51 protein-coding genes and 1 pseudogene (1 of these 52 only partly in view) are annotated in these 55,580 nt (G+C 68.1%); 14 read left to right on the top strand and 38 right to left on the bottom strand.

Annotated elements, in window-relative coordinates; translation table 11 throughout:
* The 9 genes from fliN to fliF all read right to left on the bottom strand — a co-directional run.
* Positions 1–167: the 5' portion of a flagellar motor switch protein FliN gene (fliN, locus tag BM252_RS04980; protein WP_093384499.1), read on the bottom strand. It extends 250 nt beyond the left edge of the window; only the first 167 of its 417 coding nucleotides appear in the window; it begins with the start codon at positions 165–167; its stop codon lies off the left edge, out of view.
* A gap of 74 nt (positions 168–241) precedes the next feature.
* Positions 242–1,225, bottom strand: coding sequence for a flagellar motor switch protein FliM (gene fliM / locus BM252_RS04975; RefSeq protein WP_093384496.1), 984 nt, complete (start codon positions 1,223–1,225; stop codon positions 242–244).
* A gap of 6 nt (positions 1,226–1,231) precedes the next feature.
* Positions 1,232–1,735, bottom strand: coding sequence for a flagellar basal body-associated protein FliL (gene fliL, locus BM252_RS04970; protein WP_093384493.1), 504 nt, complete (start codon positions 1,733–1,735; stop codon positions 1,232–1,234).
* A gap of 333 nt (positions 1,736–2,068) precedes the next feature.
* Complete coding sequence (locus BM252_RS04965; protein ID WP_093384490.1) at positions 2,069–3,694, bottom strand: flagellar hook-length control protein FliK; 1,626 nt, start codon at positions 3,692–3,694, stop codon at positions 2,069–2,071.
* A 64-nt stretch (positions 3,695–3,758) separates the two neighbouring features.
* Positions 3,759–4,199: a flagellar export protein FliJ gene (fliJ, locus tag BM252_RS04960; RefSeq protein WP_093384487.1), complete on the bottom strand. Its 441-nt coding sequence runs from the start codon at positions 4,197–4,199 to the stop codon at positions 3,759–3,761.
* 35 nt (positions 4,200–4,234) lie between these two features.
* Positions 4,235–5,644, bottom strand: coding sequence for a flagellar protein export ATPase FliI (fliI, locus tag BM252_RS04955; RefSeq protein ID WP_093384484.1), 1,410 nt, complete (start codon positions 5,642–5,644; stop codon positions 4,235–4,237).
* Between the two features lie 85 nt (positions 5,645–5,729).
* The gene (locus tag BM252_RS04950) at positions 5,730–6,440 is read right to left on the bottom strand and encodes a flagellar assembly protein FliH (protein ID WP_093384481.1); all 711 of its coding nucleotides are present in this window, start codon (positions 6,438–6,440) and stop codon (positions 5,730–5,732) included.
* A 40-nt stretch (positions 6,441–6,480) separates the two neighbouring features.
* Positions 6,481–7,479, bottom strand: coding sequence for a flagellar motor switch protein FliG (gene fliG / locus BM252_RS04945; protein ID WP_093384478.1), 999 nt, complete (start codon positions 7,477–7,479; stop codon positions 6,481–6,483).
* A complete protein-coding gene (gene fliF, locus BM252_RS04940; protein ID WP_093384475.1) occupies positions 7,472–9,214 on the bottom strand; it encodes a flagellar basal-body MS-ring/collar protein FliF in 1,743 nt (580 codons plus the stop codon). The genes fliG and fliF overlap by 8 nt, the downstream gene beginning before the upstream one ends.
* A 269-nt stretch (positions 9,215–9,483) precedes the next feature.
* On the opposite strand from fliF, the gene fliE reads away from it, so the two are divergent.
* Positions 9,484–9,825 carry a flagellar hook-basal body complex protein FliE gene (fliE, locus tag BM252_RS04935; RefSeq protein WP_093384472.1) on the top strand — a complete coding sequence of 114 codons (342 nt, stop codon included), beginning with the start codon at positions 9,484–9,486 and terminating at the stop codon, positions 9,823–9,825.
* Between the two features lie 152 nt (positions 9,826–9,977).
* On the opposite strand, the gene BM252_RS04930 is transcribed toward fliE, so the two are convergent.
* From BM252_RS04930 to BM252_RS04875, 12 genes and pseudogenes are all read right to left on the bottom strand, one after another.
* Positions 9,978–10,739, bottom strand: a complete 762-nt coding sequence (locus tag BM252_RS04930; RefSeq protein ID WP_093384469.1) for a flagellar brake protein — start codon at positions 10,737–10,739, stop codon at positions 9,978–9,980.
* A gap of 157 nt (positions 10,740–10,896) precedes the next feature.
* Positions 10,897–11,202: pseudogene (locus BM252_RS04925) on the bottom strand (EscU/YscU/HrcU family type III secretion system export apparatus switch protein); the annotation flags it as partial.
* Positions 11,192–12,745, bottom strand: a complete 1,554-nt coding sequence (fliK, locus tag BM252_RS04920; protein WP_093384464.1) for a flagellar hook-length control protein FliK — start codon at positions 12,743–12,745, stop codon at positions 11,192–11,194. The pseudogene BM252_RS04925 and the gene fliK, both read right to left, overlap by 11 nt.
* A gap of 8 nt (positions 12,746–12,753) precedes the next feature.
* The gene (locus tag BM252_RS04915; protein WP_342742458.1) at positions 12,754–13,080 is read right to left on the bottom strand and encodes a flagellar protein FliT; all 327 of its coding nucleotides are present in this window, start codon (positions 13,078–13,080) and stop codon (positions 12,754–12,756) included.
* A gap of 6 nt (positions 13,081–13,086) precedes the next feature.
* Positions 13,087–13,527, bottom strand: coding sequence for a flagellar export chaperone FliS (fliS, locus tag BM252_RS04910; protein WP_093384458.1), 441 nt, complete (start codon positions 13,525–13,527; stop codon positions 13,087–13,089).
* Between the two features lie 18 nt (positions 13,528–13,545).
* Positions 13,546–16,227 carry a flagellar filament capping protein FliD gene (fliD, locus tag BM252_RS04905; protein ID WP_093384455.1) on the bottom strand — a complete coding sequence of 894 codons (2,682 nt, stop codon included), beginning with the start codon at positions 16,225–16,227 and terminating at the stop codon, positions 13,546–13,548.
* A gap of 256 nt (positions 16,228–16,483) precedes the next feature.
* Positions 16,484–16,861 carry a flagellar protein FlaG gene (locus tag BM252_RS04900; RefSeq protein ID WP_093384452.1) on the bottom strand — a complete coding sequence of 126 codons (378 nt, stop codon included), beginning with the start codon at positions 16,859–16,861 and terminating at the stop codon, positions 16,484–16,486.
* A gap of 87 nt (positions 16,862–16,948) precedes the next feature.
* Positions 16,949–18,517 carry a flagellin N-terminal helical domain-containing protein gene (locus BM252_RS04895; RefSeq protein ID WP_093384450.1) on the bottom strand — a complete coding sequence of 523 codons (1,569 nt, stop codon included), beginning with the start codon at positions 18,515–18,517 and terminating at the stop codon, positions 16,949–16,951.
* A 327-nt stretch (positions 18,518–18,844) separates the two neighbouring features.
* Positions 18,845–20,428, bottom strand: coding sequence for a GGDEF domain-containing protein (locus BM252_RS04890; protein ID WP_093385134.1), 1,584 nt, complete (start codon positions 20,426–20,428; stop codon positions 18,845–18,847).
* A gap of 198 nt (positions 20,429–20,626) precedes the next feature.
* Complete coding sequence (locus BM252_RS04885) at positions 20,627–21,274, bottom strand: response regulator (protein ID WP_093384447.1); 648 nt, start codon at positions 21,272–21,274, stop codon at positions 20,627–20,629.
* A gap of 28 nt (positions 21,275–21,302) precedes the next feature.
* A complete protein-coding gene (locus BM252_RS04880; protein WP_093384444.1) occupies positions 21,303–22,475 on the bottom strand; it encodes a sensor histidine kinase in 1,173 nt (390 codons plus the stop codon).
* A 22-nt stretch (positions 22,476–22,497) separates the two neighbouring features.
* Positions 22,498–23,058: a hypothetical protein gene (locus BM252_RS04875; protein ID WP_093384442.1), complete on the bottom strand. Its 561-nt coding sequence runs from the start codon at positions 23,056–23,058 to the stop codon at positions 22,498–22,500.
* 105 nt (positions 23,059–23,163) lie between these two features.
* On the opposite strand from BM252_RS04875, the gene greB reads away from it, so the two are divergent.
* Complete coding sequence (gene greB / locus BM252_RS04870) at positions 23,164–23,730, top strand: transcription elongation factor GreB (RefSeq protein ID WP_093384439.1); 567 nt, start codon at positions 23,164–23,166, stop codon at positions 23,728–23,730.
* Positions 23,731–23,930: 200 nt separating this feature from the next.
* A complete protein-coding gene (locus BM252_RS04865) occupies positions 23,931–24,605 on the top strand; it encodes a transposase (protein ID WP_093384436.1) in 675 nt (224 codons plus the stop codon).
* A 29-nt stretch (positions 24,606–24,634) separates the two neighbouring features.
* Here BM252_RS04865 and BM252_RS04860 read toward each other — a convergent pair whose 3' ends face one another.
* From BM252_RS04860 to gmk, 3 genes are all read right to left on the bottom strand, one after another.
* On the bottom strand, positions 24,635–26,938 hold the full coding sequence (locus BM252_RS04860) for a RelA/SpoT family protein (protein WP_174900423.1): 2,304 nt from the start codon (positions 26,936–26,938) through the stop codon (positions 24,635–24,637).
* A gap of 108 nt (positions 26,939–27,046) precedes the next feature.
* Complete coding sequence (gene rpoZ, locus BM252_RS04855) at positions 27,047–27,250, bottom strand: DNA-directed RNA polymerase subunit omega (RefSeq protein WP_091874733.1); 204 nt, start codon at positions 27,248–27,250, stop codon at positions 27,047–27,049.
* 26 nt (positions 27,251–27,276) lie between these two features.
* A complete protein-coding gene (gene gmk / locus BM252_RS04850) occupies positions 27,277–27,915 on the bottom strand; it encodes a guanylate kinase (RefSeq protein ID WP_093384434.1) in 639 nt (212 codons plus the stop codon).
* Positions 27,916–28,095: 180 nt separating this feature from the next.
* Between gmk and BM252_RS04845 the strand changes: the two genes are divergently transcribed.
* Both BM252_RS04845 and BM252_RS04840 read left to right on the top strand, forming a co-directional pair.
* Complete coding sequence (locus tag BM252_RS04845; protein WP_093384431.1) at positions 28,096–28,353, top strand: type II toxin-antitoxin system Phd/YefM family antitoxin; 258 nt, start codon at positions 28,096–28,098, stop codon at positions 28,351–28,353.
* Positions 28,354–28,362: 9 nt separating this feature from the next.
* Positions 28,363–28,776: a type II toxin-antitoxin system VapC family toxin gene (locus BM252_RS04840; RefSeq protein ID WP_093384428.1), complete on the top strand. Its 414-nt coding sequence runs from the start codon at positions 28,363–28,365 to the stop codon at positions 28,774–28,776.
* A gap of 152 nt (positions 28,777–28,928) precedes the next feature.
* Here the strand turns inward: BM252_RS04840 and BM252_RS04835 are convergent, their stop codons facing one another.
* Entirely contained in the window at positions 28,929–29,819 is an 891-nt protein-coding gene (locus BM252_RS04835) for a YicC/YloC family endoribonuclease (protein ID WP_093384425.1), read from the bottom strand.
* A gap of 88 nt (positions 29,820–29,907) precedes the next feature.
* Here BM252_RS04835 and BM252_RS04830 point away from each other — a divergent pair, with 88 nt between their 5' ends.
* From BM252_RS04830 to hemW, 5 genes are all read left to right on the top strand, one after another.
* Positions 29,908–30,942 carry a serine/threonine protein kinase gene (locus BM252_RS04830; RefSeq protein ID WP_093384423.1) on the top strand — a complete coding sequence of 345 codons (1,035 nt, stop codon included), beginning with the start codon at positions 29,908–29,910 and terminating at the stop codon, positions 30,940–30,942.
* 30 nt (positions 30,943–30,972) lie between these two features.
* A complete protein-coding gene (locus BM252_RS04825) occupies positions 30,973–31,950 on the top strand; it encodes a PP2C family protein-serine/threonine phosphatase (protein ID WP_093384420.1) in 978 nt (325 codons plus the stop codon).
* Positions 31,940–32,671, top strand: a complete 732-nt coding sequence (rph, locus tag BM252_RS04820; protein WP_093384418.1) for a ribonuclease PH — start codon at positions 31,940–31,942, stop codon at positions 32,669–32,671. The genes BM252_RS04825 and rph overlap by 11 nt, the downstream gene beginning before the upstream one ends.
* Before the next feature lie 213 nt (positions 32,672–32,884).
* Complete coding sequence (gene rdgB, locus BM252_RS04815) at positions 32,885–33,469, top strand: RdgB/HAM1 family non-canonical purine NTP pyrophosphatase (protein WP_093384415.1); 585 nt, start codon at positions 32,885–32,887, stop codon at positions 33,467–33,469.
* A complete protein-coding gene (hemW, locus tag BM252_RS04810; RefSeq protein WP_093384412.1) occupies positions 33,466–34,728 on the top strand; it encodes a radical SAM family heme chaperone HemW in 1,263 nt (420 codons plus the stop codon). Before rdgB ends, hemW begins: the two co-directional genes overlap by 4 nt.
* A gap of 86 nt (positions 34,729–34,814) precedes the next feature.
* Here the strand turns inward: hemW and BM252_RS04805 are convergent, their stop codons facing one another.
* Complete coding sequence (locus BM252_RS04805) at positions 34,815–35,888, bottom strand: patatin-like phospholipase family protein (protein ID WP_093384409.1); 1,074 nt, start codon at positions 35,886–35,888, stop codon at positions 34,815–34,817.
* A 167-nt stretch (positions 35,889–36,055) separates the two neighbouring features.
* Here BM252_RS04805 and BM252_RS04800 point away from each other — a divergent pair, with 167 nt between their 5' ends.
* Both BM252_RS04800 and BM252_RS04795 read left to right on the top strand, forming a co-directional pair.
* Positions 36,056–36,367 (top strand): type II toxin-antitoxin system TacA family antitoxin, encoded by a 312-nt coding sequence (locus BM252_RS04800; protein WP_093384406.1) that lies wholly within the window; start codon positions 36,056–36,058, stop codon positions 36,365–36,367.
* Complete coding sequence (locus tag BM252_RS04795; protein WP_174900422.1) at positions 36,342–36,824, top strand: GNAT family N-acetyltransferase; 483 nt, start codon at positions 36,342–36,344, stop codon at positions 36,822–36,824. The genes BM252_RS04800 and BM252_RS04795 overlap by 26 nt, the downstream gene beginning before the upstream one ends.
* Positions 36,825–36,987: 163 nt before the next feature.
* Here the strand turns inward: BM252_RS04795 and BM252_RS04790 are convergent, their stop codons facing one another.
* From BM252_RS04790 to pgi, 8 genes are all read right to left on the bottom strand, one after another.
* Positions 36,988–38,379, bottom strand: coding sequence for an efflux transporter outer membrane subunit (locus tag BM252_RS04790; RefSeq protein ID WP_093385130.1), 1,392 nt, complete (start codon positions 38,377–38,379; stop codon positions 36,988–36,990).
* An 82-nt stretch (positions 38,380–38,461) separates the two neighbouring features.
* Positions 38,462–41,614, bottom strand: a complete 3,153-nt coding sequence (locus BM252_RS04785; protein ID WP_093384401.1) for an efflux RND transporter permease subunit — start codon at positions 41,612–41,614, stop codon at positions 38,462–38,464.
* A 15-nt stretch (positions 41,615–41,629) separates the two neighbouring features.
* Positions 41,630–42,883 carry an efflux RND transporter periplasmic adaptor subunit gene (locus BM252_RS04780; RefSeq protein WP_093384398.1) on the bottom strand — a complete coding sequence of 418 codons (1,254 nt, stop codon included), beginning with the start codon at positions 42,881–42,883 and terminating at the stop codon, positions 41,630–41,632.
* Between the two features lie 244 nt (positions 42,884–43,127).
* A complete protein-coding gene (gene tal / locus BM252_RS04775) occupies positions 43,128–44,063 on the bottom strand; it encodes a transaldolase (RefSeq protein WP_093384396.1) in 936 nt (311 codons plus the stop codon).
* 278 nt (positions 44,064–44,341) lie between these two features.
* On the bottom strand, positions 44,342–45,196 hold the full coding sequence (locus tag BM252_RS04770) for an SIS domain-containing protein (RefSeq protein WP_093384393.1): 855 nt from the start codon (positions 45,194–45,196) through the stop codon (positions 44,342–44,344).
* A complete protein-coding gene (gene zwf, locus BM252_RS04765) occupies positions 45,196–46,668 on the bottom strand; it encodes a glucose-6-phosphate dehydrogenase (protein WP_093384390.1) in 1,473 nt (490 codons plus the stop codon). Before zwf ends, BM252_RS04770 begins: the two co-directional genes overlap by 1 nt.
* A gap of 256 nt (positions 46,669–46,924) precedes the next feature.
* Positions 46,925–47,818, bottom strand: a complete 894-nt coding sequence (locus BM252_RS04760; protein WP_093384388.1) for an SMP-30/gluconolactonase/LRE family protein — start codon at positions 47,816–47,818, stop codon at positions 46,925–46,927.
* 13 nt (positions 47,819–47,831) lie between these two features.
* Positions 47,832–49,481: a glucose-6-phosphate isomerase gene (gene pgi, locus BM252_RS04755; protein WP_093384385.1), complete on the bottom strand. Its 1,650-nt coding sequence runs from the start codon at positions 49,479–49,481 to the stop codon at positions 47,832–47,834.
* 284 nt (positions 49,482–49,765) lie between these two features.
* On the opposite strand from pgi, the gene edd reads away from it, so the two are divergent.
* Together edd and eda are read left to right on the top strand one after the other, a co-directional pair.
* Positions 49,766–51,688 (top strand): phosphogluconate dehydratase, encoded by a 1,923-nt coding sequence (edd, locus tag BM252_RS04750; RefSeq protein ID WP_093384383.1) that lies wholly within the window; start codon positions 49,766–49,768, stop codon positions 51,686–51,688.
* Positions 51,689–51,690: 2 nt separating this feature from the next.
* A complete protein-coding gene (eda, locus tag BM252_RS04745; protein WP_093384380.1) occupies positions 51,691–52,314 on the top strand; it encodes a bifunctional 4-hydroxy-2-oxoglutarate aldolase/2-dehydro-3-deoxy-phosphogluconate aldolase in 624 nt (207 codons plus the stop codon).
* A 132-nt stretch (positions 52,315–52,446) separates the two neighbouring features.
* On the opposite strand, the gene BM252_RS31590 is transcribed toward eda, so the two are convergent.
* The 4 genes from BM252_RS31590 to BM252_RS04725 form a co-directional block, all read right to left on the bottom strand.
* Positions 52,447–53,199, bottom strand: coding sequence for a PEPxxWA-CTERM sorting domain-containing protein (locus BM252_RS31590; protein ID WP_245774095.1), 753 nt, complete (start codon positions 53,197–53,199; stop codon positions 52,447–52,449).
* 215 nt (positions 53,200–53,414) lie between these two features.
* On the bottom strand, positions 53,415–54,380 hold the full coding sequence (locus BM252_RS04735; RefSeq protein WP_093384378.1) for a sensor domain-containing diguanylate cyclase: 966 nt from the start codon (positions 54,378–54,380) through the stop codon (positions 53,415–53,417).
* Entirely contained in the window at positions 54,377–55,003 is a 627-nt protein-coding gene (locus tag BM252_RS04730; RefSeq protein ID WP_093384375.1) for a chemotaxis protein CheC, read from the bottom strand. The genes BM252_RS04735 and BM252_RS04730 overlap by 4 nt, the downstream gene beginning before the upstream one ends.
* Before the next feature lies 1 nt (position 55,004).
* Positions 55,005–55,370: a response regulator gene (locus BM252_RS04725; protein ID WP_093384373.1), complete on the bottom strand. Its 366-nt coding sequence runs from the start codon at positions 55,368–55,370 to the stop codon at positions 55,005–55,007.
* Positions 55,371–55,580: the final 210 nt, after the last annotated feature.

Here is a 55,580-nt window from a genome sequence, read left to right as displayed (position 1 = left end):
TCGATGTCGTTGTGCGTCTCGGTCTTGCTGCCCTGGTTGGAGAAGTCCTTGAACACGGCGGCGCTGGCGGCCTGGCTCTGCAGCGCGTCGGCTTCCGCCTTGGCCTGCTCGGCGATGGCCGCGCCCCAATCGTCATCCATGCTTTGGTCGTCTTGATTGTCGGACATGTTTCTCTCCTGTGTGGCGCGTCGCGGCGCCGGGGGCGCCGCTGTTGTGTGTGGCTATGTGCTGTTGTGTGCGGCTATTTGCTGAGGTTGTCGGTGTTGGCCAACAGCTTCTCGACCTTCAACGCGTATTGTCCATTCAACACGCCGTAGCTGCAATCCATCACCGGCACGCCGTCGACGGTGGCCGAGATCATCTCCGGGATGGTGAGCGGAATGATGTCGCCGACCCGCATGTTGAGGATGTCGTCGAAGTTGACCTTGGCCGTGCCCAGCGTGGCCAGCAGCTCGACCTCGGCGATCTGGATCTGCTGGGTCATCAGGCGGATCCAGCGCTTGTCCACCTCGAGCGCCTCGCCCTGCAGGCTGGAGGTGAGCGAGTCGCGGATCGGCTCGATCATCGAGTAGGGCATGCAGAAGTGGATCTGGCCCGAGACGGAGCCCAGCTCGACGGTGAAGGTCGACGCCACCACCACCTCGTTGGGCGTGGCGATGTTGGCGAACTGGGTGTTCATCTCGGAGCGGATGTATTCGAACTCGACCGGGAAGACCGGCTCCCACGACTTGGTGTAGGCCTCGAAGACGATGTCGAGGATGCGCAGGATGATGCGCTGCTCGGTCTGGGTGAAGTCGCGCCCCTCGACCCGGGTGTGGAAGCGGCCGTCGCCGCCGAACAGGTTGTCGACCAGCAGGAACACCAGGCCCGGGTCGAACACCATCAGGGCGGTGCCGCGCAGCGGCTTCATGTGCACCAGGTTGAGGTTGGTCGGCACCACCAGGTTGCGGATGAACTCGCTGTACTTGGACACCCGCACCGAACCGACCGACACCTCGGCGCTGCGGCGCAGGAAGTTGAACAGGCCGACCCGCAACAAGCGGGCGAAACGCTCGTTGATGATCTCCAACGTCGGCATCCGGCCGCGCACGATGCGCTCTTGGGTCGCCAGGTTGTAGGTTCTGACCCCCGCGACGTCTTCCGGCGCCTGCGCGTCGTCCTGATCGCCGTTGACACCCTTCAAGAGGGCATCGACTTCTTCCTGGGAGAGAAAATTATCGGCCATGATGTCTTACTGGATGATGAAGGAAGTGTACAACACGTCGCTCACGTCCTGCTGCGCGCCGCGTTCCTCGAACGGCTTCCTGGCCTGTTCGATGATTTCGTCGCTGAGTTGCTTCTTGCCCTCGGGGGTGTTGATCTCGTTGGCGTGCTTGCCCGACAACAGCAACAGCATGCGGCTGCGCACCTTCGGCATATTGTTCTTGATCACTTCGACCTCCTCCAGCCCCGACACCTGCAGCGTGAACGACAGTTGCAGGTACTGGTCGGCGCCGTCTTCGCCCGGTTGCAGGTTGACGGTGAACGGCTCGATCGGCACGAACACCGGCGGGCCGGACTTGGACGCCTCCTTGTGCTTGGGCTTGGCGGGCGCCTCGTCGCCGGACTTGCCGTGCATGAAGAACCAGGCCGCGCCGCCGCCGCCCAGCAGGACCAGCACGCCGGCGATGATGATGATCAAGAGTTTTTTCTTGCCACCAGCCGGTGCCGCGTCCGCTTTTGCATCAGCTTTCATTTTTGGATTCGCTTTCAAAGGTACCCCTGCAAGGTGCGTCAATGGATCATGACGCCATTATGTCATTATCGGCAAAGCGTGCGCAGCTGGATCGGTGGAAAAGAGGGGGGAACAGGGCGTATCTCGACGTTTCCATAGCGAAACAGGCAACAAACGCCGGGACGCGCTGGAAAACGCGGAAACGGGGAGGGAGGGGGGGGGGCGTTCGGCGAGGCGCCCCGGGGTCGCGAAAACCCCCCAACGGCAACGAACCAGGGTCAGACCCTCAGGGTCTGACCCTCGATTTTGCCGCTGGGGTTTGCTTGGCGCCAGTAGGCTGCGCCGCCGGCCGCCTCAGGCGAAGGTGTCGACCGCGCCGGCCGGCAGGCGGCGCGCCGGCGCGCGGGCCGCCGCCTCGGCGTCGGCGCCGGGGCGGCCGGCGCCGTCATTGCCGTTGCCGCCGCGCCCGCCCCGGCCGCCGTTCTGCGCCGAGGCCGCCTGCTGCTGGAAGGCCTGTTGCTGGCCCGAGGTGTCGGCCGAGACGGTGGCGTTGCCCAGCGTGATGCCGGCCTCGCTCATCATCTCGCGCAGCTTCGGCATGGCGTCCTCGAGCGCCTGGCGCACCTCCGGCTGGGCCGAGGTGAAGGCGGCGTTGGCCTGGTCGTTCGACACGCTCAGCACCACCTGCAGCGGGCCGAGGTCCGGCGGGTTCAGGCTCAGCGAGGCGCTCTGCTCGCCGCCGGCGGCCATGAAGATGATCTTCTGCCCCAGCTGCTGGTCCCAGGCGGGGCTGCCGACCCGGCCGCTGAGCTTGTCCGCCGGCAGCGCCGAGGCGGTCTTGGCGATGTCCTGCGCGGCGGACGCGGCCGGCGCCTGGACGGCGTGCAGCTCGGCCGGCGCGGCGCCTTCGCGCGCCGTCGCCAGGGTCTCGGCGCGGGCCTCGGTGGCGGCCGGCAGGCCGAGCGGGGCGGCGTCGGCCTGCGGCCGGCTTTGCGCCGCCTGCAGCGCGGCGTTGTCGGCCGGCTGGGCGCGGGTTTCGATCTTGTTGATGGTGTCGGCCTCGGCCTTGGCCCCGGCCCCGGCCTTGGCCTCGGGGGCGGCGCGCGCGGCGTCGGCCAGCGCGGCGGCCAGCGCGTCGCCGTCCGCGGCGCTCGGCAGCGCGCTTGGCGCGGCCGGCGCGGCGATCGGTGTGGCGCGTTTGAGTTCGCCGGTGGCGCCCGGCGTGGCGCTGGCCAGCGCGGCGGCGGCCGTGGCGGCGTCGCCCGGCTTGGCCTCGGCCGCGCTGGCCGCCGCGTTCGCTTGTGCGATCAAGGCCTTGAAGCCTGCCTGCTCAGCCGCTGCCGCGTCGGCATCGGCCGCGTCGGCGGCCGGCTTGGCGCCGGCCGCCCCGGTCGTCAGCGCGGCCGAGGCCAGCGCCTGCCCGGCGGCGGCGTCGGCGGCCAGTGTTTTGGCGTCGACGGCGGCGCCGCCGCCGCCAGCCAGCGGCGCGGCGGGCGCGGTGGCGGCGGGCGCCGCCGGCTGGTTGAAGGCGGCCACCAGGGCCAGCATGTCGGCCACCGGGCCGTCGAGCGCGTCGCGGGCGTCGCTGGCGTCGGCCGCGTCGTCCTTGTCGGTGGATGTTTGCGCCGTCGCCGTGCCGCTGGCGACGGGCAGTTCGGACTTGCCGCCCGGCCGGCAGTCGTTGCCGCCGTTGTCGGCGGCGCGGTTGGCCGAGGCGTCCTTCGCCGCCGCCTGCTGGTTCGGCTGCTGGTTCGGCTGTTTGATCGGCGTGGCCGGCTTGGCGCCGGTTTGGCCGGCGGCCGGCTTGGCGGCCGGCCGCGCCGGCGCCTCGGCGCCGCGCTGCGCCTGGCGCTGCTCGATCTCGCGCGACAGGGCGCGTTGGAACTGGTTGTCCTGGCCGCCGGCGTTGAAGCTGACCTTGGGCGGCGCCGACGCCGTGCTGGCGTTGAGGGTCGGGAGTTGCAGAGGAGCAGTTTGCATGGTGGCGCCGTTTTCAGTGGTGCGCGGCGCTGTGCCGCCGCGCTGGGTTGCCGCCGAGCCGGGCTCAGCGTTTGTAATAAGCTTGTCGTGCCGCGTGTTCGTCCATCTGTTTCTGGTCGCGCTTGGCCTCCAGCTTGAGCGCTTCGAGCGCCGCGCGCTTGCTCAGCGTGGTGTAGGACATGCGCTTGCGCTCGCTGGCCTGCCACGCCGCCTTCTCCTGCCCGGCGCGGTGCTCGGCGTGCTTGATCACCTCCTGCTGGCCGGTGATGGCGTTGTCGAGCTTGCCCATGAAGGCCTGGAAGTTGCGGTAGGCCATGGGCGTGATGCCGGCGGCCTGGGCCGCCTCGAAGCGCTTGGCGTACTCGTCGCGGTAGCCGATCAACATCTGGTGTTTCTGCTTGCCGTCGGCCACCGCCGCCAGCGCCGCGCCGAGCCGCTTGGCGGCGTCGTCGGTTTCCCGCTGCGCCAGTTCAATCAGGGTGTTGAGTTGGGATTGGGAGGCCATGGTGATCCATTATAGGCAGGGCGGGGCGGCGCCCATCACTCGAATAGAGAGGTAAGTTGGCTCAAGCTCTCGCCCATGCCGACCCGTTCGGTGATTTGTTGTTGCAGGAATTGTTCGATGCGCTCGTGCAGTTCGATGGCCTTGTCGAGCACCGGGTCGCTGCCCGGGCTGTAGGCGCCGACGGCGATCAGGTCGCGGCTGCGCTCGTAGCGCGAGTACAACTGCTTGAGCATGCGGGCGCGCTGCTGGTGCTCGGGCGAGGTGATCGAGTGCATCGCCCGGCTGATCGACTGTTCGATGTCGATGGCCGGGTAGTGGCCGGCCTCGGCCAGGCGGCGGTTGAGCACGATGTGGCCGTCCAGGATGGCGCGCGCCGAGTCGGCGATCGGGTCCTGCTGGTCGTCGCCCTCGGTCAGCACGGTGTAGAAGGCGGTGATCGAGCCGCCGCCCTCCTCGCCGTTGCCGGCCCGCTCGACCAGGATCGGCAGCTTGGCGAACACCGACGGCGGATAGCCCTTGGTGGCCGGCGGCTCGCCGATGGCCAGGGCGATCTCGCGCTGCGCCATGGCGTAGCGGGTCAGCGAGTCCATGATCAGCAGCACGTTCTGGCCCTGGTCGCGGAAGTGCTCGGCGATCGCCGTGGCGTAGGCGGCGCCCTGCAGGCGCATCAACGGCGGCGTGTCGGCCGGCGCCGCCACCACCACCGAGCGGGCCAGGCCCTCCTCGCCGAGGATCTGTTCGATGAACTCCTTGACCTCGCGGCCGCGTTCGCCGATCAGGCCGACGACGATCACGTCGGCCTCGGTGTAGCGCGCCATCATGCCCAGCAGCACGCTCTTGCCGACGCCGGAGCCGGCGAACAGGCCCATCCGTTGGCCCCGGCCCACCGTCAGCATGGTGTTGATCGAGCGCACGCCGACGTCGAGCGTGTCGACGATGGGGGCGCGGCCCAGCGGGTTGGCCGGGCGCACGTTGATCGGCGCGCTGTCGCCCGGCAGCAGCGGGCCGAGCTTGTCGAGCGGGCGGCCGGCGCCGTCGAGCACGCGGCCGAGCAGCTGGGCGCCGACCGGCAGATGGCGCGCCCGGTCGCTGGGCCGCCGCCGCGGGTGCGGCACGCTGCCCGGACGCGGGATGGTCGGTTCGACCGGGAACACGCGGGTGCCCGGCACCACGCCCTCGACGTCGCTCTGCGGCATGAGGAACAGGCGCTCGCCCTCGAAGCCGACCACCTCGGCCTCGATCTTGCCGCCGTTGGGCAGCGGCACGGTGCAGGCGGCGCCCACCGCCAGGCGCAGGCCGACCGCCTCCATCACCAGGCCGGCGACGCGGGTCACCCGGCCCGACACCTGCATCGGCTCGACGAAGCCGAGCACGGCGGCGCAGTCGGCCAGGTGGGCCTGCCAGCGGGCGGCGTGCGGATTGGCGGGGGAGGGGGTGTCGCTCATGGGCTGCTCGGACTACGCGGTCGGCTGTGGGGGGAGGGGGTATTCGGTTCGGCGCTTCGGCTTCGGCTGGTGTGGCGCGGCCGGCTCAGTCTAGCCAGTCGTCGTTCTTGCCCAGCGCGTGGGTCAGGCGCTGCCAGCGGGCGGCGGCCTGGGCGTCGATCTGGTTGCTGGCGGTGTCGACCTTGCAGCCGCCACGGCCGATCTGGCCGTCCTCGACGACGCGCCAACCGCCCTTGTCGAGCTCCTCGCCGATGCCGGCGCGCACCAGCGGGGCGTCCTCCGGGTTGAGCAGCAGCAGCGCCGGCTGCTGCAACACCGGCAGGTATTCGATCGCCTCGCGCACGATCGGCAGCACCAGCTCGGGCTTGACGCGCAGCGCGTTCTTCAGCATGCCCTTGGCCAGTTGCAGGGCCAGCTCGAGCACCTCGTTGGCGATCAGCTGGTCGGCCTCGCGCAGCGACTCGCTGAAGTTGAGCGCCAGCGCGCGCAGCTGCTCGAGCTCCTCGGCGGCGGCGATCTTGCCGTCGGCCAGGGCGTCGGCGTGGCCGGCGGCGTGGCCCTCCTGGTAGCCGTCCAGGCGGGCCTGCTCGCGGATGGCGTCGACCTCCTCCTGGCTGGGATGCTCGGGCGGCGGCGGCGCCGGCGGGCCGAACTCGGCCGCCTCCTGCTCGGCGATGGCGGCGCGGATCTCGGCCTCCTGCAGCGCGAAGGCGGCGATGGCGGCCTGTTCGATCTCGACCTGCCGGGCGTCGCGCGCCGCCTGCACACTGGGGCGCTCGTCGCCGAAGGAGGTCATCTCCCAGCGCTGGTAGGCCGACTGCTGTTCCTTCGGAGTATTAGACAAACGAATCCTCGCCTTTTCCGCCTAGCACGATCTGGCCCTCGTCGGCGAGGCGCCGGACGATCTGCAAAATCTGCTTCTGTTGGGTTTCCACCTCGGACAGGCGCACCGGGCCCTTCGATTCGAGGTCCTCGCGCATCATCTCGCTGGCGCGCGCCGACATGTTGCGGAAGATCTTGTCGCGCAGCTCCTGCGAGGCGCCCTTCAGCGCGATGATCAGCATCTCCGACTGCACCTCGCGCAGCAGCAGCTGGATGCCGCGGTCGTCGATGTCGATCACGTTGTCGAAGACGAACATCTCGTCCATGATCTTCTGCGCCATGTCGTTGTCGTAGTTCTTGATGTTGTCCATCACCGAACCCTCTTGCTCGCCGCTCATGAAGTTGAGGATCTCGGCCGCCGCGCGCACCCCGCCGAGCGAGGATTTCTTGATGTTCTCGTTGCCCGACAGGAGCTTGGTGAGCACGTCGTTGAGCTCGCGCAGCGCGGCCGGCTGCACGCCGTCGAGCGTGGCGATGCGCAGCACCACGTCGTTGCGCAGGCGGTCGGTGAAGTGGCCGAGGATCTCGCAGGCCTGGTCGCGCTCGAGGTGGACCAGGATGGTGGCGATGATCTGCGGGTGCTCGTTGCGGATCAGCTCGGACACCGACTGCGAGTCCATCCACTTCAGGCTCTCGATGCCGGAGGCGTCCTTGCCGCCCAAAATGCGCGACAGCAGCACCGAGGCCTTGTCGTCGCCCAGCGCCTTGGTCAGCACCTGGCGGATGTACTCGTCCGAGTCGAGGCCGACGGTCGAGTTCATCTCCGTCTGGGTGCGGAAGTCCTCCAGCACCTGCACCACCTGCTCGTGGGCGATGCCCTTCATGGTGGCCATCGCCGCGCCCAGCTTGAGCACCTCGCGCGGGCCGAGGAACTTCATCACCTCGGAGGCCTCGGTCTCGCCCATCGCCAGCATCAGGATGGCGGCCTTTTGCAGTCCAGTATTCTCAGTCATTTGTGCCTATCCATGCTTTGATCACCTGCGCCACCACGCGCGGGTCCTCGTTGGCCAGTTTCTTGGCCAGCGCCAGGTTTTCGCGGTAGCCGCGCGCCGTGCTTTCCTCCATCTGCTTGAGCTCCTCTTCGGCGATCAGCTCGTGGTCGATGAAGTCCTCCGGCTCCGGTTCGGGCTCGTCGGGCACCGGCGGCGGCGCGTTCAGGTCGTCGATCTTCTTGAGCACCGGCCGCATCATCGGCCGCACGATGCGCAGCAGGATGTAGAGCAGGATCAGGGCGGTGATGAGGAACTTGGCCAGGTCCTTGGCCATCGGCAGGTTGGCCGGGTCGCGCCACCATTCCAGCACCGGCTCGAAGGGCCGGTCGACGCCGTCGAACGGCGAGTTGGCCACGCTGACGGCGTCGCCACGGTCCTGGCTGTAGCCCATCGCCTGCTTGACCAGGTCGTTGATCTTGACCATCTCCTCGGCCGTGTAGGGCTTGACGCTGACCTTGCCGCTCTTGTCGACGATGCGGCGGTAGTTGACCACCACCGCCACCGTCAGGCGGCGCAGGCCGCCCATGCCGCGCTGCTCGTAGCGCACCGTCTTGTCGACCTCGTAGTTGGTGGTCGACTCCTTGTGGCGCGGGCTGTCGCCGCCGGCCAGGGTGCTGTTGGCCGGCACGCCGGGCGCGCCGGGCACGGCGCCGGGGGCGGCCGCCGTCAGCGGCGCCGTGGCGGTGCCCGGCGGCTGGTTCGACAGGGCGCCCGGGATGCCGGACGGATTGGTGTTGGCGTTGCCGCCCGTTTCGCTGGTCTGCTGGCTGCGGATCGACGAGGCGGCCGGCGGCGAGTTCGGCTTGTAGGTCTCGGCGGCCTGCTCGACCTGGGAGAAGTCGACGTCGGCGCGCGCCTCGGCGCGCACATTGCCCTCGCCGACGATGGGGATGATGATCGACTCGACCTGCTTGATGACCTGCAGCTGCATCTCCTTGACGTACTTGAGCTGGGTCTCGTCCATGTTCTTGGCGTTGGCGCCGGCGCTGCCGTTCTTGTTCAGGTCGGAGATCAGGTTGCCGGCCTGGTCGACCACGGTGACGTTGGCCGGCAGCAGCTCGGGCACGCTGGAGGCGACCAGGTGGATGATGGCGCTGGTCTGCTGCGGGTCGAGCACGCGGTTGGGGTGCAGGTTGAGCAGCACCGAGGCGGTGGGTTTTTGCTGGTCGCGCACGAACACGGACGGCTTGGGCAGCGCCAGGTGGACGCGCGCCGCGTCGACGGCGGCCAGCGACTGGATCGAGCGGGCCAGCTCGCCCTCGAGGGCGCGCTGGTAGTTGACCTGTTCGAGGAACTGCGACACGCCCAGCTTCTGGTTCTCCATCAGCTCGAAGCCGACGTTGCCGCCCTTGGGCAGGCCCTGCGCCGCCAGTTTCAGGCGGATGTCGTGCACCTGCTCGGTGGGCACCAGGATGGCGCTGCCGCTGTCGGAGAACTTGTGCTTGACGTTGAGCTTGTCGAGCTCGGCGGTGATGGCGCCGCCGTCGCGGTCGGTGAAGTTGGAGAACAGCACGCCGTACTCGGGCGGCTTGTTCCACAGCCACAGCGCCAGGCCGACGGCGAGCAGGGCGGCCACGCCCAGGCCGCGCAGGAAGTTCTTGCCCATCGGCGTTTGGATGAAGGGCACTTTCGCCGCCTGCTCGGCCTCGGGGCCGGGCACTGCTGGGTCGATGTCGAGTTCTTCGGCTACTGCCATGGTCGGATTCCGCGTGCTTGGGTTTGGGTTGGCTTGCTTGGCGCGCCCATGTCCGGCGAGGGCATGGGCCAATACAGCACATTATCGGCCGCCCGGGCGCCGCCCCATCGCCGAAACAGACCCTCGTTTACGGTCCTGCTCGGCGCAGCGGACGGCGCCGCTTTTGTTATTCTGACACTCTGACAGCGCAAGTGTGTCGCCATTGTAACGCCGGCGCTGGACCCGTGCGGCGGAATTTGTTCCGTTGCAGCAACGAATTGGAGTCGAGAATGAGAACAGGTGGAATCGATAGTAGCCAGATCCAGGCGATGATCGCGCAGTTGAAGGCCCACGCGACGCGGCCGCAGGCGGCGCCGCCGGTGGTGCAGACCGAGCCGACGGTGGCCAAGGTCAACTTCGCCGACGCGCTGAAGAACTCGCTGGACGCGGTCAACGCCAGCCAGGTCAAGGCCAGCACCATGGGCAAGCAGTTCTCCTCGGGCGACGACAGCGTCAGCCTGTCGGACGTGATGGTGTCGATGCAGAAGGCCAGCATCAACTTCCAGGCCACCGTGCAGGTGCGCAACAAGCTGGTGACGGCCTACCACGAGATCATGAACATGCAGGTGTAGTCGGGAAGGCGGCGCGGCGTCGAGGGTCAGACCCTAGGGTCTGACCCTGGCTCTTTACCCCTGGCCCTACTCCCCTGGCTGTCTGACACGACCGGCGCCGCCGCCAGGCCCGCCGGAATTTTTTCGTCCGCGTTTTCGTCCGCGCCGGGGGCTCAGCCCAGGCCGGCGATGCGGGCGTTGCGCTCGCGTTCGAGCCTGGTGATGTAGCGCTGCACCTGGGCCAGCATGGGGCGGGCGATGTCGACGAAGGCGCAGCCGAGGCGGCGGTTGGACTTGTTGTTGAGCAGGGTCAGGTCGATCGAGTTGCGGATCTGCAGCGAGGTGGCCACCGTGCCGATCTCCGGCAGGTCGATGCGGCAGTCCAGGTAGTTCTTGCCGATGGTGTCGCCCAGCAGCAGCTTGTTGTCCATGATGGCGATGCCGCCGCAGCTGATGTCGGTCAGCGGGAAGGGGTGGCTGCCGCCGCCCAGCTCGGCCGGCAGCGGCACGATGACGCGCACCGGGTTGCTCAGCGGCGTGTTCATGCGGTAGTACTCGCGCCGTTGCAGGCGGATCAGCGTGGCCGGCAGGGCGATGCGCAGCGCCGGGTTGCCCTCGTGGAAGCACAGTTCGACCTTCTCGGCGGAGAACAGGATGCGGATCTTGTCGAGCGTGGTCTCGAAGGTGATGTTGCTGGCGCCGACGATGCGCTGGTTCTGTTCGCGGTCGACCGAGGCGTCGAGGATCACCGCGTTGTGCTCGGGCTGCACGTCGAGGATGGTGGTGACGCAAACGTCGGCCTCGCCGCGCAGCAGCATGCGGATCAGCTGGTTCTTCTCGCCGATGCCGCGCAGCAGGGCGGTGATCTCCCGGCGCGATTCGATCTCGAAATCGTGCCAGTTTTCCAGTTCGGCGTCGTGAATATGTGGGTGCATGCAAGCCAGTCGCTTAGGTCGGTTAAATGTCTGTGTCTGAGGCCGGAGCGGCGCCGGGCGCGCTGTTGAACACCGGGTTCAAATAGCGCAGTTCGGGCGCGTCCGGCTTCTCCGGGGTGTTGCTCGGCTCGGCGGCCGCGGCCGCCGGCTCGCCCGAGGGCGCCGCCGGCAAGGGCGCGCCCGACTTCTTCGCCGCTTCAATATGATATAGCCAGGCCAGCAGTTCCGCAATCGTGCGGTACAGCGTGGGCGGGATCTGTTGGTCCAGGTCGATCTCCATCAGCAGCGACACCAGCTCCTTCGACTCGTGGATGAACACGCCGTGCTCGTTGGCCACGTCGATGATCTGCTCGGCCATCAGGCCGCGCCCCTTGGCCACCACCTTCGGCGCCGGCGCCCCGCTCAGGTAGGCCAGCGCCACCGCCTGTTGCAGCGGGCGGCGCGGCGTGTCGTCAGCCGTCATGCTGGTCCCCGGCGCGGATGGTCAGCGAGGACAGCGGCGAACCGGCCGCCGCCATGGCGCTTTCGAGCCGCTCGGCATAGGCGCGCAGGGTGCCGGCCGACTCCTCGCTGGCGGTCTGCACCTGGATCTGGATCTGGCCGCCGACCACCGTCACGCTGGCCTCGACCTGGCCCAGCAGGGGGAAGCGGAAACGCACGCCGCTGCGCCAGACCTGCTCCGGCGCGGCGCCGTCGTCCTGGCCGCCGGACTGCTGGCCTTGTTCGCGCTGTTCGCGCTGGATGTGCCATTGCATGGGCTGGCCGGGCCAGGCATCGCCCTGCCATTGCACGCGGGCATGCTCCTGGCTGTGCAACTGCTGGTTGACCATTTGCGCCGCCGCCAAGTCGGGGCCGGCGTTGGCGGCGCGCGCGGCCGTCTCGGCGCCGCCCTGCGCCAGTCCCTGCGCCAGCCGCTGCATTTGCGGCTCGCGCATCAGCTCGGGCAGGGTGCGCTGGCCCTTGACCCATTCGGCGACGTGGGATTCATAGAACAGGCCGCTGTTGGCGATGGTCTCGCGCAGCGTCTGCGCCAGCTGCTCGGGCAGCGGCGCGCCGCTGGCCACCAGGGCGGCGCGGCCGACCAGGCCGGCCGACGCGCCGGCCACGCTGTTGGCCGTGCCCAGCACGCTGGTGAGCACGCGCGCCGTCTGGCTCAGTGTGGCCGGCTCGGTGCCGGCGTCGAGTTCGGGTAGGTCGGCCGCCGGCGTCAGCGGCGCGCGGCCCAGCAGGGTGGCGGCCAGGCTGCGGGCCGGGCGGGCGGCGGCCGGCGCGGCGGCAGCCGGCAGGCCGGCCGCCAGCAGGGTCGCGCTGGCGCTGGCGTTGGCCGTGGCCAGGGCGGCGGCCGGATTGGCGGCGGAGTTCGGTGCGGCGCCGGCGGGCGGCGGGAGCGTCGCGCCGGCCGGCGCGGCCGCCGGCGTGGCGCCGCTCGGGAGGGGCGGCGGCGTGGCGGCGCCCGGCAAGGCGGCGCCGGCGCTCGTGCCCGGCGTGGTGCCCGGCGGCGGCGCCGGGGCGCCGCCGGCCGCCGCGCCGCCCGGCAGTGCCGGCTGGCCGGCCGGATTGGCGCCGGCCGGCGGGCGCGGCGTGGCGCCGGGCGGGGTGTGGTTTTCCTGCGAGGGCAGCAGGACGCCCGGGCCGCCGGCCTCGCCGCCGGCCGGTGCCCGGCCGGGCGGCGGCTGGGCGTACACCAGCGCGGTCTGGCCGCCCTGGGCGTGTTCGCCGCCGAACTGGAACACCGGCCGCGGCTGGGCGGCCAGCAGGGTCAGCGACACCTCGGCGCCGACCTGCACGCCGGCCGGCAACTGCATGCGCGCGGCGTTGCCGGCCACCCGCACCAGGTAGCTGCCGTCCTTGTACTGCGACAGCACCTGGCCCTGCAGCGACTGGCCGACCAGGGTTTGCAGCGAGCGCTGGAACTCCTCCTGGCGGCCCTCGCCGGCCGGCACCAGCGGGGTGACGGGGGAGACCGGGCCGGCCGGCGTCACCAGCGCGTCGATGCGCGGCAGCATGGCGCCGCTTAGACGCCGCCGTAGGCGTCGACCAGGCGCCGCTCGGTGCCGGTGTTGTTGATCAGCGCGGACAACTGGGCCATCCACGGCATGGTCAGGTCGCGGATCTGGCGGTCGGCCGTCAGCATCTGGCGGATCAGTTCGATCTTGCGCTCGCGCTCGGCGCCTTGCATGGGCGCGCGCGGCTCCTGTTCGGTCAGCAGTTGCAACTGGGCCGTGCATTGCTCCTCGAGCAAGACCAGGCCGTCCCAGTCGTTGCCCCGGGCGGCGGCCAGCATTTGTTCGGTCAGTTGCGCCATGGCGCCGTACACGTTCAGCACTTGTTGGTTGTTCATCATGGGTCAGGCGCTCGCGAGAGTGGTGGGAAGGGGGTGTTTGCCGGTCGCGGCCGGGGTGTCGCCGATGGCGTTCCAGGCGTCGCGCAGTTCGGTCAGCAGGCGCCGCACCTCCTCGACGATGCCGGTGTCGTTCTTCAGGTTGGCCGTCAGCAGGCGCGCGCTCATGTACTCGTAGAGCGAGTCGAGGCCCTCGGCGATCTCGCCGCCGGCTTTTTTGTCGAGCGAGGCGCGCAGGCCGCTGTCGATGATCATGATGGCCTTCGAGATCGACTTGCCCTTGGCCTCGATGTCGTTGCCGCGCATGCTCAGCAGGGCCTGGTTGAGGGCCACCACGGCGCCGTCGAACAGCATGACGATCAGCTTGTGCGGGCTGGCGGCGACGACGCCGGTTTCCATGCCCACCTTGGCATAGGCGTTGACGCCGGTTTGTCGGGATCCGAACATTGTTGGTCTCCTGTGAAATTAGTTCTTGGCGATGGCCGCCAATTGTTGCGTCAGGTACTGCTGCGTCGTCCCCAGGCTGGCCATCGCCTTGTCCAACGCGGTGTACTGCTTGCGGTAGCGCGCCTCGACATCGATCAGGCGGGTGTTGAATTTTTCCTTCTGCTTGCTGATGTCCTGCACGCTCTTGTTCAGACCGGAGGTGCGGCTGGCGATCAAACCCTTGGCGCCGAGGAAGCTGCTGGCCATCGTGTTGAGCTGGTAGGCGTAGCCCTGCGAGAAGCCGATGCTGCCGCGCGAGCCGAGGGCCTCGCCCTTTACTTCCAGCTTCAGGCCGTCGATCGGCGCGCCGGGCTGGCCGGTCAGGGTTTGGCCGTCGCCCTTGGCCGCATAGCCGCCGATGGTGCCGGCCACATCGACGCCGTCGACCGGCGCGCCGGCACCGAACAGATCGGCGACGGCGGTGCCGGTGTCGCTGGTCAGGCTGATGTTCGATTTCGAACCGTAGCGGTTCGAGGTAATCAACAGCTTGCCGTTGTCGTCCACCTTGACCGCCACGGTGGCGCCGGCGTTGCTGAAATTGGTGGCGCCGTTGATCGCCGATTGCAGCATGGTGGCCAGCGCGGCGGGCGTGTAGTTGCCCGCCGCCAGCCGCACCGATGCGGTGTTGGTGGTGACGCTGGGCACCACGTCGTTGAGCTTGACGGTCCACACGGTGTCGGCGGCGATCACCGTGTCGGCCGGCGCCGCCGTGTCGGCAACCTGGGTGGCCTGGGTGGCCAGGGTGGTGATGTCGATGGCGTAGTTGCCGGCCTGGGTTTTGGCCGCCGAGCTGACGAAGCTGATCTGGTCGTCGCTGCTCTTGCCGACGGCGGCGAACAAGCCGGCGATGTCGCTGAAATTGTTGGCGACGGCCTTGCCCAGCTTGGCGCTGTCGAGGGTCAGGCTGCCATCCTTCTGGAACGAGATGCCGATTTGCGACAGGTTGGTCAGGTTGCCTTTCAAGCCCTGGATCGCGCCCGACATCTGGCGCCGCATTTGCGCCTGCAGGTTCTGGATGGTGCTGTCGCCCAGCAGGGGGCCGCCGGACTTGGTGTCGGCGTCGTAGCCGCTGAGCTGTTTGATCTGGTTGTTCAACTCGTTGTAGGCCTTGACGAAGCCGTTGACCGAGGTGTTGACGGTGGAGGTGTCCTTGGCCACCGTCAGGCTGGCGCTGCCGGTCTTGAGGGCGCTCAGCGTCACCCCTTCGATGGCGCCGGTGATGCTCGACGAGGAACTGGTCACGTCGATGCCGTTGACGTTGGCGCGGGTGTCCTGGGCCGCCGTCTTCTGGCTCAATTTCTGCACGCCGGCCGGATCGTAGCTGAGCAGATCTTCCAGCGCCGGGTCGGCCGCCGCGCCGCCGCTGCCGCTGACGGTGATTTTCATCGTCGAGGTGGCGCCCGTCGCGCTGGAGGTCAGCACCAGATGGAAGGGGGTGGCACTGCTGCCGGTGCTGCCATCCGAGACGATGCTGGCGGTGACGCCGAAATTGCTTTTGTTGATGGCGTCGCGGATGCCCTGCAGCGTATTGTTCTTGTTGTCGATAACGATGTTGCCGCTGCTGCGGGTGCCGTCCTGGCTGAAGGTGGCGCCGCTGTAGGCGCCGCCGATGCCGGCCGTCAGGCCGGCGGCGGCCGGATTGCTGCCGCCCACGTTGATCTGGCTGCCGTCGGTCGACTGTAGCGAGATCGAGCTGATCGCGGTGACGGTCGAGCCGTTGTTGGCGCTGCCGCTGTTGTTGATGCCGCCGCTGACGGCGCCGGTGACGTTCTCGACGACGGCGATGTTCGAGCCGTCGGCGTTGCTGAAGCGCAGCGTGCCGTCGGCGGCGAGGCCGCTGAAGGTCAGGTTGGCGTCGGCCAGGGCGCGGGTGACGGCGGTGTCGCCGGTCAGCGCGGCGTCGATGCTGGCGGCCGTGACGCCGGCGCCGCCGGCCACGCCGGCGGCCTGGGTGGCGAGCGTGATGCCGCCCACCGTCAAGGCGTAACTGCCGCCGCCGCCGGTGTCGACATTGCCGAAGCTGCTGGCGCCGGCGCCGCCGAACAGGTCGGCGCGGGTGGTGGTGGCGCTGGCCTTGGCCGACACGCCCGTGGTGGCGCTCTTGGCGTTGATGGCGTCGGCCAGCAGTTTGGCGCTGCGCGTGCTGGCGTCGGTGGCGATGGCGGTGTTGTTGATGCTCAGCGCGCCGGGCGTGATGCCGCCGCTGAGCACGCCGCTGCCGAGGGCGTTGCCGGCCAAGCCGAAGGTGCCGCCGCTGGCGGTGCCCATGGAAATGTTAATCACGTTGCTGCCGCCCAGGCCGATCGCCGCCGAGCTGGTCTTGTAGCCGCCCGAGGCCAGCGTTTGCGCCTGCGCCACCTGGCTGATGTTGACCCGGTAGGTGCCGGCCTGGGCCTTGCTGGTGGCCGCGCCGGTGAGGACGTTGACGTCGCTGGAGTTGCTGCTGAGCGATTGGAAACTCGACAGCGAGCTCAGACCCGCCAGCGAGGACTGGAAGGTGCCGACCGCGCCGGACAGGGTGCCGAAGGACGTCACCTTGGTCAGGTAGGACGCCGCCTTCTTGTCCATCGTCGCCAGCGGCGCCGACTCGACCGCCATCAACTTGGTGATGATCTCGTTGACGTTTAGATTCGATCCGATGCCGGGTGAGGATATGCCCACGATGAACTCCTGTGTAAAACAACAATATAAGACATTATCGGCAGAATCAAAGGCGACTTGAGAGGGGGAAAGCCGGGCTTGTTCATGGTTCGCCCAAAAGAACGGGCAAACGGTGCGGGAAATGCGGGTGGCAGCGGCGCCGATGCGGCGGTGGCGGGGAGGGGGGCGGCGCGGCGCGGGCGCCGTTCACACACGATGGTAGCGCTCGCCGGGGTGTCGGGCGAGGAAAAGGCGGGCGCGCGCGTGGCGCGCCGCCTCAGGCGGTTTGCTTGATCAGCAAACCCTTGGTCGAGTCGAGCGACTTGGCGATCTCCAACGCCTCGGGCGAGGGGATCTGGCGCAACACCTCCTTGGTGGTCTGGTCGATCACCTTGACGACGGTGCGCTTGCTGTCCTGGTCGATGGAGAACTCCAGGCCCTGCGACTTGGCCTGCGACGATTTGTTCAGCTGCGATACCGCTTGGGTCACCTGTTCGAGCGTGGGGGTGGGCGCCGGGCCCTTGACGGCGGCGGCCGTCTCCAGCGCGGTGGCGGGCGCGCGCCCGGCCTGCTGCAGGGCGGCCGTCTCGGCGCCGAACTGTGGCCGCTCTGCCGTCCTGGCCGGGGCGGCCGAACCGATTGAGTCGATAGTCATGATGCTTCCTTTGTGAAAAATCCCCGGCTGCGCGAGGCAGCCGGGGAACCGGTCGAATTCGATGTGTTTTTCCTAACTCACACCGGATTAGCCACGCAGCAGCGACAGCACGCCGTTCGGCAGCGAGTTGGCCTGGGCCAACATCGCGGTGCCGGCTTGTTGCAGGATCTGGCCGCGCGTCAGGTTGGCCGTTTCCGAGGCGAAGTCGGTGTCTTGAATCCGGCTACGCGAAGCGGACAAGTTCTCCGTCGTCGTGTTCAGGTTCGAGATGGTCGAGGCGAAACGGTTCTGGATCGCACCGAGGGCCGCGCGGTTGCTGTTGATCTGGTTCAGGGCCGCGTCGATGGTGCGCAGCGCCTTGTTCGAACCGTCGACGGTGCTGACGTCGAGCTTGGAGACCGATTGCAGGTCCGAACCGGTGGCGGTCGCGACGATGTCGGTGGAGCCGGACGACAGGGAGAAGCCGTTGTCGGACGAGAAGTCCAGGTGGCCGCCGACGGTTGTATAGGCGGGGGTGATCGGTGTGCCGGCGACGGGGGCGCCAATGACGGCCGATTCCGCCGCCCGGACGGCAGCCACGGAGCCGTTGGCCGGCTTGTCGGCGCCACGCATGACGGCGGTGGCGAGCGAGTCGTTGGTCGCGAAGTTGGTGTTGCCGATCTGGATGTCCGAGCCCGACGAGTTGCTCAGTTGGATCTCTTTTTGGCCGGAATCGCCGACCTTGACCGCTGCGCTGATGCCGGTGGTGCCGACCTGGGCGTTGATCGCCTGGGCCAGCGCGGACAGGTCGCCGCCCTTGATGTTGGCCGAAATCGTCACGGCGGAGGAGTTCGCGTCGTTCTCGACCGAGTTGTCGCCGCGCAACTGGAGCTGGACCGAACCGTCGGCGATGGCGATTCCGCCCAAGCCGCTCAGTGTCGCGGTGGTGGTGGCGGTGGCCGTCACGCCGGTTTTCGACGTCAGCGCGTTGACGCCGGCGGCGATTTTCTTGGCGCTCTCGCCGGCCGTCACGGCGACGTCGGTCGCAGTGCTGCTGGTGTTGGTGGTGAAGCTCAGCGTTTGGGCGGTGATCGCGTTGGCGGCGGTGCCGGTGGAGGTTGAGCTGCTCGACGCGGTGTTGCCATACAAGGCGCTCACCGAGTTGTTGCCGATGTCGGTGGCGCGGGCCGATTGGACGCCGACGTTGATGGTTTGGTTGGCGTTGGCGCCGACCTGGAACTGCGACGAGGTCAGCGAGCCGTCCAGCACGTTCTGGCCGTTGAACTGGGTGGTGTTGGCGACGCGGTCGAGTTCCTGCGACAGGGCCGAAACCTCGCCCTGGATCGACTTGCGGTCGGAATCGGAGTTGGTGCCGTTGGCCGACTGCACGGCCAGTTCGCGGATACGTTGCAGCAGGTCGCCGGCGGTGCTCAAACCACCCTCGGCCGTTTGCGCCAGCGAGATGCCGTCGTTGGCGTTGCGCGCTGCCTGGGTATTGCCGCGAATTTGCGACGTGAAGCGTTCCGAGATGGCCAGGCCGGCGGCGTCGTCTTTTGCGCTGTTGATGCGCAAACCGGACGACAGGCGTTGCAGCGACGTCGACAGGGCGGACTGGGAGCCGGTCAGGTTACGTTGCGAATTCAGCGAAGCAATATTGGTGTTGATGGTTTGTGCCATGATGTTTCTCCAGGTATTCGATTCGGGCTAGCTGCTCAGTTCACTTTGGTCTGCCCCCACATTCCGGGACATTCAAACCGCCGTTGTAATGGATAACGGTTGCCGCACGGGAAAACTTAACGGGGAAAACTTGCTAAATTTCTTTCCAAAGGGCTAAACATCAGGCAGGCATGTTCGCTTAAACGACCGCGTGCGGCCGATCTTTAGGGTGAAAATAATTATATTTTCGACCTAATTTCCTTGCGGATTGGGTGGCGCGCGCCCGGCGCGGACGAAAAAAAGGCCCGACAAGGTCGGGCCCGGGGGCAACGGCGGCGGCGCGGACGGCTAGTCGGCGACGACGACGCGGTTCTTGCCGGTCTGCTTGGCCGTGTACATGGCCTTGTCGGCCCGCTTGACCAGCTCGCCCTGGTCCTCGTTGGGGCGGCGCAGCGCCACGCCGGCCGAGAAGGTGATCAGCACCTTCTCGTTGTCGTGCAGGAAGAAGTGCTTGGTCAGCTCGCGCTGCAGCCGGGTCATGGTCTGCGAGGCCGCCTCGACGCTGGTCTCGGGCAGCAGGATGAGGAACTCCTCGCCGCCGAAGCGGGCGATCACGTCCATCGAGCGCAGCGTGTCCTTGACGATCTTCACCAGGTGTTTCAACGCCGCGTCACCGGCGATGTGGCCATAGGTGTCGTTGAGGCGCTTGAAGTCGTCCAGGTCGAGCATGGCGATGCACAGCGGCGTGCCGCGGCGGTCGGCGCGCGCCGTCTCGCGCTCGAACACGTCGTCCAGGCCGCGCCGGTTCAGGCTGCCGGTCAGCTGGTCCTCGCGCACCAGCTCGCTCATATGCTGCAGCTTGGCCTCGAGCGCGTGGATGCGCTGCTCGGCGTCCTGCACCTCCTGGCGCGCCAGCACCATCTTGTCGCGCGCGCGCAGCGCCTCTGTCTGCACGATGCGGGTCTCGCGCAGCACCTCGTCGAGGATCTGGTTGAGCTCGTTGATGTTGTCGGCCCGGCTGATCTTCTCCGAGTAGCCGCCGATCTTCTCGTGGAAGTCGCCGGTCGAGGCGGCCACCTGGCCGAGCCGGTCGATGAAGGTCATCATCATGTTCTTGACGGTCAGCTTGACGTCGCTCAGGCTGTGCTTGAGCTGGCTCTGCTTGTAGATCACGTCCTTCAGGCTGCGCGTGGCCTCCTCCAGCGCGCGCTGGTCGATCGGCCCGGCGATCAGGTTCTGCACCGCCTCGATCTGGCCGCGCAGCCAGCTGTCGTCGTCGAGCAGCTCGCTGACGTTCTCCAGCAGCAGCTTGAACAGGCGCAGCAGCAGCTCCTGCTGCTCGGCCGTGTCGCCGCTTTTCAGTTCGATCTGGTAGCACAGCTGCTTGAGGCGCAGCGCGATCTCGGCCAGCGCCTCCTCGCTGTGGGCCTGCTTGGTGGCGGCGCCGAGCGACTCAGCCTCGGCCACCAGGGCCGGCGTGCCGGTCAGCAGCGAGGCGACGGCGAAGGTCAGCGTGCGGCTGAGCAGGTCGCGCAGCACGCGGGTGTGCTCGCCGTCCGGCACCAGGCTCTCCACGCCGGGCTTCTTGGCCAGCCGCTCGACCAGCTGCGACAGCGCCTTGGCGTAGCCGTCCCAGTCGCGCGCCTTGACGGCGCGGTTGAAGCGGCGGCCGAAGTCGGTCAGGTCGCCCGGCGTCTCGCTCAGGCGGGTGGCGAACTCGGCGAGCAGGTTTTCCGGGCCGGGGTCGGCCACGCCCAGCGGCGCGGCGGCCTCGTCGGCGCTGTTGGCGATGCCGGCGATCTCGCAGTAGGCGGCGCGGTAGGCTTCCGGGGTCGGCGCGATGCGGTGGGCGGCCAGGCGGCGGAAGGCCTCGCGGGCGATATCGGCGGGGTTCTGCTCGGCCGCGGCGGCCGGGGGTGTTTTGTTCGACATGGTGCGCACAGCCTCTTTAAGGGATTACTGACTAGCTCAATGATATGCGAGCCCCCGGCCGGCCATTCGGCCAATAAGGCGGGGGAAGGCAGCTCACTTTGCGGCTTGCCAGGCCGACCACCATCTTATCATCTTACAAACACCGACCGCGCAAATCGTCCACTTACTTGTGTTTTGCTAGTATCGGCCGCGCAACGCCTACTCGATCAGCTGGTTCTTGATGGCGTAGTGGGTCAGTTCGGCGCTGTTCTTCAGCTTCATCTTGACCAGCAGGCGGGCGCGGTACTCGCTGACCGTCTTGACCGACAGCGACAATTCCTTGGCGATGTCGCCCACCGTCTTGCCGGAGGCGATCATGGTCAGGGTCTGGTACTCGCGGTCGGACAGGCAGTCGTGCGGCGGCGCCTCGTGGTCCTCGCCGACATGGTTGGCCAGCTCCTGGGCCAGCGCGGCGCTGATGTATTTGAGGCCGCCGGCCACCTGGCGGATCGCCGTCACCAGCTCCTTGGGCGCGCTCTGCTTGGTCAGGTAGCCGGCCGCGCCGGCCTTGAGCGAGCGGATCGCGTACTGGTCCTCGCGGTGCATCGACAGCATCAGCACGGCCAGCTCGGGCTTCTCCTTTTTGATCTGCTTGAGCACCTCGATGCCGCTGCGGTCGGGCATGGAGATGTCGAGCAGCATCACCTGGCACTCCGACTTGCGGAACAGCTTGATGGCGTCGAGGCCGTTCTCGGCCTCGCCGGCGACGACGATGTCGCGCGTCTCGGCCAGGATCTGCTTGAGGCCCTCGCGCACGATGGCGTGGTCGTCGGCGATGAACACCTTGATGAGGGCTTTGTCGGTCATGGTTGAATCGTCATGTGTTGGGTCGTCACTATTTCGGTGGAGCAATACTTGCTATTGTAGCCCCGGCGGCGGCGGCGATGAGCGATTCGCGCGCGCTTTCGCGTTTTATTTTAATGGCGACAACAGTGCCGCCGCCCACCGCGTGGCTCAGCGTCAATGTGCCGCCCAGCGCATTGGCCCGCTCGACCATGCCGCGGATGCCGAAGGAGTGCGGTTTGGCGCGGTCGGCCTGCCAGATGCCGCCGCCGTTGTCGCTGATCTTCAGGCTGACGTAGTGGCGCGTCTGGGCCAGCTTGACGGTGACCCGGCTGGCCTTGGCGTGCTTGGCGATGTTGGTCAGCGCCTCCTGGAAGATGCGGAACAGGGCGGTGGCCTGGTCCAGGTCGAGGTCGATCTCCTTCTGGTTGGCGCTGAAGCTGCAGTGCAGCCCGGCCTGCTTCTCGAACTCGCGGCTCTGCCAGGCCAGCGCGGCGACGATGCCCAGGTCGAGCATCGAGGGGCGCAGGTCGAGCGAGATGCGGTGCACCGCGTCGATGGTGCGGTCGACCAGGGCGTCGAGGTAGCCGGCCTTCTCCTGCAGGGCGGCGTCGTCGGCCGGCAGGCGCCGCGCCAGCATGGCCAGCGCCATCTTGATGGCGGTCAGGTTGCCGCCCAGGTCGTCGTGGATCTCGCGCGCGATGCGGGTGCGCTCCTGCTCCTTGACGCGCTCGATGTGGGCGGTCAGCTCGGCCAGCCGGGCGCGCGACTGGCGCACCTCGAGCTGCTCGAGCCGGCTCTCGGTGATGTTGGTCATGATGCCCTCCCATTGCACGCTGCCGTCGGCCAGCGCGCGCGGGGTCGAGCGCAGGTTGATCCATTTGACGTCCTTCCAGGCCTCGACCCAGATGCGGCCCTCCCAGTTCCAGCTCCACAGCGCGGCGGCCGAGGCCTGCATCGAGTCGAGGTAGGACTTGCGGTCGTCGGCCAGGATCAGCTGCAGGAAGCGGGCCGGCTCGGCGGCCAGCTCGGCGGCGGTCAGGCCGAGCAGGGCCTGGCAGCCGTCGCTCAGGTAGGGGAAGGAGACGGCGCCGGCGGCGTCGACGGCGAACTGGTAGACCAGGCCGGGGGTGTTGGAGACGATGGCGTTGAAGCGCGACTGGACCTGTTCCAGTTCGGCCGCCAGGGCGGCCGGTTCGCGGCCGGGGGGGAGGGTGCTGTGCATAAAATAGTGTGGTGGTGGGGTGTCAGGGGCCGTGGCGGGCGCGCCGGCGCGCCGCCAGGCGCAGGCGCAGGCGGCGCAGCAGGCGTTTGAGCAGGACGGCGACGGGGCGGCGCAGGGCGGCGGTGGCGCGGGCGACGCGGCGCCAGGCGGGGCTGGCGCGCAGCCGGGCGATCCAGGCGGCCTTGCGCGGCAGGAACCAGTCGAGCAGGGCGGCGAACCAGGCCAGGCGGCGCAGCGCCGGCAGGGTCAGCGTGTAGAGCCGCGCCACCGCCGCCGCGCCGACCAGCTTGGCCAGCACGATGACGGCGACGCCCCAGGCGGAGTGGCCGCGGGCGATGGCCAACAGGGCCAGCAGCTTGACCGGCAGCAGCGCCAGGGCCGGCAGCAGGAACAGCGCCATCGCCGCGCGCGGGCCGAGCGCGGCGACGCGGCGCTCCAGCGCGGCCAGCGGCGCCAGGCGGGCCAGCAGGGCGTTCAGGCGCGCGCCGGCGCGCCACAGCCAGTCCTCGCCCAGCAGGACGATGGCGGCCAGGTAGACCAGCGGGGCGGAGAGGAGGCGCCTGAGCGAATGCAATAGTGTCATCGGTGAGTGGCCGGGCGGCCGGGATGGCTCGATGATACGTGAAAAAGCCGCCCCTGCGACGCAAACAGGGCGGCGTCGGCCGGCGCCAGCCGCTACAATGGAGAGATGAACAAAGCATTCGTGAAAGAGTCCGACCAGGACGACGACGACGAGGCCGCGGCGCTGGCCCTGGCCATCCCGCCGGGCTCGAAAAACTACATCACGCCGGCCGGCTACCAGCGCATCAAGGACGAGCTGCTCGAGCTGATCGACGTGGCGCGGCCCGAGGTGGTGCGCATCGTCCACTGGGCCGCCTCCAACGGCGACCGCTCGGAGAACGGCGACTACATCTACGGCAAGCGGCGCCTGCGCGAGATCGACCGGCGCATCCGCTTCCTCACCAAGCGCATGGACCTGGCCGCCATCGTCGACCCCAGCGTGCACCACGGCAGCGACCAGGTGTTCTTCGGCGCCACCGTCACCTACAGCAACCAGGACGGCGAAACGCGCACCATCACCATCGTCGGCATCGACGAGCTCGACCCGCTGAAGGGCAAGATCAGCTGGGTGGCGCCGGTGGCGCGCGCGCTGACCAAGGCGCGCGAGGGCGACCTTGTCAGCTTCCAGGCGCCGCACGGCGTCGAGGAGATGGAGATCCTCGAAGTGAGCTACCCGGCGCCTGCCGGGGAATAGTGGCGGGGAAAACGAGGGTCAGACCCTAGGGTCTGACCCTGGCGCACTGCTGGCGGCGGGTTCCGCACGGCGAGTCTTTTCCACTTCATCCTATTCTTTGCGCCTACGCCACGACCAAGTTCGCCACGCCTTGCGACACGTCAGGGCATGGCGGCAGGTGCTAGCCATACTGGCCGTTCCGACCAGCTAGGAATGCCGCCATGCCGCGCCGCGCCCGCCTCGTGTTGCCCGATGTCCCGCTGCACATCATTCAACGAGGAAACAACCGGCAGCAATGTTTCTTTGCCGATGCGGACTACCTGGCCTACCTTGATTGGCTGGAAGAGCTGGCGGGGCGCTCCGAATGCCGGGTGCACGCCTATGTCTTGATGAGCAACCACATTCATTTGCTGTTGTCCGCGTCAAATGTTGCTGCGCCGGGCGCGCTGATGAAAATGCTTGGACAATACTTCACCCATCATGTGAATCGACGCTATCAGCGCACAGGGACGCTATGGGAGGGGAGATACAAGTCTTGCCTGGTGCAGGAAGACGGCTACTTGATGCAGTGCCAACGCTACATCGAATTAAATCCGGTGCGCGCGCACTTGGTGTCCGATCCGGCGCGCTACCGATGGTCCAGCTATCGTGGCAACGCCGAAGGGCATGGTGATCCGATTCTCACTCCGCATCCGCTCTACCTGGGCCTGGCCAGTGATGCTGGTCAGCGACGGCAAGCATATCGAGCCTTGTTTGGAAGCCCGTCCAAGCAAAAGCGGATAGACGATCTGCGCTTGGCAACGAACAGCGACTTTGCTTGGGGAGACCAGGCGTTCATGACGCGCGCCGCCGCTGTACGAAAACAGGGTCAGACCCTAGGGTCTGACCCTATGTGAGCGATCCCTCGATCCGCCAGCAGTTCGCCCTAGCTGCGCTCGCGCAGGATGCGGTTGACGCCGACCACGCGGCGCACGTTGCGCAGCAGGCCGGCCAGGTGCACCCGATCCTTCACCTGGATGGTGAAGCGCAGCTGGTGCAACACGTGTTCCTTGTCCTCGTCCATGCCGACGTAGGTGATGTTGGCGTCGGACTCGCCGATCTCGGCGGCGACGCGGGCCAGGATGCCCTTCTCGTTGTTGATCAACAGCTTGATGCGGCTGTCGAAGCGGCGGTTCAGCTCGGTGCCCCACTTGACGGCGATCCAGCGGTCCGGCTCCTTGGCCTTCTGCCGCTTGGCCAGGGTGCAGTCGGTGGTGTGCACCTGCAGGCCCTGGTCGCGGCGCAGCTGGCCGATGATCTGGTCGCCGGGGATCGGCAGGCAGCACTGCGCCAGCTGCACCGAGACGCCCTCGCTGCCGCAGATGGTCACCGGGTCGAGCTCGGCGGCGCTGTTGTGGTCGATCGGCGCGCTGGCCGACTCGCCGCCGATCAGGCCGAAGATGTGGCGCGCCACCAGCGCCGCCATGCGCTTGCCGATGCCGATGTCGGCGAACAGCTCGTCGAGCGACTTGGCGCTCGACTCGTTGAGCAGGCGCTCGATCAGCTGCTCCTCCATCACCGGGTTCAGCCCCAGCGTGGTCAGCGCCTGCGCCAGCAGCTGCTGGCCCAGCACGATCGACTCGGGCAGGTTGATGGTGCGCAGGTGGTGGCGGATGGCCGAGCGCGCCTTGCCGGTGCGCACGAAGGACAGCCAGGTCGGACTGGGCCGCGAGTTCGCGTCGGTGACGATCTCGACGATGTCGCCGTTGCGCAGCTCGGTGCGCAGCGAGGCCGCTTCGCCGTTGATGTTGACCGACACCGTGTGGTCGCCGATCCCGGTGTGGATCGAGTAGGCGAAGTCGACCGGGGTGGCGCCGCGCGGCAGGGCGATGATCTTCGACTTCGGCGTGAACACGTAGACCGAGTCGGGGAACAGGTCGACCTTGACGTGTTCGAGGAACTCGGCCGAGTCGCCGGTCTGCTGCTGGATGTCGAGCAGCGACTGCAGCCAGGCGTGGGTGCGCTGCTGCAGGTCGCTCAGGTTGGACTCGCCGTTCTTGTACAACCAGTGGGCCGCCACGCCGGACTCGGCGGTGCGGTGCATGTCCTGGGTGCGGATCTGGAACTCGACCGGCGTGCCGTAGGGGCCGATCAGGGTGGTGTGCAGCGACTGGTAGCCGTTCAGCTTGCGGATCGCGATGTAGTCCTTGAACTTGCCCGGCATCGGCTTGTACAGCGAGTGCAGGGTGCCCAGCGCGACGTAGCAGTTGGGGAAGCTGTCGACGACGACGCGGAAGCCGTACACGTCGAGCACCTGCGAGAACGACAGGTGCTTGCCGCGCATCTTGCGGTAGATGCCGTACAGGGTCTTCTCGCGGCCGTACACCTCGGCCTCGATGTTGGCCATCGCCAGCGTGCTCTTGACCGACTCGAGGATCTTCTTGACCACCTCGCGGCGGTTGCCGCGCGCCGCCTTGACCGCCTTGGCCAGGGTGCGGTAGCGCATCGGGTAGAGGTGCGAGAAGGACAGGTCCTGCAGCTCGCGGTAGATGTTGTTGAGGCCGAGCCGGTGGGCGATCGGCACGTACACCTCCATGGTCTCGCTGGCGATGCGCGCCTTCTTGGCCGGCGCCATCACCTCGAGGGTGCGCATGTTGTGCAGGCGGTCGGCCAGCTTGATCAGGATGACGCGCACGTCCGAGGCCATGGCCAGCAGCATCTTGCGGAAGTTCTCCGCCTGCGCCTCGATCTGGCTCTGGAACTCGATCTTCTCGAGCTTGGACAGGCCGTCGACCAGGCTGGCGACGGGGGCGCCGAAGCGCTCGATCAGCTCGTCCTTCTTGACGTCCTGGTCCTCCATCACGTCGTGCAGCAGGGCCGCCATGATGGCCTGGGCGTCGAGCTTCCAGTCGGCGCAGATCTCGGCGACGGCGATCGGGTGGGAGATGTAGGGTTCGCCCGACTTGCGCACCTGGCCCAGGTGCATCTCGTCGGAGAAGCGGTAGGCCTCCTTGACCTTTTGCAGGTCGGCCGGGCTGAGGTACTCGGCCAGCTTCTCGCGCAGATGGGTCACCGAGGCGACGCCGGCGTTCAGGGTGGGGGTCGCCAGCGGCGAGGCCGAGACGATGCCGGCGCCGGAGGCGCCGTTAGTGCCCGCGCCGGACGCGGCGGCGCCCGGCGCGTTGGCCGGGCTGTTGGCCCGCGTGGCGGGCTTGCCGCTGGAGGGAAGGTCGGCGGGATTCAGGTTCATACAGGGTGCGGTCCGTCGCAGTGTGACGCAGTGCGAATGTCAAAAATTTTACAATTGGTGCCTGAACTACCGCGCCATGCTCACTGCCGGGGAACGCAGGTTCCCAACTTACATTGGAACCTTTTTCAACATTTCAATGCCGACCTTGCCGGCGGCGATTTCGCGCAGGGCGACCACGGTCGGCTTGTCCTTGGCCTCGACCTTCGGGGTGTGGCCTTGCAGCAGTTGGCGCGCGCGGTAGGTGGCGGCCAGGGTCAGCTGGAAGCGGTTTGGAATGGTTTTCAGACAATCTTCAATAGTAATACGGGCCATCTTGATTCCTCTAGCGTGGTGTTTTTTTATTCAGCGTGGATGCCCAACTGGGCGAACAGCGAGGCGTTGCGGGCCGCTTGTTGCGCAAACCGGCAACGGGCCGCTCGGACGATCGCGCTCAGCTCCGACAGGGCGACCGAAAATTCTTCGTTGATGATAGCATACTCGAACTCCGGAGCGTGGGCGATTTCGCCGCCGGCCGCCAGCAGGCGCCGCGTGATCACGTGCGGTTCGTCGGTGGCGCGCTTGTTCAGGCGCTCCTCCAGCGCGGCGATCGAGGGCGGCAGGATGAAGATGCCGGCCGCCTGCGGGAACTGCTTTTTCACCTGGCGGGCGCCCTGCCAATCGATTTCCAGCAGGATGTCGGTGCCGGTCTTCATCTGCTGCTCGACCATGATGCGCGAGGTGCCGTAGTAGTTGCCGTGCACCTCGGCCCATTCGAGGAACTCGCCGGCGGCGGCGCGGGCGACGAAGTCCTCGGCGCTGGTGAAGTAGTACTGCTTGCCGTGGGTCTCGCCCGGACGGGGCGCGCGGGTGGTGGTCGAGATCGACAGCTTGATGGCCGGCTCCTGCGCCAGCAGCGCGTTGACCAGGGTCGACTTGCCGGCGCCGGACGGGGCCACCACCATGAACAGGCTGCCGGAGAAGGCGTTGGCTTGGGTCATGTTAATCCTTCGAAACGTGGGCGGGCAGCGCGCTATGCTCGAATAATACCGCTGTGCGTCGCCCAAAGGCGTATTTTACCAAAAGCAACGCTTTGCGGCCAAGCAAGATCGCGTCGATTCGGCGGAATTCCCGCCGCCCGGTGCTAGACTAGTCAGGTACCTAGCTGAAGGGGGATACTCATGAGAACTTGGCCTGTGCAAGACGCCGAAGCGCGTTTCGGCGAATTTCTTGACGCCTGTCTGGCGGACGGCCCGCAGATGGTGACCCGGCGTGGCGCCGAAGCGGCCGTGCTGGTGTCGGCGGACCAATGGCGGCGTTTGCAAGGTGGCGCCAAACCATCGTTGAAGGAGTTGCTTCTGTCGGATTTGGCGCGCACGGACTCGTTGGTACCACCTCGGGCAGTGGCGCGGCGTAGAGCTGTCAAGCCTGTTCGATAGTCTAGCTGCGTGTTTCTGCTCGATACCAATGTCATTTCGGAATTACGCCGGCGTCGGCCGCACGGCGCTGTCGTTGCGTGGATGGGCTCGGTGGCGGAGGGGGATTTGTACTTGTCGGCGGTGAGCTTGGGTGAGATTCAAGCCGGCATAGAGTTGACTCGTCGTCGGGATGCCGCCAAGGCTGTGGAAATTGAGCAATGGGCCGATATGATTTCGGCGGACTACAATGTGCTGCCGATGGAAGCGGAAACTTTTCGCCTCTGGGCGCGCCTCATGCACGGGCGCTCCGATACCCTGTATGAGGATGCCATGATCGCGGCGACGGCAATGCAGCATGAGCTTACTGTGGTGACGCGCAATGTCGGTGACTTCAAACACTTCGACGTTAAGCTATTGAATCCCTTCGACCAGAAACCCGGCTGACCAGTATTCTATGCAGGTGGTGCTTGACGGCGGCGAGAGTGGGCACGGCGGCTGCGCTCGACAACATGCGCTCGATAACAAGGTATGTGCACGATAACACCAGCTCCGTTATCGTGCAATTTCCCGGTTATCGTGGCGCCGGCCGGCGCGGCTTATTCCAGGTTCTGCACCTGCTCGCGCATCTGCTCGATCAGCAGCTTCAGTTCCATCGAGGCGTCGGCCAGTTCCTTGACGGAGGCCTTGGCGCCCAGCGTGTTGGCCTCGCGGTTGAGTTCCTGCATCATGAAGTCGAGGCGCTTGCCGACCTGGCCGCCCTTTTTCAGGATGTGGCGGGTCTCGTTCAAGTGGGCCGACAGGCGGCCCAGCTCCTCGGCCACGTCGATGCGGATGCCGTACAGGATCACCTCCTGGCGGATGCGCTCGAGCGCGTCCTGGCGCGACAGCGCCGAGTTCGAGCCCTGGCAGGCCAGGCCCAGCGCGTCCTGCATACGCTCGACGGCCTTCTGCTGGAAGGCCGACACCACCTGCGGGATCAGCGGCGTGATGCGCTTGACGATGACGTCCATGGCGTCGATGCGCGAGGTCAGCATGGCCTCCAGCGCCGCGCCCTCGCGCTGGCGGCTGGTGACGAAGGCGGCCACGGTGCGGGCGGTGAGGGCGGCGACGTCGGCCTGCAGCGACTCCTGGCCGATCTGCGCCTCCTCGATCACGCCGGGCCAGCGCAGCAGCTCGGCCACCGTCATCACCGGCGCGCCGGCGAAGTGCTGGCCGACCTCGAGCTGCAGGCGTTGCAACTCCGTCAACAGCGGCAGGTTCAGCGCCTGGGTGCCGGCGGTGGCGGCCTTGCGGCCGAAACTGAGGCGCAATTCGACCTTGCCACGGGTGATGGCGGCCATGACGGCGGCGCGCAAATCGGGCTCGAGCGCGCGCAAATCGTCGTTTATTCGAAACTGAAGGTCGAGAAAGCGCGAGTTCACGCTCTTGATTTCAATCGTCAGTGTCCCCGCCGCGCTTTCGCTGGTGGCAACCGCGTAGCCTGTCATGCTGGAAATGCTCAATGGATGTCCCCGATTTAATCTTTACAAAACAGTGATTTATCCACACAATCGACCTGTTGAGGCGAGGAAGACTATGGCTGCTCAAAACAACGCCCCGTTGCCCGATGGTCTGGAAATTGCTGGATACCGCATTGTAAAGAAAATTGCGTCCGGCGGGTTCAGTATTGTTTACCTGGCCTACGACGCCGACGGCAACGCGGTGGCGATCAAGGAATACCTGCCCAGCTCGCTGGCGCTGCGCCAGCCGGGCCAGCTGGTGCCGCTCATCGCCAAGCCGCACCTGCCGGTGTTCCGCATCGGCCTGAAGTGCTTCTTCGAGGAGGGCCGGGCGCTGGCGCGCATCGCCCACCCCAACGTGGTGCGCGTGCTCAACTTCTTCCGCGCCAACGAGACCGTCTACATGGTCATGGCCTACGAGTCCGGCCACTCGCTGCAGGAGCAGATCCAGCGCCAGCGCGCCAAGGGCGGCAAGCTGGGCGAGGCCTTCATCCGGCAGATTTTCGTCCAGGTGCTCAAGGGCCTGCGCGAGGTGCACGCCAACCAGTTGCTGCACCTGGACCTGAAACCGGCCAACATCTACCTGCGCAACGACGGCACGCCGATGCTGCTCGACTTCGGCGCGGCGCGCCAGACCCTCAACAACGACCTGCCCGCGCTGACGCCGATGTACACGCCCGGTTTCGCCCCGCCCGAGCTGTACGCCAGGGCCGGTGGGTTGGGGCCGTGGTCGGACGTGTACAGCATCGGCGCCTCGATGTTCGCTTGCATGGTCGGCTCGCCGCCGCAGCCGGCCGACCAGCGCCGCCTCGACGACAAGATGGAGCAGCACTTCCTCAAGCTCGACGGCGCCTACTCGGCCGAACTGGTCAAGCTGGTGCGCTGGTGCCTGCAGCTCGACCCGCTGGCGCGGCCGCAAAGCCTGTTCGCGCTGCAGAAGCTGTTGCAGCAGGCGCCGGCCGCCACGGCGGGCGCGGCCGGCGCGGCGGCGGCGGCCGGTGCGGGGCCGGCGGCGGACGCGGCGGCGCGCTTCGGCTGGCGCGGCTGGCTGCGCCGCCTCGGCCTGCTGCGCCGGGCCGGGCCGGCGCCGGCGCCGCCCAACACGCTGTAGTCCTGCCCCCCAACCGCGAAGGCCCGCCCCATGCAATTCTCCGTCTACCAGGAAAGCCAGATCGGCGGCCGCAAGGTCAACCAGGACCGCATGGGCTACAGCTACACCCGCGACGCCCTGCTGCTGGTGCTGGCCGACGGCATGGGCGGCCACCTGCTCGGCGAGGTGGCCGCCGGCCTGACCCTGCAGGCCGTCTCCGCGCTGTTCCAGCAGCAGGCCAAGCCGTACGTGAAGAAGCCGGAGCGCTTCCTCGAACAGGCGCTGCTCGAGGCGCACCAGGAGATCCACCGCTACAGCCTGGCCCACCAGTTGCCCGACACGCCGCGCACCACCGTGGTGGCCTGTCTGGTGCAGCACAACACGGCGACCTGGGCGCATTGCGGCGACTCGCGCCTGTACTGGCTGCGCGGCGGCCAGATCCTGGCGCGCACGCGCGACCACTCGCATATCGAAAACCTGATCGCCAAGGGCCTGGCGGCGCCGTCCGAGCGCGCCACCCACCCCGACCGCAACAAGCTCTACAACTGCCTGGGGGCGGCCCAGCTGCCGCGCATCGAGCTGTCGCGGCCGGCCAGCCTGCTGCCGGGCGACCTGATGTTATTGTGCTCCGACGGTTTGTGGTCTATGCTGCCGGACGACGAAATGGCACGCCGCCTGAGCGGGCAGACCGTGGTGCGCGCCGTGCCCGAGATGCTGCGGGCGGCGCTGGCCACGGCCGGCGCCGGCAGCGACAACGTCACCGCGCTGGCCATCATGTGGCAGGGCGCCCCGCTGACCAGCGGCGCGGCCAGCCTGCCGGCCGAGCACATGTCGAGCGTGATCTCCACCGAGACGCTGGCCGAGGACCAGGGCGGCACCACCATCCTCGGCGTGGCCGAGGCCGACGCCGCCGTCCCCGAGTTCGACGCCTTCAACGACGCCGAGATCGAAAAAGCCATCGCGGAGATCCGCGCGGCGATCGAAAAATCCACCAACCTACTGACACGAAAAGACAATAATGACCTTTGAATCCCGTCCCAGCGGCCGCGCCGTCGATGCCCTGCGCAGCCTGCGCCTGACCCGCCAGTACACCAAGCACGCCGAGGGCTCGGTGCTGATCGAGTGCGGCGACACCAAGGTGATCTGCACCGCCAGCATCGAGGACAAGGTGCCCGGCTTCCTGAAGGGCAAGGGGCAGGGCTGGCTGACGGCCGAGTACGGCATGCTGCCACGCTCGACCCACACCCGCATGGACCGCGAGGCGGCGCGCGGCAAGCAGTCCGGCCGCACCCAGGAGATCCAGCGCCTGATCGGCCGTTCGCTGCGCGCCGCTTTCGACCTGGAGGCCTTCGGCGAGCGCACCCTGCACCTGGACTGTGACGTCATCCAGGCCGACGGCGGCACCCGCACCGCCTCGATCACCGGCGCCATGGTCGCCGCCTACGACGCCTTTTCCCAGCTGGTGGCGCGCGGCGCCGTTCCGGCCATCCCGCTGAAGCACTTCGTCGCCGCCATCTCGGTCGGCGTCTACAAGGGCATGCCGGTGCTGGACCTGGACTACGTCGAGGACTCCGGCTGCGACACCGACATGAACGTGGTGATGACCGACGCCGGCCACTTCATCGAAGTGCAGGGCACCGCCGAGGGCGCCGCCTTCGACCGCGCCGGCATGGACCGCCTGCTCGACCTGGCGCAGGGCGGCATCGCCGACCTGATCAAGCTGCAGAAGCAGGCGCTCGGCCTGGCTTGAGGTTTTTTGGGGCGGCGGGCGTACCCCGGGCAAGGCGGGGTCAGACCCTGTACGGGGTCTGACCCCAACCCCGCGGCAGCGGCGCGACCCCGGCCTGGGGTGGCGGGGTTGGGCGCCGCCCCGGCAAAAGGTTTACAATGTCGGCACCCCAACCGCCCGCCGCGCCGTTTCACCCCGCGCGGCCCGGGCAGCCCTCTTTTTGCCGGAACACCCATGACCCAACGCCTCATCCTCGCCTCCAACAACGCGGGCAAGCTCAAGGAATTCAACGAGCTGCTGTCGACCGTCGGCTTTTCCGTCCACGCCCAGGGCGAGTACGACGTGCCCGAAGCGGACGAACCCTTCCACACCTTCGTCGAGAACGCGCTGCAGAAGGCCCGCCACGCGGCGCGCCTGACCGGCCTGCCGGCGCTGGCCGACGACTCCGGCGTCTGCGTCAACGCGCTGGGCGGCGCGCCCGGCGTGTACTCGGCGCGCTTCGCCGGCGAGCCCAAGTCGGACGCCCGCAACAACGCGAAGATGATCGCCGACCTGGCCGGCCACGCCGACAAGTCGGCCTACTACTACTGCGTGCTGGTGTTCGTGCGCCACGCCGACGACCCGCAGCCGGTTATCGCCGATGGCCGCTGGAACGGCGAGATGGTCGCCACGCCGCGCGGCGACGGGGGCTTCGGCTACGACCCGCACTTCTACATCCCGGCGCTGGGCAAGTGCGCCGCCGAACTGAGCGCCGACGAGAAGAACGCCCTGTCGCACCGTGGCCAGGCGCTGCGCGCGCTGGTCGAGAAGCTGCGATGATCCCGATTAAAGTGCTCGGCGCGCCGACCAAGACGGCGCCGGCCCGGCCGGCGGCGGACATCTCCGACGCGGCCGGCGTGGCCCTCAAGTACCTGCAGCCGGGCACGCTGAACTTGACGGCGCTGCCGCCGCTGTCGCTGTACATCCACTTCCCCTGGTGCGTGAAGAAGTGCCCGTACTGCGACTTCAACTCGCACGAGGCCAAGGGCGGCCCCTTCCCCGAAACCGAGTACCTCGACGCTGTGCGCGCCGACCTGGAGATGGCGCTGCCGCTGATCTGGGGCCGCAAGATCTACACCATCTTCATCGGCGGCGGCACGCCCAGCCTGATGTCGGCGGCCGGCCTGGACCGGCTGTTGTCGGACGTGCGCACCCTGCTGCCGCTCGACGGCGACGTCGAGATCACCATGGAGGCCAACCCCGGCACCTTCGAGGCGGAGAAGTTCAAGTCCTACCGCGCCAGCGGCGTCAACCGCCTGTCGATCGGCATCCAGAGCTTCAACGGCCGCCACCTGCAGGCGCTGGGCCGCATCCACGACGACAAGGAGGCGCGCCGCGCCGTCGAGATCGCGCAGGCCAATTTCGACAACTTCAACCTCGACCTGATGTACGCGCTGCCGTCGCAGACGCTGGCCGAGGCGCAGGCCGATTTGGAGACGGCGATGGCCTTCCAGCCGCCGCACCTGTCGCTGTACCACCTGACGATGGAGCCGAACACGGTGTTCGCCAAGTACCCGCCGGCGCTGCCCGACGACGACGCCAGCGCCGACATGCAGGACCTGATCGCGCAGATGACGGCGGCGCGCGGCTACGGCCAGTACGAGGTGTCGGCCTACGCCCAGCCGGGCCGGCGCGCGCGCCACAACCTGAACTATTGGGAGTTCGGCGACTACCTCGGTATCGGCGCCGGGGCGCACTCGAAGATCTCCTTCCCGCACCGGGTGCTGCGCCAGGCGCGCTACAAGCAGCCCAAGTCCTATATGGACGCGGTACGCGCCGGCAATCCGGTGCAGGAGGAGTACGAGATCGGCCGCGACGACATGGGCTTCGAGTTCATGCTCAACACGCTGCGCCTGCACGCCGGCTTCGACGCCAACCTGTTCGCCGAGCGCACCGGCATGGGCATCAACGCCATCGAGCAGCAGCTCAACGCCGCCGAAGCCAGGGGCCTGCTGTACCGCGACCACAAGACCATCCGGCCGACCGAGCTGGGGCAGCGCTTCCTCAACGACCTGCAGCAGATGTTCCTGGGCGGTTGAGCCGCGCAGGGCGAAGCAAAAAAAGGGCAGGCCGCGCGCCTGCCCTTTTGCCGTCCGTGCGGCGCCCGCCGCCGGATTGGGATGAGTTAGAAAGCCGCCGCCAGGCGCAGATCGGGCCGCTCGGCCCAGCGCGCGCAGGCCTCGGCCAGGCGCTCGCTCTCGGCGATGGCGCGGCCCCAGTCGCGCATGCGGGCGGCGTGGTCCTGGCCGTAGAACTTGAAGTCGCGCCGGTCCGGCATTTTGCCGTTGGGCAGGGTGGCGAGGAAGCTCGGCGACGGCGACACCAGTATGACGTTGTCGAGCGCGGCGTCGCGGGCGCGGCGCCAGGGCAGCGACTTGTCCAGCCAACCGGGCACGATGTGGTCGGCGAAGTGGGGATACAGCACCAGGCCGGGGTCGCGTTGGTAGGGCAGGTGCAGGTGGTAGTCGATCAGGCCGCCGTCCCAGTAGGCGCCGGGCGGCGCGCCGGCGATGCCGACCACCGCCTCGAGCAGCAGCGGGATCGAGCCGGAGGCCAGCAGGGCGTCGCGCAGGTTGGCCTCGGACAGGCCGACGAAGTGGGCGGCGAAGGCGTCGAAATCCCGGCGCAGCCAGGCGGCGTCGTCGCGGCGGTCGTGGAACACCACGCGCTGCATCGACGCCGCCAGGCGCGAGCGCGCCAGCAGGTTGTTGGCGGCCGCCAGCAGGAAGCCGGCCGTCTCGCGCCAGCGCGCGCCGTTGGCGCGGGCCAGCGCGCCGGCGCCGCGCACCGTCAGCACGGACAGGTGGTGCTGGGGATGGTTGAGCGGCTCGGCGGCGCGGCCGTCGAACAGCTCGTCGAGCAGGGCGCGGCAGGTGCGGCTGACGTAGGCCGCGTCGACCTTGGCCGGGTAGCGCTGGGCGGTGTACAGGCGGGCCAGGCGGCGCTGCGCGGCGACCGGGTCGGCGCAGGCGGCGGCGGCCATGCGCCAGGCGCCGATCGAGGCGCCGACCAGGCGGCGTTGGCGCGGCGCGCGCTTGAGCCAGTCGCCGAACAGCCAGCAGTCGATGCCGTGCAGGATCAGGCCCTTGGGGCCGCCGGCGGCGGCCGGCACGATGGCCACGTCGGCCGCGCGCAGGCCCTCGGCGGCGATGCGGGCGCGGGCGCGGGCGCCGAGGCGGATGGTGATGGGGGAGTCCATTGATATGAGGAGATTGCGGTTTTGTTGGGCAGAGTATCGTTGATCGGGTCCCGCGTGAACAGCCCTCGTTCAACATCCTTCTTGGTTTCCATCGCTTGGCGACAAAATGGCACCAGTGTGCTAGCATGGCCTCGTCGAGTATCGCTAGCAACCGAAAGGCTTAAAACATGAGTGCGACGGAAGAAAGAGGCCGTATTACGGCCAGAGTTTCTAGCCCAATAGCAGAGAAACTCCAAGAGGCGGCAGACTTGACGGGGGCTACGCTGAATCAGTTCTTGGTTCAAGCTGCACTAAAAGAAGCGAATAGGGTGATCGAGCGAGAACACACGATCCGCTACACCCGTGAAGATGCTGCCATGTTAATAAATCTGCTTGACTCCCCGCCATCGCCCAACCCGGCGCTAGCGAAGGCCTTCGCACAGTATAAAACCAAGGTGGAAAATGGCACACTCATTGTCCGCTCTGGACGCAGCGCATGAAGTGAATCGCTTCACCTGTGGTAAGCCGGAGCTTGATCACTATCTGCAAACGATGGCAAGGCAACACCAAAGCAAGAATATATCCAAGACGTATGTATTAACGAACGACGAAGACCCCACGGCCATCATAGGTTTTTTCACAATGGCAATTCGCCCAATGACACCCAAGGGCGACATGCCGGCAAGTTTGGTCAAGCGTCTGCCAAACACGATTCCCGGCTTTACCTTGGGACGTCTGGCAGTTTCCGAAACGCACAAAGGAAACGGGCACGGAGCAACATTGTTGATGGCAGCGATGGCAAAAGCCAAGGCTGTCGCGGACGAAGTAGGGGGCTTTGCGTTGTTCGTTGACGCCAAGGACGGCGGAGCGTCGAGCTTCTACCAGAAATATGGCTTCACACCATTCCCATCCAATCCTTTGATTCTTGTGATACCGATCACGCACATCCCTGGATAATGTGAAATACTCACGGCGCTCGTTACGGGCGCCGTTTGCATTTCCAGGTGTCCAGTCCCGTTTGATCGTAGGTGCATTTAACGAATAGCTCCGGCTTGCGACCTTGCCATTCCTTGGGCGCCTGGAGTGTGCGGCCCCCTCCCGCAGGAAGGGACCGCCGGCCTTACTTCAGGCCGCCGCCGAGGGTGCGGTACAGGTCGATGGCGCCGGTGGTGCGCAGCAGGCGCGCCTGCACCAGCGACTGCTCGGCGCCGAACAGCTCGCGCTGGGCGTCGAGCACGTCGAGCGAGCTGGCCACGCCGTTGTCGAAGCGCAGTTGCAGCAGCGCCAGGCGGTCGGCCTGGGCCAGCCGCACGGCGCGCTGCGCCGCCACCTGCTCGCCCAGGTAGTCGCGCGCGGCCAGCGCGTCGGCCACCTCGCGGAAGGCGCTCTGGATGGTCTTCTCGTAGTCGGCCACGGCGAGGTTCTTGCGCACCTCGCTCAGCGTCAGGTTGGCGCGGTTGCGCCCGCCGTCGAAGATCGGCAGCAGCAGCTGCGGGGCGAACGACCAGCTGCCCGAGCCGGCGTCGAACAGGCCGCCCAGCGACGGGCTGCTGCTGCCCAAGGCGGCGGTCAGGCTGACGCGCGGGAAGAAGGCGGCGCGCGCCGCGCCGATGTTGGCGTTGGCCGCCTTCAGGCGCTGCTCGGCGGCGCGGATGTCGGGCCGCCGCGCCAGCAGGTCGGACGGCAGGCCGGCCGGCAGCGCGCTCATCGCGTCGATGGCGGCGTCGCCGGCCATGGCGCCGGATGCCGGGCCGGCCGGCGGCTGGCCGACCAGCAGGGTCAGCGCGTTCTCGGCCTGGGCGCGTTGCCGCGCCAGGGTCAGCGCGGCGACGCGGGCCGTTTCCATCAGCGTTTCGTTGGAGCGCAGGTCGAGGCGCGACGAGGCGCCCACCTCGGCGCGCTGCTGCGTCAAGCCGTAGGTGCGGCGGCGCGCCTCGTAGCTCTGCTGCGCCAGCGCGTACTGCTCGGCGTAGGCGCGCTCGGTGTAGTAGGCCTTGGCCACCTCGGCCACCAGGCTGATCTGCGCCGCCTGGCGCGCCTCGTCGCTGGCCAGGTACTGTGCCAGCGCGGCATCGTTCAGGCTCTTGACGCGGCCGAAGAAGTCCAGCTCGAAGGAGGAGATGGCCAGGCCGGCGTCGTAGCGCTTGCCGATGCTTTGCTGGCCGCCCTGGGCCAGGAAGGCCGGCGTTTTCGACTTGGTGTCGGCCAGGTTGGCGTTGACGCTGGGCAGGCGGTCGGCCGACTGCACGTTGTAGGCGGCGCGCGCCTCCTCGATGCGCAGCGCGGCGGTGCGCAGGTCGCGGTTGTGCTCGAGCGCGGCGGCGATCAACTGGAGCAGGCGCTCGTCGGCGAAGTAGTCGCGCCAGCCGGTGTCGACGGCGGCGGCGCCGTTGTTGGCGGCGCTGGCGCCGCTGCCGCTGCCATTGCCGGGGAAGGCGGCGGCCACCGGCGCCTCGGGGCGCTGGTAGGTCGGCGCCAGCGAGCAGGCCGATAGCAGGCCGACGGCCAGCATTGCGGCCAGCAGGGCGGCGCGCGGCGCGGCGCGGCCGCCGTGGGTTTGCGCCGGCGCCGGCGTGGGGGTCTCGAAGCCGGGTTTAGTCATGTTTTTTCTCCGCTGGCAGGTCCAGCTCATGTGCGGCCAGGCGGCGCTGGCGCTCGCTGCCCTTGAATATTTTACGGATCACGACGAAGAACACCGGCACCAGGAACACCGCCAGCACGGTGGCGGTGATCATGCCGCCCATCACGCCGGTGCCGATGGCGCGCTGGCTGGCCGAGCCGGCGCCGCTGGCCACCACCAGCGGCAGCACGCCGAGGATGAAGGCCAGCGAGGTCATGATGATCGGCCGGAAGCGCAGGTGCACCGCCTGCAGCGTCGCCTCGACCAGGCCCATGCCCTGGGCCTGCAGGTCCTTGGCGAACTCGATGATCAGGATCGCGTTCTTGGCCGACAGGCCGATGATGGCGATCAGGCCGACCTTGAAGTAGACGTCGTTGGGCAGGCCGCGGATGGTGGCGCCGAGCAGCGCGCCGAGCACGCCGAGCGGCACCACCAGCAGCACCGCCACCGGGATCGACTCGCTCTCGTACAGCGCGGCCAGCACCAGGAAGGCGGCCAGCAGCGACAGCGCGAACAGCGCCGGCGCCTGCGAGCCGGAGGTTTTTTCCTCCAGCGATTGGCCGGTCCATTCGATGCCGAAGCCGGGCGGCAGCTGGCCGGCCAGGCGTTCCAGCTCGGCCATGGCCTCGCCGGTGCTGCGGCCGGGCGCGGCGTCGCCGGTCAGCTTGATGGCCGGGTAGCCGTTGTAGCGCACCAGTTGCACCGGACCGGTGATCCAGCGCGAGCTGGCGAAGGACGAGAAGGGCACCATGGCGCCGCTGCTGCTGCGCACGTTCAGTTGCAGGATGTCGGCCGGCTGCAGGCGGCGCGGCGCGTCGGCCTGGACGATGACGCGCTGTTGCCGGCCGCTGCTGGCGAAGTCGTTGACGTAGCTCGAGCCGAGCGAGATCGAGAGCATGCTGTTGATGTCGGCGAAGGCGACGCCGAGCGCGTTGGCCTTGTCGCGGTCGATGTCGAGCTGCAGCTGCGGCGCGTCCTCCAGGCCCTCCGGGCGCAGGCCCTTGAGGATGGGCGACTTGCCGGCCATGCCGAGCAGCTGGTTGCGCGCCTCGACCAGGGCGGCGTGGCCCAGGCCGCTGCGGTCCTGCAGGCGGGCGGTGATGCCGGTGGCGTTGCCCAGCTCGCGGATCGGCGGCGGGCTGAGCGGGTAGACGATGGCGTCCGGGATGCCCGACAGGGCGCCGAAGGCGCGCTGGGCGATGGCCGTGGCCGAGTGCTCGGCGTCGCGCTCCTTCCAGTCCTTCAGCGGCACGAACACCAGGCCGGCGTTCTGGCCGTTGCCGGAGAAGCTGAAGCCGGCCACGGCGATGGTGCGGGCCACGCCGGGCTGCTGGCGGAAGTAGGCGTCGACCTTGCTCAGCACCTCGGCGGTGCGGCTGGTCGAGGCGCCGGCCGGCAGCTGCACGTTGGTCACCAGGTAGCCCTGGTCCTCGTTGGGCAGGAAGGACGAGGGCAGGCGGGCGTACAGCCAGGCGACGATGCCGAGGATGGCGGCGAAGATCAGCAGGTAGCGGCCGGTGCGGGTCAGCATCTTGGCGATCACGCCCTGGTAGCCGGTGGCGGTGGCGGCGAAGCGGCGGTTGAACCAGCCGAAGAAGCCGCGCTTCTCGTGGTGGTGGCCGGCCTCGACCGGCTTGAGGATGGTGGCGCACAGGGCCGGCGTCAGGGTCAGCGCCATCAGCGCCGAGAACACCATGGCCGACACCATCGCCAGCGAGAACTGGCGGTAGATGGCGCCGACGGCGCCGCCGAAGAAGGCCATCGGGATGAACACGGCGATCAGCACCAGGGTGATGCCGATGATCGCGCCGGTGATCTGCGACATCGCCTTGCGCGTCGCGTCGCGCGGCGACAGGCCTTCCTCGCTCATGATGCGCTCGACGTTCTCGACCACGACGATGGCGTCGTCGACCAGGATGCCGATCGCCAGCACCATGCCGAACATGGTCAGCACGTTGATCGAGAAGCCGAACAGCTGCATCGCGGCGAAGGTGCCCATCAGGGCGATCGGCACGACGATGGTCGGGATCAGCGTGTAGCGGAAGTTCTGCAGGAACAGGTACATCACCAGGAACACCAACAGCACCGCCTCGAACAGGGTCTTGACCACCTCCTCGATGGAGATCTTGACGAACAGCGAGGTGTCGTAGGGGATGGTGTATTTGACGCCGGGCGGGAAGTACTTGGCCAGCTCGTCCATCTTGCTGCGCACGGCGGTGGCCGTTTGCAGCGCGTTGCCGGTCAGCGACAGCTGCACGGCGATGGCCGAGAACGGCGCGCCGTTCAGGCGCGCGCTGATGCCGTAGCTGGCGCCGCCCATCTCGACGCGGGCGACGTCGGCCAGGCGCACCAGCGAGCCGTTGGGGTTGGAGCGCAGCACCACCTTGGCAAACTCGGCCGGCGAGGACAGCTGGCCGGTGACGACGATGGGCGCCGAGTAGGACTGCTGCGCCGGGCTGGGCAGGTCGCCCAGCGTGCCCGAGGTGACCTGGGTGTTCTGCGCCTTGATGGCGGCGGTGACGTCGGCCATGGTCATCTTCAGGCCGACCAGCTTGGCCGGGTCGATCCAGACGCGCATGGCGCGCTCGGTGCCGAACAACTGGGCCTGGCCGACGCCGGGCAGGCGCTTGATCTCGTTGACCACGTTGCGCGCCAGGTAGTCGCCCAGCGCGGTCGGGTCGAGCCGGCCGTCGGTGGAGGACAGGCCGACGAACATCAGGATGTTCGAGCGCGCCTTGTTGACCTGCACGCCCTGCTGGGTGACGGCGGCCGGCAGGCGCGACTCGACCCGCTTGATGCGGTTCTGCACGTCGACCGCCGCCAGGTCCGGGTTGGTGCCCGGCTGGAAGGTGACGGTGATGGTGACGGCGCCGTTCGCCTCGCTCTGCGATTCGACGTATTGCAGGCCGTCGGCACCGTTCATTTCCTGCTCGATCACGCTGGTGACGGCGTCGTCGAGCACCTGGGCGGTGGCGCCCGGATAGTTGGCCGTCACCACGATCGATGGCGGCGCGATGGTCGGGTACTGGGCCACCGGAAGAACCGTGAGCGCCAGCGCGCCGCCGAGCAGAATGAATAAGGCGATCACCCAGGCGAACACGGGGCGGTCGATGAAAAACTTGGCCATCTGGACTCCCTGGGGTTATTTGGACGCGGCGGCTGCCGCTGCCGAGGCGGCCGGCGGCGACGGGGCGGCCGGGGCGGAGGCTGGCGGGGCCGATGCCGATGCCGAAGCTGCGCCGGCGGCGGCGTGACCGGCCCACGGCACCGGCTTGACCAGCGCGCCCGGCTTGGCCTTCTGGAAGCCCTCGACGATGATGCGCTCGCCGCCCTGCAGGCCGGAAGTGACGATCCAGTTCTGGCCCTGCGCGGTGTCGGCCTTGACCGGGCGCGGCGCGACCTTGTTGTCGGCGCCGACCAGCATCACCGAGGCGCCGTCGGCGCCGCGCACCACGGCCTGCTGCGGCACCACGATGGCGGCCTCGCTGACGCCCTGGTCGAGGCGGGCGCGCACGTACATGCCGGGCAGCAGGGTGCGGTTCGGATTGGGGAACTCGGCGCGCAGCGAAACGGCGCCGGAGCTTTCGTCGACCGAGACGTCGGCGAACAGCAGCTTGCCGGCGTGCGGGTAGACCTGGCCGTCCTCGGTCACCAGGGTGACCTTGGCCTGGTCGGCGCCGGCGCTTTTCAGCTTGCCGCTGGCCAGTTGCTGGCGCAGGCGCAGCAGCTCGGTGGACGACTGGGTGACGTTGACGTAGATCGGATCGAGCTGCTGCACCACGGCCAGCGCGGTGGCCTCGCCCTGGCCGACCAGCGCGCCCTCGGTGACCAGGGCGCGGCCGATGCGCCCGGAGATCGGCGCGGTGACGGTGGCGTAGCCCAGGGTCAGGCCGGCGTTCTGCCGCGCCGCCTTGGCGGTGGCCAGGTCGGCGGCGCCCTGCTTCTGCGCGGTGACGGCGTCGTCGTACTCCTGCTGGCTGACCGCCTGGGCGGCCAGCAGCGGCTTGTAGCGCTTGACCTTCAACTCGGCCTGGGCCAGGTTGGCCTCGGCCTTGGCGACGGCCGCCTGGGCGCTGTCGTAGCTGGCCTGGAAGCTGGCCGGGTCGATGCGGAACAGCACCTCGCCGGCCTTGACCTCGCCGCCCTCCTTGAAGGCGCGCTGCAGCACGATGCCGGCGGTGCGCGCGCGCACCTGGGCGATGCGCGAGGCCTCGACGCGGCCGGGCAGTTCGGCGCTCAGGGTGACGGCGGCGGGGGCGACGGTGATGACGGCAACGGTGGCGGGAGGCGGCGGGCCGCCGGCGGCGCCGTTGGCGGCCTTGTCGCCGCAGGCGGCGAGCAGCGCGAGGGTCAGGGCGGCGGCGGCAACGGCCGTGTAACGAGGAACTGATCTCATGGAAGTCTCGTAAAAAGTAGTGTTGTTGAACGTGCTTGGTCCGCGACGGGGTGCGTGCGGGCTAAGGTTGCAACATTGTAGTACAGGCTTAAATGTAACGTTTTGTACGTCAATTGACCGCATTTCCGGCCGCGCAAACGGTTGCGGCGGCCGACCATGAAAAAAGCGGGAGGGCGGCGTTGCCGCCGCGCTCCCGCCCGTGTTGCGTGGCGCCGGCCGTCACGCGGCCGGCGCCCGGGACGCGTCAGCGCATCGCCGAGATGATCTGTTTCAGCTTGCCGGAGTCGGCGCAGAAGGCGCGGATGCCCTCGGACAGCTTCTCGGTGGCCATCTGGTCCTCGTTGAGCATGAAGCGGAAGGCCTTCTCGTCGAGCGACATCTTGACCATGCTGGCGGCGGGGGCGGCGTCGGCGCTGAGCTTGCGCCCGACCGGGGCGTCGCTGTCGGCCAGCTGTTGCAGCAGCTCGGGGCTGATGGTGAGCAGGTCGCAACCGGCCAGTTCGAGGATCTGGCCGGTGTTGCGGAAGCTGGCGCCCATCACCTCGGTCTTGTAGCCGAACTTGCGGTAGTAGTTGTAGATGCGCTTGACCGACTGCACGCCCGGGTCGTCGGCGCCGACGTAGTCGATGCCGGTGGATTTTTTGTACCAGTCGAAGATGCGGCCGACGAAGGGCGAGATCAGCTGGGCGCCCGCTTCGGCGCAGGCGATCGCCTGGCTCAGCGAGAACAGCAGCGTCATATTGCAGTGGATGCACTCCTTCTCCAGGATTTCGGCGGCGCGGATGCCCTCCCAGGTGGCGGGCATCTTGATGAGCACGCGCTCGCGGTCGAAGCCTGCCGTTTCGTACAGGTGGATCAGTTCGCGCGCCTTGGCCACCGAACCGTCGGTGTCGAAGGACAGGCGGGCGTCGATCTCGGTCGAGACGCGGCCGGAGACGATTTTCAGGATCTCGCCGCCGAAAGCGATCAGCAGGTGGTCGATGACGTCGCCGGTGGAGGCGTCGGGATTGTCGCGCACGGCCTTGGCCAGCAGCGGCTTGTACTCGTCCTTTTGCACCGCCTTCAGGATCAGCGAGGGATTGGTGGTGGCGTCGCGCGGCGTGTAGGCCTTGATCGACTGGAAGTCGCCGGTGTCGGCGACGACGGTGGTGAATTTCTTGAGCTGTTCGAGTTGGTTCATGTGCGGGGCCAAATGGGTGGGTGAGCTGACTTTTTCGATGTTGGTTTTATTATCTTAGCTGATTGTCCGGCAAACGGGGGCACAAACGCGCGGCTGCCGTGGCGGATAGGGGAATCGACCGGATTTGCGCAAATTTGCGCAAATCCGTATCAGTTGTTCGGCTAGGAGCGTGCTAGGAGCGTGCTAGGAGCGGGGGGAAGTTCCGGCCGCGCCCGGCGTCGCCCACCGGCGCGCTGCGGTGGCCGGCGCGGACGCGCATGGCATGTCGTGCGCCCGGCCTAGCCGATGAAGGAATCGAACTGCAGGTCGAACTCTTGCAGCGCCTTCTGGGCGTTCTGCATCTTCTTGCGGAACTCGGGGCCGCGTTGCAGCGCCAGGCCGACCGCCAGCACGTCGATCACCACCAGGTAGGCCAGCCGCGCCGAGATCGGCGTGTACGGGTCGGTGTTGAAGATCAGGTCGATGGGGATCAGCACGGTGGCCATGTCGGCCAGCGGCGTGCCCGACGGCGCCAGCACGATGACGTCGGCGCCGCCACGGCGCGCCAGCTTGACCGAGCGCACCAGCGCCGGGCTGTTGCCGCGCTGCGAGATGGCCACCACGGCGTCGCCGGCGCGCAGCAGGGCGGCGGCGATGCTGTGGATGGCCGGGTCGGCGTAGGCCACCGTCGGCACGCCGGAGCGGAAGAACTTGTGCTGGGCGTCGGCGGCGACGATGCCCGAGGTGCCCTGGCCGTAGAACTCGATCTTGTTGGCGCGCGACAGGATGTCGAGCGCCTGCTGCACCGCCTCGGCGTTGAGGTTGTTGCGCAGGTCGAGCAGGGTGTTGATCGAGCGGCTGCAGATCTTGTTGACCAGGTCGGCCGCCAGGTCGTCCTGCGCCGGCTGCTCGTTCAGGCCGGGCAGGGCCAGGGCCAGGCCCTGCGCCAGCTTGAGCTTGAACTCGTGCCAGCCGTCGTAGCCCAGGGTGCGGCAAAAGCGCACCACCGTCGGCTCGGACACCTGGGCGCTCTTGGCCAGCGCCGTGATGTTCTGGCTGACGATCAGGTCGGGATGCTCCAGCACCGCCTGCGCGACCTTCTTCTCCGACTTGGAGAGCGAGTCGAGCTGGGTGCGGATCGAGTCGAGTAGCATCAGTCCTCCGGCAGGGCTTCTTCGCGCCACTGCAGGCCGTCGCGGCCGATCAGCGCGCTGGCGGCGGCCGGGCCCCAGGTGCCGGCGGTGTACGGGATCGGCATGCTGTCGTCCTGCTCCCAGTTGGTCAGGATCGGTTCGACCCATTCCCACGCCGCCTCCAGCTCGTCGCCGCGCATGAACAGGGTCAGCTGGCCGCGCAGCACGTCGAGCAGCAGGCGCTCGTAGGCGTCCATGCGCGGCGATTTGAACGACTCGCGGAAGTCCAGTTCCAGCTCGGCCGGCTTGAGGCGCATGCCGTCGCCCGGCGTCTTGGCCATCAGGTTCATGCGCAGGCCCTCGTCGGGCTGCAGGCGGATCACCAGCGAGTTCGGCTGGAAGCTCGAGGTCGGCTGGTTGAAGATCGAATGGGGGATCTGCTTGAAGCGCACGACGATCTCGGCCAGGCTGTCGGCCATGCGTTTGCCGGTGCGCAGGTAGAACGGCACGCCGGCCCAGCGCCAGGTGTCGATCTCCGCCTTCATGGCGACGAAGGTCTCGGTGCGCGAGTGTTCCGGCGCGTCCGGCTCGTCGCGGTAGCTCGGCACGGCCTGGCCGTCGACGTGGCCGGCGCGGTACTGGCCGCGCACGATGTTCTGCGCCAGCGTGGTCGGGGTGAACTTCTTGAGCGAACGCAGCACCTGCAGCTTGGCGTCGCGCACGGCGTCCGGCGCGATCGAGGTGGGCGGTTCCATGGCGACGATACACAGCAGTTGCAGCAGGTGGTTCTGCAGCATGTCGCGCAGCGCGCCGGAGGTGTCGTAGTAGCCCATGCGGTTGCCGACGCCGAGCTTTTCGGCGATGGTGATCTGCACGTCGGAGATCCACTCGCGGCGCCACAGCGGCTCGAACAGGATGTTACCGAAGCGCAGGGCCAGCAGGTTCTGCACGGTCTCCTTGCCCAGGTAGTGGTCGATACGGTAGATCTGCGACTCGGCGAACACCTTGCCCACCTCGGCGTTGATCTGCTTGGCCGAGGCCAGGTCGCGGCCCAGCGGTTTTTCCAGCACCACGCGCGAGTTCGGCGTGACCAGCTCGTTGGCGGCCAGGTTGTCGCAGATCTGCGCGAACAGGTGCGGCGGCGTGGCCAGGTAGTAGACGCGGGTCAGCGCCGGGTCGCCGCGCAGCGCCTCGACCAGCGGCGCGTAGCTGCCGGCGTCGGTGGCGTTGAGCGAAACGTAGACGATGCGGGCGGTGAACTTGGCCCAGGCGGCCGGCGTGACGGCCGGCGCCTTGATGTGCGGTCGAGAGGTGGCCTCGACGGTTTTTAGGAAGTCTTCCTGGCAGCAGTCCTGGCGGCCCACGCAGATGATGCGGGAGGTCGGTGGCAGGTCGTTGGCGACGTCGCGCGCGTACATCGCGGGCAGTAGTTTGCGCATCGCCAGATCGCCGCTGCCGCCAAACAGAACCAGGTCAAAATCGGTAAGAGCCATAATATGAAATCGCAGTAAGTGGGTGCCGGAGGAGTGCTACTAGGGGTGGTGTAAATTTACTACATGAATACGGGTAAGGCAAGAAAATTTACTACAAAATGGTGCGGGGCGTTGCTTGATTGAGCGGTGCTGCTGGCGACACCCAACCCCGCAAAGCCGGGGTCAGACCCCGTTCGGCGCCAAGGCGGGGAGTCTGACCCCGGGTTGGCTTCGGGGTGCTGCGGGCGTCACCGGCGCGCCGGCTTCAGGCCACGATTCATTCAATGTAGGCCGGTTCGGCGCGGCCCGCAACATCAACTTGCACCGACAGCACGCGGCCGCTGAGCGGGTACTGCGCCAGCTCCTCGGCCGAGCGCTTGTAGCTGGCGCTGGTGATATACAGGGTGCGCAGGTCGGCGCCGCCGAAGGCCAGCATGGTCGGGCAGCGCACGGGCAGGGCGATCTCGTCGAGGATCTCGCCCTCGGGCGACAGCTTGAGCACGCGGCCGCCCTCGAACATGGCGCACCAGTAGTTGCCCTCGCTGTCGACGGCGGCGCCGTCGGGACGGCCGCCGTAGTTGTTCGCCTTGTCGGTGGAGAACTGCTTGACCAACTGCTGGTCCGCCACGGTGCCGCCGGCCAGGTCGAAGGCGTAGCGGGTGACGCGGTGCGCGGTGGTGTCGGCGTGGTAGAGCGTGCGCTGGTCAGGGCTGAAACCGAGGCCGTTGGAGACCGTCATGCCGCCCGACCAGACCTTGCGGATCTGGCCCCGTTCCAGCACGAACATCTCGGCGCCCTGGCGGTCGCGCGGCTCGAAGATGGTGCCGACCCAGAAGCGGCCGGCGGCGTCGGCGCGGCCGTCGTTGAAGCGGGTGGTGGCGGTGTCGTAGGGCGCGGCGGCGATGTCGCTCAGTGCGCCGGTCTCGGTGTTCAGGTGGACCAAGCCGCGGCGCAGCGCCACCACCAGGCCGCCCTGTTCGCTGCGCGCCAGCGCCGACGGCTCGCTGGACATCTTCCATTCGCGCCGCTCGCCGCTGGCCGGGTCCAGCCGGTGCACGGCGAAGCCTTCGATGTCGACCCAGTACAGGGCCTGTTCGTCGGGGTGCCACAGCGGGCATTCGCCGACCTGCATGGCCTTGTCGCTGACGGTCTCGATGGTGTGCTTGCTCATGTTGCGCCTTCGTTTAAATGTGCTGGGCCGCTTTGGCCATGATGATCAGGCCGTTGGTCGAGCTGTCGTGGCGCTCGGGCGCGATCTCGCCGGTCAGTTCGTGGTGGATGTTCTTGGCCAGTACCTTGCCCAGTTCCACGCCCCACTGGTCGAAGCTGTTGACGTCCCACAGCACGCCCTGGACGAAGGTCTTGTGCTCGTACAGCGCGATCAACGCGCCCAGCAGCGGCGGCGTCAATTGGTCCATCAGGATGGTGTTGCTGGGGCGGTTGCCGGGGAAGGTCTTGTGCGGCACCAGCGCCTCGGCTTCCACCTCGCCGAGGCCTTGCGCGCGCAGGTCGGCGCGCACCTCGTCGCCGGTCTTGCCGGTCATGAAGGCCTCGGACTGGGCGAAGCAGTTGGCCAGCAGCGAGTCGTGGTGGCCGGGCAGGTCGTGGGTCGGGCGCAGCGCGGCGATGAAGTCGATCGGCGTCACGTCGCTGCCCTGGTGCAGCAGCTGGAAGTAGGCGTGCTGCGCGTTGGTGCCGCACTCGCCCCACACCACCGGGCAGGTCGGCACGTCGACCGGGACGCCGCCCTTGGTGACGCGCTTGCCGTTGCTCTCCATGTCGAGCTGCTGCAGGTAGGCCGGGAAGCGGTTCAGGTCCTGGTGGTAGGGCGCGATCGACAGCGAGGAGCAGCCGAGGAACTGGCGGTTCCAAAAACCGACCATGGCCAGCAGCACCGGCATGTTCTGCTCCAGCGGCGCTACGCGGAAGTGCTCGTCCATGGCGTGGGCGCCGGCCAGGAAGTCGTTGAAGTAGCCGAAGCCGACCGACAGCGCGACGGCCAGGCCGATCGACGACCAGACCGAGTAGCGGCCGCCGACCCAGTCCCAGAACGGGAACATGTTGACCGGGTCGATGCCGAAGGCCTTGACCGCCTCGGTGTTGGTGGAGACGGCGACGAAGTGGCGCGCCAGGTCGTCCTCCTTGGCGTGGCGCAGGAACCAGCTGCGCGCGGTCTGCGCGTTGAGCATGGTCTCGGCGGTGACGAAGGTCTTGGAGGCGACGATGAACAGGGTGGTGGCCGGGTCGACCTGTTCCAGCACGGCGTCCATGTCGTGGCCGTCGACGTTGGAGACGAAGTGCATCTTCAAGCGCGGGTGGGCGTAGGAGCGCAGCGCCAGGCAGACCATCTTCGGTCCCAGGTCGGAGCCGCCGATGCCGATGTTGACGACGTCGGTGATCGGCTTGCCGCTGTGGCCCAGCCAGGCGCCGCTGCGCACCCGGTCGCTGAAGTCGCGCATGTGCTCGAGCACGGCGTGGACATCGGCGACGACGTCCTGGCCGTCGACCACCAGCGCCTTGTCGCGCGGCAGACGCAGCGCCGTGTGCAGCACCGCGCGATGTTCGGTAAGATTGATTTTCTCGCCGGCGAACATGGCGTCGCGTTGCGCTTCGACGCCGCGTTCGCGCGCCAAGTCGAGCAGCAGCCCGACGGTGGTGGCGTCGACGCGGTTCTTCGAATAGTCGAGGAACAGGCCGGCCGCGTCGACCGTCAGCTTGGGAAAGCGCTGCGGATCGGCGGCGAACAACTGGCGCATCTGCCAGTGCTTGGCGTCGACGGCGTGGGATTCGAGGGCCTGGAAACTGGCGGTGGCGGTGATGGCGGGCTGGCGCATAATGGTCGGCGGCGTTGGAATAGCGGGGTGGATGGAGGCCGGCGCGCATGCCGAAACACAGCTCATGCGGCGCCAGGACGATCATATTATTCGATAATACATGAAAAACAGGTAAATTCACTACAGTTTGACGAAATCCCTGTGCCACCATGGGCTGGAGGTATATCTGGTTGGCAATCCGTGTTGCGTTTCTTGCCACTAATTGGGCTTTATGCGCAATAAAAGATCAGCGTTCAGGAAATTTTGTAGTAAAATTTCACGGAATTCATTCATAAGGAACGATCATGGCGGTGCATCCAGTACTCGAAACCGTAACGGCGCGGATCATCCAGCGCAGCAAGCCCTCGCGTGGCGCCTACCTGGCCCACCTCGAGGCCGCGCGCGTCAAGGGCGTGCAGCGCAGCGCCCTGTCGTGTACCAACCTGGCGCACGGCTTCGCCGCCTTCCCGGCCAACGACAAGCTGGTGCTCAAAGAGGTGCGCAAGCCGTCGGTGGCGATCGTCTCGTCCTACAACGACATGTTGTCGGCCCACCAGCCCTTCGAGGGCTTCCCCGCCATCATCAAGGAGGCGGTGCGCGAAGTTGGCGCGGTGGCGCAGTTCGCCGGCGGCGTGCCGGCCATGTGCGACGGCGTGACCCAGGGCCAGCCGGGCATGGAGCTGTCGCTGTTCTCGCGCGACGCCATCGCCATGGCCACCGCCGTCGGCCTGTCGCACAATATGTTCGACTCGGCCGTCTACCTCGGCGTGTGCGACAAGATCGTGCCGGGCCTGCTGATCGGCGCGCTGCACTTCGGCCACCTGCCGGCCGTGTTCGTGCCGGCCGGGCCGATGACCACCGGCCTGTCCAACTCCGACAAGGCCAAGGTGCGCCAGCTGTACGCTCAGGGCAAGGCGAGCCGCGAGGAGCTGCTCGAGGGCGAGGCCAAGTCCTACCACGGCGCCGGCACCTGCACCTTCTACGGCACCGCCAACAGCAACCAGATGCTGATGGAGGTGATGGGCCTGCACCTGCCGGGCGCCGCCTTCATCACGCCGGGCACGCCGCTGCGCGACGCGCTGACCGCCGCCGCCGCCCAGCGCGCCGCGCTGATCACCGCGCAGAGCGACAACTACCTGCCGGTCGGCCGCGTCGTCGACGAGAAATCGATAGTCAACGCCATCGTCGGCCTGCTCACCACCGGCGGCTCGACCAACCACACGCTGCACCTGGTGGCCATCGCCAAGGCGGCCGGCATCGTCATCGACTGGGACGACTTCAACGAGCTGTCGGCCGTGGTGCCGCTGCTCACCCGCATCTACCCGAACGGCGACGCCGACGTGAACCATTTTCATGCCGCCGGCGGCACCGGCTTCGTGATCCGCGAACTGCTCGACGCCGGCCTGCTGCACGACGACGTCACCACCATCCTCGGCAAGGGCCTGCGGGCGCACTGCGCCGAACCCTTCCTGGGCGAGGGCGGCAAGGGCGTGGTGTGGCGCGACGCGCCGTTGGAAAGCGGCGACGAGAAGGTGCTGCGCAAGGCGTCGGCGCCGTTCGCGCCGGACGGCGGCATGATCCTGGTCAAGGGCAACCTGGGCCGCGCCGTGATGAAGGTCTCCGCCGTCAAGCCCGAGCACCGCTCGGTCGAGGCGCCGGCGCTGGTGTTCAACTCGCAGGAGGCCTTCATGGCCGCCTACAAGGCCGGCAAGCTGGAGCGCGACTTCGTCGCCGTGCTGCGCTTCCAGGGCCCGCGCGCCAACGGCATGCCCGAGCTGCACGCGCTGACCCCGGCGCTGGCCAATTTGCAGGACGCCGGCCGCCGTGTCGCCCTGGTCACCGACGGCCGCATGTCCGGCGCTTCGGGCAAGGTGCCGGCTGCGATCCACGTCTCGCCGGAGATTTTGGCCGGCGGTCCGCTCGGCCTGGTGCGCGACGGCGACATTATCCGCCTCGACGCCGCCAGCGGCACGCTGGAGGCGCTGGTGCCGTCCGAGGTGTGGCACGCGCGCGCGCTGGCCACCGCCGACCTGTCGCCCAACAACGTCGGCATGGGCCGCGAGCTGTTCGCCATGTTCCGTAATTCCGTCAGCGCGGCCGAGCAGGGCGCCACCAGCTTCGCGCTGCCGTCGCCGATTCCGACCACCGTGTCCCTGCACGATGGCGTCACCGTGGGCGAGACCATGCCCGGTTCCGATGAAGATTTCTCGATGAAGAAAGAAGCCTGACCATGACCATGACACTACTCGACATTATGCGCACCTCGGCCGTGATCCCGGTGATCGCGATCGACGATCCCGAGCACGCCGTACCGCTGGCGCGCGCGCTGGTGGCCGGCGGCATCCGCGTGCTGGAGGTGACCCTGCGCACCAAGCACGGCCTGGCGGCGATCCGCGCCATGAGCGCGGTGGAGGGCGCCATCGTCGGCGTCGGCACCCTGACCAAGCCTGAAGAATTCGCCGCCGCGCGCGACGCCGGCGCCGTGTTCGGCGTCTCGCCCGGCCTGACCGCCGCGCTGGTCGCCGCCGCCAAGAGCAGCGGCCTGCCGCTGCTGCCGGGCGTGATGACGCCGTCCGAGGTGATGGCGGCGCGCGAGCAGGGCTTCCTGCAGCTCAAGCTGTTCCCGGCCGTGCCGGCCGGCGGCGTGGGCATGCTCAGCGCCATCGGCGGCCCGCTGCCGGACGTGACCTTCTGCCCGACCGGCGGCATCTCGCAGGAGACCGCCTCGCAGTTCCTGGCGCTGAAGAACGTGGCCTGCGTCGGCGGCTCCTGGCTGACGCCGAAGGACGCCATCGCCGCCGGCAACTGGGAGCGCATCACCGAGCTGGCCAAGGCGGCCAGCGGCCTGCGCTAAGCGGCCCCGGCCCGGCCCCAGCCGCCGGGCCGGCCGCGTCCGACGGGCGCGGCGCACAAGGAAAAACGACGCCGGATGGCGTCGTTTTTTCGTTGTGCGGGCCGGTTTGCGGCATGGGCCGCGCCGGCGCGCTCAGGCGGCGACCGGCTCGGCCGGTTGGCGGCGCCGGCGCGTGGCGGCGCCGACCAGGCCCAGGCCGGCGAGCAGCATGGCGTAGGTTTCCGGCTCCGGCACGGCGGCCACCGGCACCGACAGCGCGTTGACGAACAGTTGGCGGTGGTCGCCGCTGACGCCGCCGAAGCTGTCGTCCGGGAAGACGTTGACGCCGATCACGTTGCCCTTGGTGGCCACCAGCGCCACGCCGTCGTCGTAGCTGGCGTTGAGGGTGGCGCCGGCGGCGGCGACGACGTTGTCGCGGTAGTAGTTGCTCAGCGTGGCGACGCCGGTGAACAGCGCCGAGGCGTCGTTGGCGCCCATCGAGGCGGTGGAGTACAGCGAGCCGCCGAGCGAGGTGAAGGGCGAGTAGCCGCCCGACAGGAAGGCGCCGGCCAGCGTGTTGCTGCCCTGTTCGGCGTAGGAGAAGGTCGACACGACCAGGCGCTTGCCGGTGGCGGCGAAGCTGGCCAGGGCGTCGCCGTTGCCGACCGGGTCGCCGCCGTGGTTGGTGAAGAACAGCACCTCGTCGTAGGCCGACATGGTGGCGAAGGAGACCGAGGTGGTGTCGAGCGCCGTGACCGAGCTGAACTGGGCGGAGGCCATCAGCCAGGAGGCGATGTCGGTGGTGGAGCCGCCGCCGTTGTCGGTGCCGACGACCAGCACGGTGGGCGCCGCCTGGGCGCCGAAGGCCAGCAGGGCCAGGGTGCCGGCGGTGATGCTGCGTGTCATGAAGTTGTTCATTTTTGTAACCCCTTTTATGTAAGTGGTCACGAAAAGATAGATCTTTAATTGTCGAATGTCTATCGATAATTTCTTGTTGGAATGTTATTATTGACGTCGAAAACAGGCCAAATCTCTCCATTTGTCACTCTGTCGGCGCGGCCGCGGCGGCCGTCAGTTGACCTGCGGCAATGGCGAAAATACAACGCTTGGTGTTGGTTTGGCTACAACGGCGGCTGCGACTCGACGCGGTTGCGGCCGCAGCGCTTGGCCAGGTAGAGGGCGCGGTCGGCGGCGCCGATCAGGGCGGCGGCGTCGAGCGCGGCGCCGGCCGGCTGGGTGGCGATGCCGACGCTGACCGTGACGCAGGCCTCGCGGTGCATGCCCGGCACGTGGGCGATGGCCAGCTCGATGGTGCGCAGGCGCACGCCCTCGGCCATCAGCACGGCCTGGGCGGCGTCGGTGTCGGGCAGGATCATGGCGAACTCCTCGCCGCCGTAGCGCGCCATCAGGTCGCACGGGCGCTTGAGCACGGCGGCCAGCGCGGCGGCCACCTGGATCAGGCACTGGTCGCCCTGCTGGTGGCCGTAGTGGTCGTTGTAGGACTTGAAGTTGTCGATGTCGATCATCAGCAGCGACAGGGCGCTGCCGCCGCGCTTGGCGCGGCGCTGCTCGCGCTCCATCGCCACGTCGAAGTGGCGCCGGTTGGCGATGCCGGTCAGGCCGTCGGCGAAGGTCTGCGAGCGCAGCACCATGGCCTGCTCGCGCAGCAGGCGCTCGCGGGCGACGGCGACGCTGACGTCGCTGATCTGGATCAGGCAGTGGCGCCCGGCGCCGGCCAGCGCCAGCGGGGTGATCTCGACGGCCTGTTGCAGGCGCTCGCCGCGCGCCGCCGCCTGGGCGTCGGCGAACAAGGGGAAGGGCGCCTTGTTGAGCGACTGCGACAGCAGCGAGCCGAAGCCGTTGCGCAGCGCCTGCTCGACGGCGCTGTGGACGCGCTGGCCGCGCAGCGCCGGGTACAGCTCGAACAGGTCGCGGCCCAGCACGCCGGCGGCCGGCGCGCCGGCGTGGCGGCGCATCCAGTCGTTCCACAGGGCGACGCGGTGGGCGCCGTCGAGCACGACGGCGCCCAGGTTGATGCTCGCCAGCACGCCCTCGAGCAGGCCGGCGGGGGCCGTGGCGCCGCTCATGCCTGCCCCATGGCGCGGGCGATGTACAGGTCGATCTGCTCCTGCATGTCGTGCAGCGCCGACAGGTCGAGGATGAAGGCGACGTAGCCGTGGATCTGGTGCTTCTCCAGCACGAAGTCGATGTGCAGCATCAGCACCACGGTGTCGGCCGGGCTGCCCGAGGCGGTCAGGATCTCGTCGCTGGTGCCGACGTGGTAGCTCGGCAGCGAGCCCTGCAGCTCGCGCTGGAACAGGTTGGCCAGCGTGCCGACGCAGGAGTTGAGGATGATGTTGCCGATCTCGCACATCGCCTCCTGCTCCATCTCGGACAGCTCCTGCAGCGGCACGCCCTCGCCGACCATCAGGCGGACGATCTCCAGGCTCTTGTCCTCGGGGAACATGAGGATCGCCTCGGTGCTGAAGGCGCCGCGGTAGTGCTGGCTGACGCCGCAGATGCGCTCGTGCTCGCCGCCGGGCGCGCCGAGCAGGGCGGCGGCGGCGGCGCGGTGCATGAAGCTGATCGAGGGCACCGACATGCGCACCTCCTCGTTGACGATGGCGCTCATCGAGGCGGCGGCCTGGCCGACGCCGATGTTGAAGATCTCCACCAGGGCGTCGTTTTCCAGTTCGCTCAGGGTGAACATCCTAGTGCTCCAGCACGGCCAGCAGTTGGGCGATGCGCGCCTCGGTGATCGGCTTCTCCATGAAGCCGACGCCCAGCGCCTGGGCGCGCTCGCGCGTGGCGCTCTGCACGTTGGCCGTCAGCAGCGAGATCGGCAGCGCCGGATAGCGCCGCCGCAGCAGCTCGGCGGCGGCGATGCCGCCCATGCCCGGCATGTTGACGTCCATCAGCACCAGGTCGGGCGCGACGGCCTCGGCCTGCTCCAGCGCCGCCTCGCCGGTGGCGGCCTCCTCGACCCGCCAGTCGCTGTGCCGGATCAGGATGTATTGGCGCGCCATCATGCGCGAGACGCGGCTGTCGTCGACGATCAGGACGGTTTTACTCGGCATGGCATCTCCCCCGGGGGCTTCGTGGCTGCCCCATTTTCGCACACTCGCGGCGCGCGCTGGGGCGCAAGCGTGGGCCTTGTGCCAGTCTGCGACAACGGCGGGAACGGCCGTTGCTGTGGCGCAATTTCACACGGAAAAGGGCGGCGCCGGCGGGCGATCCGTTAAAATAGCGCCATCGCGCGCGCCGGCCGGGCCGGCGCGCCCCGCTTT

The sequence above is a fragment of the Rugamonas rubra genome, assembly GCF_900114705.1.
Classification (GTDB): Bacteria; Pseudomonadota; Gammaproteobacteria; order Burkholderiales; family Burkholderiaceae_D; genus Rugamonas; species Rugamonas rubra.
Note: the sequence above shows the minus strand (reverse complement) of the source record. Positions and strands in the feature narration are given on the sequence as shown.

Coding starts and splice junctions, on each gene's coding strand:
- fliF (WP_093384475.1), bottom strand. CDS start 9,214: ATGGCAGTAGCCGAAGAACTCGACATCGACCCAGCAGTGCCCGGCCCC.
- BM252_RS04950 (WP_093384481.1), bottom strand. CDS start 6,440: ATGACCTCCTTCGGCGACGAGCGCCCCAGTGTGCAGGCGGCGCGCGAC.
- fliE (WP_093384472.1), top strand. CDS start 9,484: ATGAGAACAGGTGGAATCGATAGTAGCCAGATCCAGGCGATGATCGCG.
- BM252_RS04770 (WP_093384393.1), bottom strand. CDS start 45,196: ATGCTACTCGACTCGATCCGCACCCAGCTCGACTCGCTCTCCAAGTCG.
- pgi (WP_093384385.1), bottom strand. CDS start 49,481: ATGCGCCAGCCCGCCATCACCGCCACCGCCAGTTTCCAGGCCCTCGAA.
- greB (WP_093384439.1), top strand. CDS start 23,164: ATGAACAAAGCATTCGTGAAAGAGTCCGACCAGGACGACGACGACGAG.
- BM252_RS04805 (WP_093384409.1), bottom strand. CDS start 35,888: ATGGACTCCCCCATCACCATCCGCCTCGGCGCCCGCGCCCGCGCCCGC.
- BM252_RS04860 (WP_174900423.1), bottom strand. CDS start 26,938: ATGAACCTGAATCCCGCCGACCTTCCCTCCAGCGGCAAGCCCGCCACG.
- fliS (WP_093384458.1), bottom strand. CDS start 13,527: ATGTTCGGATCCCGACAAACCGGCGTCAACGCCTATGCCAAGGTGGGC.
- rpoZ (WP_091874733.1), bottom strand. CDS start 27,250: ATGGCCCGTATTACTATTGAAGATTGTCTGAAAACCATTCCAAACCGC.
- BM252_RS04890 (WP_093385134.1), bottom strand. CDS start 20,428: ATGTCGAACAAAACACCCCCGGCCGCCGCGGCCGAGCAGAACCCCGCC.
- rdgB (WP_093384415.1), top strand. CDS start 32,885: ATGACCCAACGCCTCATCCTCGCCTCCAACAACGCGGGCAAGCTCAAG.
- rph (WP_093384418.1), top strand. CDS start 31,940: ATGACCTTTGAATCCCGTCCCAGCGGCCGCGCCGTCGATGCCCTGCGC.
- fliG (WP_093384478.1), bottom strand. CDS start 7,479: ATGACTGAGAATACTGGACTGCAAAAGGCCGCCATCCTGATGCTGGCG.
- BM252_RS04835 (WP_093384425.1), bottom strand. CDS start 29,819: ATGACAGGCTACGCGGTTGCCACCAGCGAAAGCGCGGCGGGGACACTG.
- BM252_RS31590 (WP_245774095.1), bottom strand. CDS start 53,199: ATGACACGCAGCATCACCGCCGGCACCCTGGCCCTGCTGGCCTTCGGC.
- BM252_RS04900 (WP_093384452.1), bottom strand. CDS start 16,861: ATGACTATCGACTCAATCGGTTCGGCCGCCCCGGCCAGGACGGCAGAG.
- BM252_RS04885 (WP_093384447.1), bottom strand. CDS start 21,274: ATGACCGACAAAGCCCTCATCAAGGTGTTCATCGCCGACGACCACGCC.
- BM252_RS04915 (WP_342742458.1), bottom strand. CDS start 13,080: ATGAACAACCAACAAGTGCTGAACGTGTACGGCGCCATGGCGCAACTG.
- BM252_RS04730 (WP_093384375.1), bottom strand. CDS start 55,003: ATGTTCACCCTGAGCGAACTGGAAAACGACGCCCTGGTGGAGATCTTC.
- gmk (WP_093384434.1), bottom strand. CDS start 27,915: ATGACCCAAGCCAACGCCTTCTCCGGCAGCCTGTTCATGGTGGTGGCC.
- fliM (WP_093384496.1), bottom strand. CDS start 1,225: ATGGCCGATAATTTTCTCTCCCAGGAAGAAGTCGATGCCCTCTTGAAG.
- BM252_RS04895 (WP_093384450.1), bottom strand. CDS start 18,517: ATGGCACAAACCATCAACACCAATATTGCTTCGCTGAATTCGCAACGT.
- BM252_RS04830 (WP_093384423.1), top strand. CDS start 29,908: ATGGCTGCTCAAAACAACGCCCCGTTGCCCGATGGTCTGGAAATTGCT.
- BM252_RS04930 (WP_093384469.1), bottom strand. CDS start 10,739: ATGCACCCACATATTCACGACGCCGAACTGGAAAACTGGCACGATTTC.
- BM252_RS04875 (WP_093384442.1), bottom strand. CDS start 23,058: ATGACACTATTGCATTCGCTCAGGCGCCTCCTCTCCGCCCCGCTGGTC.
- BM252_RS04800 (WP_093384406.1), top strand. CDS start 36,056: ATGAGTGCGACGGAAGAAAGAGGCCGTATTACGGCCAGAGTTTCTAGC.
- tal (WP_093384396.1), bottom strand. CDS start 44,063: ATGAACCAACTCGAACAGCTCAAGAAATTCACCACCGTCGTCGCCGAC.
- BM252_RS04725 (WP_093384373.1), bottom strand. CDS start 55,370: ATGCCGAGTAAAACCGTCCTGATCGTCGACGACAGCCGCGTCTCGCGC.
- BM252_RS04790 (WP_093385130.1), bottom strand. CDS start 38,379: ATGCTGGCCGTCGGCCTGCTATCGGCCTGCTCGCTGGCGCCGACCTAC.
- fliL (WP_093384493.1), bottom strand. CDS start 1,735: ATGAAAGCTGATGCAAAAGCGGACGCGGCACCGGCTGGTGGCAAGAAA.
- BM252_RS04735 (WP_093384378.1), bottom strand. CDS start 54,380: ATGAGCGGCGCCACGGCCCCCGCCGGCCTGCTCGAGGGCGTGCTGGCG.
- BM252_RS04965 (WP_093384490.1), bottom strand. CDS start 3,694: ATGCAAACTGCTCCTCTGCAACTCCCGACCCTCAACGCCAGCACGGCG.
- BM252_RS04880 (WP_093384444.1), bottom strand. CDS start 22,475: ATGCACAGCACCCTCCCCCCCGGCCGCGAACCGGCCGCCCTGGCGGCC.
- BM252_RS04825 (WP_093384420.1), top strand. CDS start 30,973: ATGCAATTCTCCGTCTACCAGGAAAGCCAGATCGGCGGCCGCAAGGTC.
- eda (WP_093384380.1), top strand. CDS start 51,691: ATGACCATGACACTACTCGACATTATGCGCACCTCGGCCGTGATCCCG.
- fliJ (WP_093384487.1), bottom strand. CDS start 4,199: ATGGCCTCCCAATCCCAACTCAACACCCTGATTGAACTGGCGCAGCGG.
- hemW (WP_093384412.1), top strand. CDS start 33,466: ATGATCCCGATTAAAGTGCTCGGCGCGCCGACCAAGACGGCGCCGGCC.
- BM252_RS04760 (WP_093384388.1), bottom strand. CDS start 47,818: ATGAGCAAGCACACCATCGAGACCGTCAGCGACAAGGCCATGCAGGTC.
- BM252_RS04780 (WP_093384398.1), bottom strand. CDS start 42,883: ATGAGATCAGTTCCTCGTTACACGGCCGTTGCCGCCGCCGCCCTGACC.
- BM252_RS04865 (WP_093384436.1), top strand. CDS start 23,931: ATGCCGCGCCGCGCCCGCCTCGTGTTGCCCGATGTCCCGCTGCACATC.
- fliI (WP_093384484.1), bottom strand. CDS start 5,644: ATGAGCGACACCCCCTCCCCCGCCAATCCGCACGCCGCCCGCTGGCAG.
- BM252_RS04785 (WP_093384401.1), bottom strand. CDS start 41,614: ATGGCCAAGTTTTTCATCGACCGCCCCGTGTTCGCCTGGGTGATCGCC.
- BM252_RS04845 (WP_093384431.1), top strand. CDS start 28,096: ATGAGAACTTGGCCTGTGCAAGACGCCGAAGCGCGTTTCGGCGAATTT.
- fliK (WP_093384464.1), bottom strand. CDS start 12,745: ATGCTGCCGCGCATCGACGCGCTGGTGACGCCGGCCGGCCCGGTCTCC.
- edd (WP_093384383.1), top strand. CDS start 49,766: ATGGCGGTGCATCCAGTACTCGAAACCGTAACGGCGCGGATCATCCAG.
- zwf (WP_093384390.1), bottom strand. CDS start 46,668: ATGGCTCTTACCGATTTTGACCTGGTTCTGTTTGGCGGCAGCGGCGAT.